50 protein-coding genes, 2 rRNA genes, 2 pseudogenes and 3 riboswitches (2 of these 57 cut by a window edge) are annotated in these 57,500 nt (G+C 39.0%); of the genes and pseudogenes, 11 read left to right on the forward strand and 43 right to left on the reverse strand.

The genetic code is table 11. The annotated features are described in order from the left end of the window. A pseudogene (locus MKZ25_RS17400) lies at positions 1–377 on the forward strand (IS110 family transposase) (it extends 850 nt beyond the left edge of the window). 374 nt (positions 378–751) lie between these two features. Here the strand turns inward: MKZ25_RS17400 and MKZ25_RS17405 are convergent. Continuing rightward, on the reverse strand, positions 752–2,086 hold the full coding sequence (locus MKZ25_RS17405) for an NCS2 family permease (protein WP_340802578.1): 1,335 nt from the start codon (positions 2,084–2,086) through the stop codon (positions 752–754). A 141-nt stretch (positions 2,087–2,227) separates the two neighbouring features. Next, positions 2,228–2,329, reverse strand: a riboswitch (purine riboswitch). Positions 2,330–2,608: 279 nt separating this feature from the next. Here MKZ25_RS17405 and MKZ25_RS17410 point away from each other — a divergent pair. Then, positions 2,609–3,010 carry a hypothetical protein gene (locus MKZ25_RS17410; RefSeq protein ID WP_340802579.1) on the forward strand — a complete coding sequence of 134 codons (402 nt, stop codon included), beginning with the start codon at positions 2,609–2,611 and terminating at the stop codon, positions 3,008–3,010. A gap of 293 nt (positions 3,011–3,303) precedes the next feature. Here the strand turns inward: MKZ25_RS17410 and MKZ25_RS17415 are convergent, their stop codons facing one another. The 5 genes and pseudogenes from MKZ25_RS17415 to MKZ25_RS17430 all read right to left on the reverse strand — a co-directional run bounded on the left by MKZ25_RS17415 (position 3,304) and on the right by MKZ25_RS17430 (position 6,826). Further along, entirely contained in the window at positions 3,304–4,191 is an 888-nt protein-coding gene (locus tag MKZ25_RS17415; protein ID WP_340802580.1) for a DUF2382 domain-containing protein, read from the reverse strand. Between the two features lie 249 nt (positions 4,192–4,440). After that, entirely contained in the window at positions 4,441–4,590 is a 150-nt protein-coding gene (locus MKZ25_RS17420) for a hypothetical protein (protein ID WP_340802581.1), read from the reverse strand. Positions 4,591–4,778: 188 nt separating this feature from the next. After that, positions 4,779–4,856, reverse strand: a pseudogene (locus tag MKZ25_RS19880) (GMP synthase (glutamine-hydrolyzing)); the annotation flags it as partial. Positions 4,857–5,636: 780 nt separating this feature from the next. Next, entirely contained in the window at positions 5,637–6,146 is a 510-nt protein-coding gene (locus MKZ25_RS17425) for a hypothetical protein (RefSeq protein WP_340802582.1), read from the reverse strand. Positions 6,147–6,244: 98 nt separating this feature from the next. After that, complete coding sequence (locus MKZ25_RS17430; protein WP_340802584.1) at positions 6,245–6,826, reverse strand: recombinase family protein; 582 nt, start codon at positions 6,824–6,826, stop codon at positions 6,245–6,247. A 169-nt stretch (positions 6,827–6,995) separates the two neighbouring features. On the opposite strand from MKZ25_RS17430, the gene MKZ25_RS17435 reads away from it, so the two are divergent. Together MKZ25_RS17435 and MKZ25_RS17440 are read left to right on the forward strand one after the other, a co-directional pair. Beyond that, on the forward strand, positions 6,996–7,535 hold the full coding sequence (locus MKZ25_RS17435; RefSeq protein WP_340802585.1) for a hypothetical protein: 540 nt from the start codon (positions 6,996–6,998) through the stop codon (positions 7,533–7,535). Between the two features lie 407 nt (positions 7,536–7,942). After that, positions 7,943–8,530: a hypothetical protein gene (locus MKZ25_RS17440; RefSeq protein WP_340802587.1), complete on the forward strand. Its 588-nt coding sequence runs from the start codon at positions 7,943–7,945 to the stop codon at positions 8,528–8,530. A gap of 151 nt (positions 8,531–8,681) precedes the next feature. Here the strand turns inward: MKZ25_RS17440 and MKZ25_RS17445 are convergent, their stop codons facing one another. From MKZ25_RS17445 to MKZ25_RS17495, 11 genes are all read right to left on the reverse strand, one after another. Further along, entirely contained in the window at positions 8,682–9,230 is a 549-nt protein-coding gene (locus MKZ25_RS17445; RefSeq protein ID WP_340802588.1) for a Rha family transcriptional regulator, read from the reverse strand. Positions 9,231–9,261: 31 nt separating this feature from the next. After that, positions 9,262–9,726 (reverse strand): hypothetical protein, encoded by a 465-nt coding sequence (locus tag MKZ25_RS17450; protein WP_340802589.1) that lies wholly within the window; start codon positions 9,724–9,726, stop codon positions 9,262–9,264. A 335-nt stretch (positions 9,727–10,061) separates the two neighbouring features. After that, on the reverse strand, positions 10,062–11,000 hold the full coding sequence (locus tag MKZ25_RS17455; protein ID WP_340802590.1) for a hypothetical protein: 939 nt from the start codon (positions 10,998–11,000) through the stop codon (positions 10,062–10,064). 285 nt (positions 11,001–11,285) lie between these two features. Beyond that, complete coding sequence (locus MKZ25_RS17460; protein WP_340802591.1) at positions 11,286–12,149, reverse strand: hypothetical protein; 864 nt, start codon at positions 12,147–12,149, stop codon at positions 11,286–11,288. Between the two features lie 489 nt (positions 12,150–12,638). After that, a complete protein-coding gene (locus MKZ25_RS17465) occupies positions 12,639–13,568 on the reverse strand; it encodes a tyrosine-type recombinase/integrase (protein WP_340802592.1) in 930 nt (309 codons plus the stop codon). 152 nt (positions 13,569–13,720) lie between these two features. Then, entirely contained in the window at positions 13,721–15,274 is a 1,554-nt protein-coding gene (gene guaA / locus MKZ25_RS17470) for a glutamine-hydrolyzing GMP synthase (protein ID WP_340803043.1), read from the reverse strand. 118 nt (positions 15,275–15,392) lie between these two features. Next, positions 15,393–15,494, reverse strand: a riboswitch (purine riboswitch). Between the two features lie 31 nt (positions 15,495–15,525). Continuing rightward, the gene (locus MKZ25_RS17475; protein ID WP_340802593.1) at positions 15,526–17,676 is read right to left on the reverse strand and encodes a DUF4129 domain-containing transglutaminase family protein; all 2,151 of its coding nucleotides are present in this window, start codon (positions 17,674–17,676) and stop codon (positions 15,526–15,528) included. Further along, on the reverse strand, positions 17,673–18,860 hold the full coding sequence (locus tag MKZ25_RS17480) for a DUF58 domain-containing protein (RefSeq protein ID WP_340802594.1): 1,188 nt from the start codon (positions 18,858–18,860) through the stop codon (positions 17,673–17,675). The genes MKZ25_RS17475 and MKZ25_RS17480 overlap by 4 nt, the downstream gene beginning before the upstream one ends. Beyond that, a complete protein-coding gene (locus MKZ25_RS17485; protein ID WP_340802595.1) occupies positions 18,860–19,801 on the reverse strand; it encodes an AAA family ATPase in 942 nt (313 codons plus the stop codon). Before MKZ25_RS17485 ends, MKZ25_RS17480 begins: the two co-directional genes overlap by 1 nt. Before the next feature lie 153 nt (positions 19,802–19,954). Continuing rightward, the gene (gene nadE / locus MKZ25_RS17490; protein WP_340803044.1) at positions 19,955–20,779 is read right to left on the reverse strand and encodes an ammonia-dependent NAD(+) synthetase; all 825 of its coding nucleotides are present in this window, start codon (positions 20,777–20,779) and stop codon (positions 19,955–19,957) included. A gap of 18 nt (positions 20,780–20,797) precedes the next feature. After that, positions 20,798–22,267 (reverse strand): nicotinate phosphoribosyltransferase, encoded by a 1,470-nt coding sequence (locus MKZ25_RS17495; protein ID WP_340802596.1) that lies wholly within the window; start codon positions 22,265–22,267, stop codon positions 20,798–20,800. A gap of 362 nt (positions 22,268–22,629) precedes the next feature. On the opposite strand from MKZ25_RS17495, the gene MKZ25_RS17500 reads away from it, so the two are divergent. The 3 genes from MKZ25_RS17500 to MKZ25_RS17510 all read left to right on the forward strand — a co-directional run bounded on the left by MKZ25_RS17500 (position 22,630) and on the right by MKZ25_RS17510 (position 25,681). After that, complete coding sequence (locus tag MKZ25_RS17500) at positions 22,630–22,971, forward strand: P-II family nitrogen regulator (RefSeq protein WP_079523171.1); 342 nt, start codon at positions 22,630–22,632, stop codon at positions 22,969–22,971. Positions 22,972–22,999: 28 nt separating this feature from the next. Next, positions 23,000–24,352, forward strand: coding sequence for an ammonium transporter (locus MKZ25_RS17505; protein WP_340802597.1), 1,353 nt, complete (start codon positions 23,000–23,002; stop codon positions 24,350–24,352). A gap of 357 nt (positions 24,353–24,709) precedes the next feature. Beyond that, on the forward strand, positions 24,710–25,681 hold the full coding sequence (locus tag MKZ25_RS17510) for a proline dehydrogenase family protein (protein ID WP_340802598.1): 972 nt from the start codon (positions 24,710–24,712) through the stop codon (positions 25,679–25,681). Positions 25,682–25,775: 94 nt separating this feature from the next. Here MKZ25_RS17510 and MKZ25_RS17515 read toward each other — a convergent pair whose 3' ends face one another. The 10 genes from MKZ25_RS17515 to MKZ25_RS17560 all read right to left on the reverse strand — a co-directional run bounded on the left by MKZ25_RS17515 (position 25,776) and on the right by MKZ25_RS17560 (position 38,814). Further along, positions 25,776–26,390, reverse strand: a complete 615-nt coding sequence (locus MKZ25_RS17515; protein WP_340802599.1) for a response regulator transcription factor — start codon at positions 26,388–26,390, stop codon at positions 25,776–25,778. Then, on the reverse strand, positions 26,387–27,523 hold the full coding sequence (locus MKZ25_RS17520) for a sensor histidine kinase (protein ID WP_340802600.1): 1,137 nt from the start codon (positions 27,521–27,523) through the stop codon (positions 26,387–26,389). Before MKZ25_RS17520 ends, MKZ25_RS17515 begins: the two co-directional genes overlap by 4 nt. An 89-nt stretch (positions 27,524–27,612) precedes the next feature. Then, complete coding sequence (locus tag MKZ25_RS17525; protein ID WP_340802601.1) at positions 27,613–28,644, reverse strand: fatty acid desaturase; 1,032 nt, start codon at positions 28,642–28,644, stop codon at positions 27,613–27,615. A 129-nt stretch (positions 28,645–28,773) separates the two neighbouring features. Then, complete coding sequence (locus MKZ25_RS17530) at positions 28,774–29,286, reverse strand: GNAT family N-acetyltransferase (protein WP_340802602.1); 513 nt, start codon at positions 29,284–29,286, stop codon at positions 28,774–28,776. A 69-nt stretch (positions 29,287–29,355) separates the two neighbouring features. Then, the gene (gene metH / locus MKZ25_RS17535; RefSeq protein WP_340802603.1) at positions 29,356–32,787 is read right to left on the reverse strand and encodes a methionine synthase; all 3,432 of its coding nucleotides are present in this window, start codon (positions 32,785–32,787) and stop codon (positions 29,356–29,358) included. After that, the gene (locus MKZ25_RS17540) at positions 32,780–34,624 is read right to left on the reverse strand and encodes a bifunctional homocysteine S-methyltransferase/methylenetetrahydrofolate reductase (protein WP_340802604.1); all 1,845 of its coding nucleotides are present in this window, start codon (positions 34,622–34,624) and stop codon (positions 32,780–32,782) included. The genes metH and MKZ25_RS17540 overlap by 8 nt, the downstream gene beginning before the upstream one ends. A 102-nt stretch (positions 34,625–34,726) precedes the next feature. Continuing rightward, positions 34,727–34,824, reverse strand: a riboswitch (SAM riboswitch). An 87-nt stretch (positions 34,825–34,911) separates the two neighbouring features. Then, positions 34,912–36,297, reverse strand: a complete 1,386-nt coding sequence (gene hemG / locus MKZ25_RS17545) for a protoporphyrinogen oxidase (RefSeq protein WP_340802605.1) — start codon at positions 36,295–36,297, stop codon at positions 34,912–34,914. Positions 36,298–36,444: 147 nt separating this feature from the next. Further along, on the reverse strand, positions 36,445–36,936 hold the full coding sequence (locus tag MKZ25_RS17550) for a chemotaxis protein (protein ID WP_340802606.1): 492 nt from the start codon (positions 36,934–36,936) through the stop codon (positions 36,445–36,447). A 142-nt stretch (positions 36,937–37,078) separates the two neighbouring features. Beyond that, the gene (locus tag MKZ25_RS17555; protein WP_340802607.1) at positions 37,079–37,921 is read right to left on the reverse strand and encodes a tetratricopeptide repeat protein; all 843 of its coding nucleotides are present in this window, start codon (positions 37,919–37,921) and stop codon (positions 37,079–37,081) included. Between the two features lie 5 nt (positions 37,922–37,926). Beyond that, a complete protein-coding gene (locus tag MKZ25_RS17560) occupies positions 37,927–38,814 on the reverse strand; it encodes a LysR family transcriptional regulator (RefSeq protein WP_340802608.1) in 888 nt (295 codons plus the stop codon). 186 nt (positions 38,815–39,000) lie between these two features. Here MKZ25_RS17560 and MKZ25_RS17565 point away from each other — a divergent pair, with 186 nt between their 5' ends. After that, positions 39,001–39,747, forward strand: coding sequence for an alpha/beta hydrolase (locus MKZ25_RS17565; protein WP_340802609.1), 747 nt, complete (start codon positions 39,001–39,003; stop codon positions 39,745–39,747). 153 nt (positions 39,748–39,900) lie between these two features. Here MKZ25_RS17565 and MKZ25_RS17570 read toward each other — a convergent pair whose 3' ends face one another. Further along, a complete protein-coding gene (locus MKZ25_RS17570; protein ID WP_340802610.1) occupies positions 39,901–41,268 on the reverse strand; it encodes an S-layer homology domain-containing protein in 1,368 nt (455 codons plus the stop codon). Positions 41,269–41,407: 139 nt separating this feature from the next. Between MKZ25_RS17570 and MKZ25_RS17575 the strand changes: the two genes are divergently transcribed. After that, positions 41,408–42,496 carry a tetratricopeptide repeat-containing glycosyltransferase family 2 protein gene (locus MKZ25_RS17575; RefSeq protein WP_340802611.1) on the forward strand — a complete coding sequence of 363 codons (1,089 nt, stop codon included), beginning with the start codon at positions 41,408–41,410 and terminating at the stop codon, positions 42,494–42,496. A gap of 276 nt (positions 42,497–42,772) precedes the next feature. Here MKZ25_RS17575 and MKZ25_RS17580 read toward each other — a convergent pair whose 3' ends face one another. From MKZ25_RS17580 to groES, 4 genes are all read right to left on the reverse strand, one after another. Further along, positions 42,773–43,054: a hypothetical protein gene (locus MKZ25_RS17580; protein ID WP_340802612.1), complete on the reverse strand. Its 282-nt coding sequence runs from the start codon at positions 43,052–43,054 to the stop codon at positions 42,773–42,775. A gap of 23 nt (positions 43,055–43,077) precedes the next feature. Then, positions 43,078–43,353, reverse strand: a complete 276-nt coding sequence (locus tag MKZ25_RS17585; RefSeq protein ID WP_340802613.1) for a hypothetical protein — start codon at positions 43,351–43,353, stop codon at positions 43,078–43,080. A 422-nt stretch (positions 43,354–43,775) separates the two neighbouring features. Further along, positions 43,776–45,407, reverse strand: a complete 1,632-nt coding sequence (gene groL / locus MKZ25_RS17590; protein ID WP_340802614.1) for a chaperonin GroEL — start codon at positions 45,405–45,407, stop codon at positions 43,776–43,778. A gap of 116 nt (positions 45,408–45,523) precedes the next feature. Further along, complete coding sequence (groES, locus tag MKZ25_RS17595) at positions 45,524–45,808, reverse strand: co-chaperone GroES (RefSeq protein WP_340802615.1); 285 nt, start codon at positions 45,806–45,808, stop codon at positions 45,524–45,526. A gap of 489 nt (positions 45,809–46,297) precedes the next feature. On the opposite strand from groES, the gene MKZ25_RS17600 reads away from it, so the two are divergent. Next, complete coding sequence (locus tag MKZ25_RS17600; protein ID WP_340802616.1) at positions 46,298–46,810, forward strand: CPBP family intramembrane glutamic endopeptidase; 513 nt, start codon at positions 46,298–46,300, stop codon at positions 46,808–46,810. Positions 46,811–46,897: 87 nt separating this feature from the next. Here the strand turns inward: MKZ25_RS17600 and tatC are convergent, their stop codons facing one another. From tatC to MKZ25_RS17615, 3 genes are all read right to left on the reverse strand, one after another. Beyond that, entirely contained in the window at positions 46,898–47,722 is an 825-nt protein-coding gene (gene tatC, locus MKZ25_RS17605) for a twin-arginine translocase subunit TatC (RefSeq protein WP_340802617.1), read from the reverse strand. Between the two features lie 17 nt (positions 47,723–47,739). Further along, on the reverse strand, positions 47,740–47,967 hold the full coding sequence (tatA, locus tag MKZ25_RS17610) for a twin-arginine translocase TatA/TatE family subunit (protein ID WP_340802618.1): 228 nt from the start codon (positions 47,965–47,967) through the stop codon (positions 47,740–47,742). Positions 47,968–48,047: 80 nt separating this feature from the next. Further along, positions 48,048–48,680: a redox-sensing transcriptional repressor Rex gene (locus MKZ25_RS17615; RefSeq protein ID WP_340802619.1), complete on the reverse strand. Its 633-nt coding sequence runs from the start codon at positions 48,678–48,680 to the stop codon at positions 48,048–48,050. Between the two features lie 237 nt (positions 48,681–48,917). Between MKZ25_RS17615 and MKZ25_RS17620 the strand changes: the two genes are divergently transcribed. Beyond that, positions 48,918–50,858: an ABC-F family ATP-binding cassette domain-containing protein gene (locus MKZ25_RS17620; protein ID WP_340802620.1), complete on the forward strand. Its 1,941-nt coding sequence runs from the start codon at positions 48,918–48,920 to the stop codon at positions 50,856–50,858. A 560-nt stretch (positions 50,859–51,418) separates the two neighbouring features. Here the strand turns inward: MKZ25_RS17620 and tsaD are convergent. The 8 genes from tsaD to MKZ25_RS17660 form a co-directional block, all read right to left on the reverse strand. Continuing rightward, a complete protein-coding gene (gene tsaD / locus MKZ25_RS17625) occupies positions 51,419–52,432 on the reverse strand; it encodes a tRNA (adenosine(37)-N6)-threonylcarbamoyltransferase complex transferase subunit TsaD (protein ID WP_340802621.1) in 1,014 nt (337 codons plus the stop codon). Beyond that, positions 52,432–52,875, reverse strand: a complete 444-nt coding sequence (rimI, locus tag MKZ25_RS17630) for a ribosomal protein S18-alanine N-acetyltransferase (protein WP_340802622.1) — start codon at positions 52,873–52,875, stop codon at positions 52,432–52,434. The genes tsaD and rimI overlap by 1 nt, the downstream gene beginning before the upstream one ends. Next, positions 52,875–53,579: a tRNA (adenosine(37)-N6)-threonylcarbamoyltransferase complex dimerization subunit type 1 TsaB gene (tsaB, locus tag MKZ25_RS17635; RefSeq protein ID WP_340802623.1), complete on the reverse strand. Its 705-nt coding sequence runs from the start codon at positions 53,577–53,579 to the stop codon at positions 52,875–52,877. The genes rimI and tsaB overlap by 1 nt, the downstream gene beginning before the upstream one ends. Further along, a complete protein-coding gene (gene tsaE, locus MKZ25_RS17640; RefSeq protein ID WP_340802624.1) occupies positions 53,576–54,028 on the reverse strand; it encodes a tRNA (adenosine(37)-N6)-threonylcarbamoyltransferase complex ATPase subunit type 1 TsaE in 453 nt (150 codons plus the stop codon). The genes tsaB and tsaE overlap by 4 nt, the downstream gene beginning before the upstream one ends. A gap of 262 nt (positions 54,029–54,290) precedes the next feature. Next, positions 54,291–54,629, reverse strand: a complete 339-nt coding sequence (locus tag MKZ25_RS17645) for a hypothetical protein (protein ID WP_340802625.1) — start codon at positions 54,627–54,629, stop codon at positions 54,291–54,293. 150 nt (positions 54,630–54,779) lie between these two features. Beyond that, complete coding sequence (locus MKZ25_RS17650) at positions 54,780–55,871, reverse strand: NADH-dependent flavin oxidoreductase (protein ID WP_340802626.1); 1,092 nt, start codon at positions 55,869–55,871, stop codon at positions 54,780–54,782. A 133-nt stretch (positions 55,872–56,004) separates the two neighbouring features. Beyond that, positions 56,005–56,120 (reverse strand): 5S ribosomal RNA (gene rrf / locus MKZ25_RS17655). A gap of 171 nt (positions 56,121–56,291) precedes the next feature. Beyond that, positions 56,292–57,500: ribosomal RNA gene (locus tag MKZ25_RS17660) — 23S ribosomal RNA — on the reverse strand (it continues 1,720 nt past the right edge of the window).

Consider the following 57,500-nt stretch of genomic DNA (forward strand, 5'->3'; position numbering starts at 1 on the left):
CGGCTTGTCGTCTGATTGGAGAAATCGGTGATATCCGACGTTTCCGAAATGCGAAACAATTAAATGCCTACGCAGGTATCGATATCATGCGGTATCAATCTGGTAATACTCATTATCGTGATCGCATTAATAAGCGTGGAAATAAACATTTACGAAAGATTTTATACTTCATGATACAAGGGATGCTTATGTTAAAAGAGAAGCCGAATCATTTTGCGGATTACTATTATAAATTAAAAACGCAACCTCAGAGAAAGCCTCATAAGGTTGCGATCATTGCCTGCGTCAATAAATTTCTGAAAGTGACATTTCAGTTACTGACACGAGGTATCCTATACGATTATGAGTCCGCACTACCAGCTCAGAAATCGTATTAAACGTAACTCAACTATAACACATAGACCTTTCGAAAAAAATAAAAATCGTGAGGTCTTTTTGGCTTGGGAAAATTAGTTTAAGTAAAAGGAATTAATGAAATACACTTGACTAATCGTAAGAAAGAGACTGGGACATAAGTAAAATGACCGTTAAATAACAGGAAGCACTTTGTTAAATAACGGATATTTTGCAAAATTGATTGGAATGCAGGGCGACTCCTGCGGGAATAGCGTGACGCCTGAGACTACAGGCTCAGGCCACGCCCGCGGAAAGCGTCCCGGAATGGAAATCAATTTTAACGCTCAGCAAAAAAAGCTATTTTTCTCTCAGAGAAAAATAGCTTTTTTGGATTATGTCCCAGTCTCGAATGATTTTACATTGAACCGACAGTACCTAAATAAATCAGGAAGAGCACTGCGAAAATATACATAATCGGACTTACTTCTTTTGCTTTACCTTTTAACACCATTGTTAACGGGTAGAATACGAAACCTACCGCAAGACCTGTTGCGATTGATGATGTTAATGGCATCATTAACATTGTGAAGAATGCTGGTACAGCAACTTCGAATTTATTCCACTCGATTTGTCCAAGTGAAGATACCATTAAAATACCTACAACGATTAATGCCGGTGCAGTAACTGCATTTGTTACAACACTTAATACTGGTGATAAGAACAGCGCCAATAAGAAACAGATACCTGTAATGATTGAAGCGAAACCTGTTCGCGCGCCAGCTCCAACACCTGCTGAAGATTCTACATAAGATGTTACTGTTGATGTTCCAAAGATTGAACCTGAAATAGATGCGATTGAATCTGAGATTAATGCTTTACCTGCACGAGGTAATTTATTGTTTTTAACAAATCCCGCTTGATTGGCAACAGCCATTAAAGTACCTGCGTTGTCAAAGAAGTCTACGAATAAGAATGATAGAATAACCGATACCATTGTTAGCGAGTAGAACTCAGGATCAGTGAATGCCGAGAATAATTTACCGAAAGTTGGTTCAACACTTGGTGGTGCCGATACAACTTGTGATGGTAAATCCACTAGACCAATAAACATCCCTACGATTGCAGTAATCGCCATTGCAATAAATACGCCAGCTTTCATTCCACGAACTAAGAAAATGACTGTAAGAAGAATACCGAAAATCGCTAACAATACTTCACCATCATGTAAGTTACCTAAACCGACAACTGTTGCCTCACTTGCAACGATAATGCCGGCATTTTTTAAACCGATGAACGATACGAATAATCCGATACCAGCACCAACGGCAATTTTAAGTTCCATCGGGATGGCATTGATTAATTTTTCACGTAATCCTGTAAGCGTTAATAATAAGAAGAATACACCTGATACAAATACTGCAGCCAAAGCGTGTTGCCAAGGACTTCCGTTTGTTAAGACCACTGTGTAGGCAAAGAATGCATTTAACCCAAGACCTGGCGCTAAAGCTAATGGGTATCTTGCAACAATCCCCATGATGAAACATCCAATTGCTGCTGAAACAGCTGTTGCCACAAATACTGCACCATAATCCATACGTAATGCATCTGGTAAACCTTCAATATCTGATAGCGTTAAAATGCTAGGGTTTACTACTAAAATGTAAGCCATTGCCAAGAAAGTTGTAAAACCACCTAAAATCTCCCGGCGATAATTTGTTCCAAGTTTATCGAACTCGAAATACTTTTTCATAATGAAACTTTCCTCCGTGTTGTCGTCTTCAACATCTAAAGAACACTTAACCTTAAAAACAAAAAAGACACGCAAAGCATAAATGCCGCATGTCCACGATTTAAGGAAAATAAGTACATTCCACTCCTATTATAGAAGTGAGATTACTTATTTATAAATCGTAGTCGAATCATTTACGGTGATTCGGTAGAAACTCACGGGCCTTATTCCCGACATTATACGACGACGTATTTAATTTACGTTTGTAATATATCATTTCATTTTTCAAATTACAAGCTATTTCCGAACATTTTTTATAAATACTAAAACATAGTTCGTGAAAACATCCATAAATTAGTCATTTACTTCTGTTCCTATGTTTTATTTATTATTATTAAACTTCTGCATCCATCCAAATTCAATCCATTTTTACTATATTTACAATGAATTGGATGTAAACTAATAATTATTTCACAGAAAGTTTATAGTAATGTTATATTGCTCCTCTATAGTGAAGTTTAGACAAATGGAGGAGGGATTTTTTTGCAACAACAACGAAAATGGGCATTGCTTTTAATTCGCTTTGCTGCTATTTCAGGCTTTATCGGTGTATTAATCGGATCAATTATGAGCGGTGAGATGAACTATTCTTTACGCCCAATCCACGCACACTTTGTATTGGTAGGTTGGTTATCAGTTTTTGCTTGGGGGATTTTCTATTATTCAGTACCTATCCGCAAGCTGATTTTTGTTAAAATCCAAAGTATTTTAGGCATGATTGGTGCTTTTGGTTTATGTATTGGGATGTGGCTATATAATTTAAATCCGCTTGACACAAATGAAACTCTGAACATGGTGTTCTTCATTGTAGGGGGTTCTATTTTATTAATCGCATTTTTCTTCTTTATAATTGTGACATTTTTTGTTCAAAAATATGAAAAATAATTATATCTTACAATCTAAAAGTAAGAGTATTATCCTTTAATATGTTAAAATAATAAAATGAAACACAGACTATTAAAGGAGGGGTTTGAATGCCCTACTGGTTACATAACACATTATTTGTACTTTTAATAATCGTTACATTCGGATGTGTTACGAGTGGAATCGAGTGGAAAACTCGCGAAAAAGCCACTGTTGAAGAATAATATTAAGCCTAAAATGAATTTCTAGAATATAACTAACATATAAAACAAGGAAGCCTGCGTAAACAGGCTTCCTTGTTTTTTTATAACTATTTATAATCCGCGGTTTGTACGTTTCAACGGATCATCATCCAAATGGTCTAAGTCATTTAAATGGTTCGTAGTATTAGTCGTATCCTTAATGTCCGCTTCTTCACGGCGAACCGTGTCTGAAACCGTTTCTGTATCCGTTACTTTTCGTTTGCCGACTACGATTTCTTCCGTAACGACATCTTTCTTCGTAACTTCCACTTGTTCTTCTGTTACCGGAATATGGATTTTGCCACTTTCTTCATAGGCATGTGTGATGCCATCATGAAGTTTCCCATTTGCATTAAGCGTTGCGTCTTCATTAACCGGGCGTCTTTCCACATAGACTTCCTCATGCTCCACCGGCACTTCAATTGTTTGATGGTCTTCTACTACATGTTTGTCGACTTGTACCTCACCCGTTTGTACGCGTTTTTTATCTACTTGCAAGCGTTCTTCATGAAGCGCTAAACGTTCTTCATCCGTTTTCTCATAATCACGCTCGTAATGATTATTCACACCGTAATTTTTCGTACCTTCATCAAAATAAGTACCGTAGTCTCTATCTACATACAATAAATATTTCCCGGCCTGTAATTCATCATAATAACGGTTTCGTTCATCTTCCGAGATGCCCATTTGTGTAAAGTGCTGGTCACGTACCAGATCTTCACCCATCATGAATGCTTTAAAGCGGTCCCACCAAGAACCTTCGTTATGATCAGTGTCATAACCATCCGTATTAGTGCTGTAACCTTTTGAGTTTCGGTACATCGATAGTTGATCATTGCGATTCGATACGATGTACATATCTTCCTCACCGTAGCCTTGTGCACGAAGGCGATCCATTTCCGCCTGTAATTCCGCTTCATTATCATAAATACCATATAATTTGTTATTATTTGTTTCCATGTTTCATTCCTCCATTTTCATTAAGTTAGTTTTTGTATACCGACTGTCTATAATGTTTTGGCATACTATACAATACCTTTTCTCCTAAATAGTAAACGCAAGGATGATAAATTTAACATTCTGTAATAAAAATGAAAGAAAAAGAAACACTGCTATGACAGTATTTTATTATTAATTGGATAATGACGAAATGAGTTGCCAAATAAAAAAACATAGAAAGACGTTACTCTTCCTATGTTTAGATACAGCCTATTTATCGTTTTGTTGTTGTTTCTTTTCCAAATACTGCGCACGCAATTTTTCAAGTTGCTGCTTTTTATCGAATTGGGTCGGCTTGTTTTTTTCGTGATACTTTGCAACAGCTGCCTTACCTTTACTATCCAATTGATATTTCCCCATTTTGTTCACCTACTTTTCCTGTTTTCACAGAGAACCTATTCAATATATAATATACCTCATTTTACTGAAGTAAACCTTAATTTTATGTAGCCCGACACCTGTATTTCCTATTGCTATAAAATTAAAAACTCCCTTTTAGTTATTTTTACAATAACTAAAAGAGAGTAAAAGTTAAATGTTGCTCAGTACTATTCCCACTCAATCGTTGCTGGTGGCTTAGAAGTGATGTCATACAGCACGCGGTTTACGTGCTTCACTTCGTTAATATATCAACGTTTCCACGCGGTACTTCAAAATAGTATATTCCGTTCGATTCATGTAATCCTTGTCCTCAATTGTAGCAGGTGAACCCCCTATTTACAACGTTATTATTATGAATAATGGACATGTGGTATCGATAAAAAAGACAGTTTTCATGCGTGTAGTGGGAACACCTTTGTATTATTGTTCTAAACACTAATTATCGGAAAATACCGCCCCTCTCATGCGTGTAATTGGACTTTCTTCTATAGTATATAGCACACTAAGTTGGTCTAAAGAATGTGGCTACTCCTATAATTTCATTTCACACCATTAGACGTTCTCACAGCCCCAAAATGACGTTCTAACCAAAAACAACCATCTCATTCTGCCTCTCATAGAAATACTCCTAGGGGCTTCTGACGCTTCACAAACGGCTTAGTGACACTCTACGAAAATGTTTCAAACCTCCACATCACCGCTCGGTAAAATGAGAATTTTATGTGTAAATTTAAAATTCAACGAGCGGTCATAAATCCCTATGAATCAACAATATTTGCTCAATGTTTCTAAAACAGCTACTGCTAGGAAAACCTATTTTTTTATTCTCTAGTCGCAAAAAGCGTCTAACTGCTCTATGACGCTCTCAGAAATAGCGAACATATATTTGTTCGTACACCCACTTGGCACACTCTTTACGGCTTCTTGTATCGTACTAGAGCTATCTGAAATGATTACGCCACTAACTAAAATAAAAGGAACACATCAAATTGATATGCTCCTACTGTAATTTCTAAAAAATGAGTTCACTTTTTTCTGTTACTCTGCTGTGTTTTATTATTACTATTTCCGAAACCTCTTATTTTCTCAGCACACAATTCTGTTAAAGGTTCCCCAATTGCTTTTTTATAATTAAAACCTAATAATTGCATGGTTCTCAAAGTATCTAAGCTTATTAATTGAACGATAGATTCAGTAGCTTGGGCATTTTGTGGAGATTGTACACCAAAACCACTTAGTATATGAATAGCACTTCTAATTGTATTTTGAAGGTATTCTAAATTTTCGGCACTAATTTCTACCCCATCATATAGCTCTTTATAACTTCTAGCTATTCTTTCTAACTCACTTTTATCTTCTAATAAACTATTAATTAACTCTTCGTACCCACGTATTATTGCCTCTTTATCTCTACCACCTTTTAATTGCCTCATTTTATCTGCTATAAATGTGGCCGTATTCTTCGTAGCAGTTCTTGTTAAATCACTATCTAACCCAGTGATTAACTCTTGAGCTGATTCAATAACACTTTCCATTTTCCTGCCTCCTAACCTATAATCACATTTGTATATATTTTACATTAAAATAACCACAAAAGGAACATATCAATGACGATATGTTCCCTTTGTTATGTCTATTCAACTTCCTGTACTAATTTCTCAGCTTTTCGCTTCCTAGCTTCACGTTTCAAGGTACTCATGCTAATACCTGTGATTTCCTCCACCTGCGAGAACGAATGTGTTTCTTTCAGCTTCATTGCATGGTCTAGCTGTGCTTTTGAATATGTAGGTTTTCTACCTTCACGATAGTTCGGATTCTGTTTGGCTATTGCCTTACCTTCCTGTGTACGTTCAATAATCATATTGCGCTCCATTTCGGCAACTGCAAGCAATGTTGTTAGGAAAAATCTCCCCATACTCGTGTTCTCTAATAAACCTACATTCAGCACATGGACTTTAATATCTTTCTTAAATAATTGTTCGATTAGGTCAATACCTTCTTTGGTGTTACGTGCTAAACGGTCTAGCTTAGTTACTATCAACTTATCTCCTGCTTGCAACGTCTCTAAAAGTTCTTGTAGCTGTGGTCTGTCTGTAGATGTTCCTGTGAACTTTTCTTTGTAGATATATTCCACGTTCTCTTTCTCTAGGGCTTCAATCTGCACCTCTAGTTCCTGACCTTTAGTTGATACACGAGCATACCCATAAACTGTCATTTACATTCCCCTTTTCACACCTAATTATGACACTTAATTACGACACCATTCAATACCTTGATATTAAAGTATCGACCAATCGGTGTCAATACTCAAAAGTTGTGATACTAAACATTTACCTTTTACATATACAAATGGTATTATATTCAAAAAGATTTAAGGAGAACTTATGTTAAAAAAACTTAAAACTAATTTCAAAGTATTTAAAATTTTACTAGTTACCGATGAGTTAAGTGAAGCAAATAGAATAATAAAATTCCTTGGTATTTCTTTTGTAATCCTAGCTTGCTTTTACATTTTAGGATTTGTTAGGTTATCAACTACAATCTTAATATGTATCTCGCTATCAGGTATTTTCTTTATCATTGGTGATATTTTCGAGTATTTCTGTAAAGTTCAACATCAAAAAAAAGCTATCAATATTAGTATCAGATATAAAAAAATTGGTTATCTCAAGCTAGTTAAAATGATTTGCCAATTTTTAGCTATAATCTCTTTAATAATTGCTCCATACATTACTACTACATTAACAACCACTATGCTAGCAAAAGTTAGCAACACCCTTTCTATGTTAGCTATAGGATTAACAGTGTTTAAAATTGGTCTAGACAACTCTATGAAAAAAGCAGAATTTGAGGAAATGATTGCCGATGAATTATTACGAGTTGCTAACGAACATGCAGCTGTTATTCAAGATAAAAAGGAATAATAACTCACTTTGCAGTCAAATGATATAGCACTCCAATCTGTTATTACCGACTTTCTATACAATATTCTCACAGCCCCATAGAGAGCCGAACAGACAGATAACGTTCCTCTCGATTGTGCTGTAAGCTATATCGTGTTACTCAATCGTCAAGCTCCCATGATTCTTCAATAATTGTGTTGTTAGTTGCTCCTGCTACTGTTAAATGATTGATTCTACAATTTGACTAAAAGACCGCTACTGATTGGAACAAAGGGAACAATACTTCTCAAGGAACAGAAGTAGTCAAACCTTATCGCATCGGGTGAGGTAACAGTCATTCATTCTTGTTAGGCATACACATATATTTTTAAAAATTGGGTCATAGTATTTGAAAAACTTCACACACTAATGAAAAAGGAGGTTCTAAATTGGGTTATATTCCGAAAGGTTTAATTCTTGCCTTTACCCTAATCGTAACTTTTTCATTGGTTGGCTATGCAGAAAATAGCAAAGATAAAAATGGAGAGGGTAATGAAGGTACTGTCGGAAATATGAACGATACCCCTCCATCTTTTGAAGAAATATTTACTGAGGGAGGATACAAAACAGTAGACGAAGCATTAGAAAATTTTGAACAGCATTACAAACAAGAACTAAAGTTACCACTAAGAGTACCACCAATTAGTTTTACTCATGTCTTTGGTAGATTTAGTAATTTAGATGGCGAGGTAAATGATGCTTTTGAAGTTAAGTTTATAAGTGACCAATTGCCTAGCAATCATTTCAAGATTGATGTTCGACCTATTCAGCATAAAATCACATTTGAAAAGTATATATCAAAAACCTTCAAGTTAGAAAATGGAAATAACGCAACATATATCGAATATCCAAGAATGTTTAATTTGTTAGTTTTCGAAAGAGATAATTGGCAATATATGTTTAGTATTGATAAAAAAGTATCTGATATAGTAACACCCGAAATACTCCTTCAGATAGCAAATTCTATTGATTATTGAGGTATGAACAGGACTTGCGTGTATGATTGATTTCCATATAAGCAAGTCCTTTTGCTATGCTCTCACAACAATCACAATAACACTTCCTATAATCCCTCTGTCAGACGAATCGAGAAATGACCTTGTGCATAGTTGGTCAGCTCGATTCATCTCACAATGCCTTCATCTGCTCTTGCTTCTGTTCAATCACGATTACTTGCTCTTGAAACTTTGTCTCAATTAACATCTTCTCTTGTTGTTCCTCTTGAATCCACAACTTAGCACGTTCAATTGGGTCTGCAATCATAAATAAGTTTACAATCATTGGTGTTTGTATTTGTTGCTCCATCTCGTTGAACTTCTCAATATAAGCCACAGCGAACATTGTTCCTTTAGCACCTGTCATACGAGTTGAGAATAGTTCACAACCTTTTTTCGTTAGTTGGTAGCAACTTAATAAGCGTCCAGTGCTATCTTGATACGATGAATCCATAAAATATTCACTGAGCGCAAAATTGCGCTCAGTAGATAAATGCTCAATAATCTTACGAATATCTTTCAGCACATCGTAGTGTTCACGCTCAACCATCTCAGCAACATCTCGACTATCAATCACAAACTGTCCTTCGTGGTTAATAACTTGCATATCATTATGTTGCTTTTGGATAGGTTCAATAATTAATAGTTCGGCTTTAGCAATGCCTTGACAGCAAAAAAGCATACTTAAACAAGTATGCTCTAATAAACTGTCTTTATCTTTCTATGAAAAAACGCTCTTTAGCACGTTTTCTATTCTTTTCATATGAAAGTTTCAAAACTATTAAGTTCTTCAACTCATCTTGACTCAACTGCTCTAATTCATCTCTGAGTTCTCCTAGATGTTCTAAAAAAACAAGTTGGACTATCCTATAGTCCATACTAATAATTTCTGCAAATGTCATTGGGTTTTCTTTTTTACAAAGTCGACCAAGTGCTTTAATTTCTCCAACAGTATATTCCTTAGAAACTTTCTCATAAGCACTTAACGCTTGCTCAATGGTATCTAAAGATTGCCCTTCACTTGTTAAATACATGGCAACAACTTTATCTCTTCCAAACTCATCATTTCTTTTAGAACCTACATTTGATGCTTCAACTAATGATTTTTCTTCATCAGTTAGTATTTCATCAAATACTTGCATTGGTACACGTCTAGGTCTACCTTTATGACTTACCATTATTATTCCCTCCTGTAATTTAAATGAAATTTGCTACTAACTATATTTTAGCAATAAATAACCCACTTAAGAATCAGACGTTTTTTTGAATTTCAAGAATAATATGATAATTTTCTTTAAAAGAAGCAATATAACATCATATAAATAACAAAATAATATGTATTTCAGATGAAATATCTTAAAATCAACTAATGTACTTTTCTGTACTACATATAATATAGTGTACCTACACTACCACTACTATTATTTTCCCTATAAATATGGACATACAAGAAAAGTGGAGGTTCGTTCCACTTATATTATATGTAGTACAAATATATACATTTCTTAAAATATTAGAATGGTAATTGCTCCATAGTCACTACTATTTCGCTCGTTTTACCTTGAAGGTAATCAGCATTTGTCATGACCATCATCTTTTTAAATGGCTCTGGCTCATCATTAAAGCAAAAATAATCGTTCGTGTAGTAAGTTGTTGCCATTCGTTCACCTTCTGTCATACCAATTACAAAATATTCTTGGTTAAACTTGAAGCGAACTAAGAAGTACGCTTTCAATGCATTAAGGTATTGAATCATTGTAGTTCTAGCAAGCCCAGTTTCAGCACATAACTTCTCATAGGAAACATCATAGCCACCAAAAATATCATTATTATGCTTCAACCAACTGTACAGATAGAATCCCACTGTCCCTAATTCTTCATTTGCCATACAATACATAAACACATCAAAGTCCACTGAATGTGTGTTTGATACATCATAGAATGTGCCTTGTATATGTTCTTCAACTAACTCATTTGTTTCTTTATCCTGCTTTAAGATAGTTCGCTCAAATGCCTTTAATGGTTTCTTTAAGAAGAACATCTTAGGGATTGGCGGTAACATTTCTTTTGGCATATCAGAAGCCATTGAGAAGGACAATGCTTCACCTTCTGCTTTTTTGAAATCCCAACCTAAAGGAAAATCTTTTGTTGATTCTGTGTAACCAATGTTATCAAGTAAACCACCTTTTTTCGTAATAAAGTTCATTGTGCGATTACTCTCGCTGTAACCTAGCACTTGCTTAATCATTTTGACATCTATTAATGCCTTAATGTTAAAGTATTTACAATTGCGATATAGGAACTGCGTTAGATAAAGATAATTGTAAGCATACGCTACCTGTGTTCCGCTTTTAAGATAGTCCAGCAAATCATCGAATATCTCGTTTGGTAGAAACACCTGCGATTCCTTTCCATTGATTTCTAATACTGATTTAATTTCTGCAAAATTCATGTTGAGATTCTCCTGTGTGATTGTATTTTGAAATAAAAAAGAAGTTGCATTGGCAACCTCTTAACTTTGTTAAACTACTTGAACTTGCTTAGTGCTTCTTAAAGTTCGTTGCTTTTTTCATAGAGCGTAAATACTGCCTTATCCTTAACGCTCTTTGCTTTAATGATGTACTGAAATCCCTTAGAACCTAGGTACAAGGAAAGTTTCTTTGTGTAGCAATAAAAATAATCGCTGCTTTTTATCATGCTTCTCACCTCATTTTTCTCAATATAAAAAACAGGAGCGTTATGCCCCTGCTTTCCGCTTTTTCAGTTTTTTTGTATAGCTTACAATTCTAGAATTGACATATGCCCAACTCACAATATCATCACGCTTTGATAAGTCACCTATAGCGTCAATATGTCCTGTTAGCTTCTGATATTCCTCTACAGTTATAAAATCACCCTTAGGAAGCCCAACAGGGAATCCTAACTCTTTTGAAATAAACTCATAGACCTCATACATTTCTTCAAGTACCCAAAGCTCCCCATCACCCATGATTAAATGAACCTTATCTTTACCTGCCCCTAGCTTCTCAACAAGAAACTGTTCAAAATCTTGTTTAGTATGCTTCTCTAAGATTGGAAGTAGCTCCTCTTTAGCACCTAATTGCTCTAAGTTTCTAAGATACTGTTCTCGGAAATCACTATAATAACCTGCATGTCCACCATCTAAAGCAATCAAAATCATTTTACCTACTTCTGAAGATGGAAGTGGTTTTCGTAAAGATACCCATGTTAAGAAGGTCGTACTCATAGCAAACTTATCAGTGTAATGGTTTGGTGTTACTTGATTGAATAGATTCAAATTAATTGCGTTTGGATTCACGAAAGAATCTTCTGAATAAGAACCTACATGATTGTCAGCAGAATGGATACTTGTGTCATTTGTTACCCCACAATCAACAGCTACAACAGGCAATGTACTACTTACACCTTTTCTTTGAGCTAGAACCTCATAATCATAAAACTGAGTTGTTTCCCAACCCTTTTCATGTCTAAGAAGGGAGCTTTCAACAACTCCGTCATTGTCGTTGCTCATGCGTACCTGTGCATTTTCTAGCTTGTGAAGCCATGATTCTTGTGTAAACTGAATAAAATCTTTTTTCATAATGAATGATTAAGCATTTAAGCTCACTCATTCCTATGTTTAGTCAATTGTCTTGCTATTTTTTGTCACGTTAAAATCTTATTTGCTGAGATAACAATTAATGCTCTCAGCGCTCCTTTTGTTCTCGTTTGACTAAGCGAGGGAACAGGAGCTTTTGTATAATAAATGCTTAATAAAAATCCTTCTTTCTATAGTTTATTTATAGGTTCTAATCTGTCACCTTAGTACCTATATAATTCTTAAACTCGTTTCTTATTTACACTTATTATTATATATCATTTTTCTACTTTTGAACGTACTTTTGCAAAAGTGAAGATTGGACTATTCCAAAAACTTAATAAAAAAAATGCATTTTTTCCTACAAAATTTATAACTAAGTTAATACCTACACATACAAAATTCATGCATTAAAGAGAATTTCAAGACAAAGAGCGCCTCTTCAAAAGAAACGCCCCACAAATTCTTCAAACATTTTTAGTAATACTTCTTTTAAATTCCTATATCATTCAACGGACTATGCAAACGTCCAATTTCAAGTATGCTATCCTGCTCTAGCCCTCTAAGGTACTTGGTAGTTTCCTGCGTATCAAAATGTCCCAATAGCCGACTTAAACTATAAACGTCAATTCCATTCCTTAGTTGTTTCTGAGCAAAGTAATGCCTACAGTCGTGCGGTGAACATCTAACTTCCTCACGTACCCCCACATTGTCACAATGCTCTTTTAAAATCTTATTGATGCGTGAACGGTGCAATTGCTTGGCACATTGGTCTAGGAAGTAATAGTCCTCAATCTCATGGCTCTCTTTCCGCTTAAAACGCTCCTTCTTGGCTTCTTCAAACTTCCGCATATATTTCCTCATGGTCTTGCTAATGTACACTAGACGTTGCTTAGAACCCTTACCATGAATTAGAATGTGACGCATTGAAATGTCACAAACCTTAATGTCACACAACTCACTAACTCGTATGCCTGTGTCAAAGAGCATAATTAAAATCAGTTTGTCACGTATATTAGAGTACGTTTCTTCCTTCACATCGTTAATGATACGTTTTACTTCTGCGTCATTAAAGGTTAGAATGACACGCTTTGCCTCTTTCAAACTTTTGATTCTGCGCATTGGATTGTTCTTTTCTTCAAGGTATTCTTCTTCAATTAGATAGTTGAAAAACACCTTGAGCGTTGCGATATTGTTGTTCAGCGTGATTGCTTTCTCATTCCCTAGTTTCTGACGGTACTGAACGTACTTCTTAATGTGTATCGGTTCTACCGCTTCCACATCTACTACATCACATACGGCTTCCATAAACTCCTGCCAACGCTTCAACCGCCAAATACACATCTCTACATACTTTGTTTTACGACCAATAATTTCTTGATTCAATTTGAAATCATCAATCAGTTCAATAATTCTGACCATAAAAAAAGACCTCCCATTTATTCATGAATTACATGAATAATGGAAAGTCCTATTTTGAAACGCTGTCGTTGCAGGTGAACAATTAAATGCTCCCTCAAACAACGTTTAAACCCTTGATATGACTACCCTCACAGGCACTTATAAGTCAAAGGTCACTCCCACTCAATCGTTGCTGGTGGCTTAGAAGTGATGTCATACAGCACGCGGTTTACGTGCTTTACTTCGTTTACGATACGAACAGAAATTTTCTCCAATACATCGTAAGGGATACGTGCCCAGTCAGAAGTCATGCCGTCGATTGATGTTACACCACGGATACCGACTGCGTAATCGTACGTACGGCCATCGCCCATTACACCTACTGAACGGATGTCTGGTAATACAGCGAAGTATTGCCAAATGTCGCGTTCAAGTCCGGCTTTTTTGATTTCTTCACGCAGGATGTAGTCTGCTTCACGAACGATTTCCAGTTTTTCCTCCGTTACTTCACCAAGTACACGGATTCCTAGGCCAGGACCTGGGAAAGGCTGACGCCATACAACTTCTTCAGGCAGACCTAACTCAAGGCCTAAAGCACGTACTTCGTCTTTGAATAGTGTATTTAACGGTTCGATTAATTCGAACTTCATATCTTCCGGTAAACCACCAACATTGTGGTGTGATTTAATTGTTTGGGCAGTTGCTGTACCAGATTCAATAATATCTGTGTAAAGCGTACCTTGCGCTAAGAAATCCATATCTTTCAGCTTTGATGATTCTTCATCAAATACGTAGATGAACTCGTTACCGATAATTTTACGTTTTTGCTCAGGGTCTGAAACACCGGCAAGTTTATTCATAAAACGCTCACGAGCATCAATTTTGATCAGTTTCATATCGAAGTCTTCAGTGAAAGTTTTCATAACTTGCTCAACTTCACCTTTACGGTTTAAGTTGTGATCTACGAACATACAAGTTAATTGGTCACCGATTGCTTTGTGGATTAACACTGCTACTACAGATGAATCAACACCGCCTGATAATGCACAAAGTACTTGCTTGTCACCAACTTGCTCACGGATTTTCGAAATTTCGATTTCAATGAAGTTTGCCATAGACCAGTCGCCTTTTGCTTCACAAACATTGAATACGAAGTTTTTCAGCAAATCATTTCCGTATACAGAGTGGCGTACTTCCGGGTGGAATTGCACTGCATAAAATTTACGAGAAGCATCAGCCATTGCCGCAATCGAACATGCCGGACTTGTCGCAATTACTTCAAAACCTTCCGGAACCGCTGTTACATGGTCACCATGGCTCATCCATACAACCTGATCTTTTGGTAGTTCCGCAAATAATTTATTATCCGAAGTAATGTTAATTTCAGCTTTCCCGTATTCACGAGTTGCTGCGCCTTCCACTTTCCCGCCTTGTGTGTGGGCCATTAACTGCATGCCATAACAAATACCTAAAATCGGTAAACCTAATTCAAAAATAGCTGGATCTACATGGAATGCCGATTCATCATATACGGAGTTTGGGCCACCTGAGAATACGATACCTACAGCATTCATTTCTTTAATTTCTTCAGCAGTAATCGTATGTGGATGTAATTCCGAAAATACACCGAATTCACGAATACGACGAGTGATTAATTGGTTGAACTGACTACCGAAATCAAGAACGACAATCTTTTCTTGCTCTTTTAACAAAGGAGTTGACACTATTTCCACCTCTTCTAATTTTTTGCGGCCTATATTAAGAAAAAAAACGCGTAAGAAAATAATTTCTACGCGTTCATATTCCATCTCTTCTTCAAGTGGGTATAACTATGCCTTATAAGGATATAGTGAGACCCACCGTCATAGATAAGTTATTTAGGGTAACTTAGTAGAAACATCTGGACCATATTACCAGACTTATATGAAGGCACAATACTATTTATTTTTCTAAATTTTACTCTTTCATCGCATTAAAATCAACCACTCGTACGATTGATTAAATATTCCCAAATTTCTTTCATTTCAGCTGTGTTCATTTGATTGTTCTTTTTTGCATAAATAAGGCGCTCATAAAATGCCGTCAACTCACTCATTTTCGTCGTTTCCAACTGTCGATCGACACGCATTGCAAACTGTTGCAGCGTTTCGTCCTGCCCTCGTTTTAAATGAATGCGCTCCAATTGTTTTAACAATACAAAGTAAGCTTCTTCAAATGTTGCCGCTTTTTCTAATTTTGAACGGTTCATTTGGACAGCAAGTTTTGGCTGCCATTGCCCGCGTTTTTTCCAGACAATAATTAAGCCAATTACAACAAGTGCCAATAATACGTACAGCACCCATTTAAATTTTGACCAGTCGATTCCATTTGTACTGTTAGTTGATTGCTTAGTTGTATCTTGCTCTTCCAAATCCGGCTGTGGTGTTTCCGGTTCTTCCATTTCAGGTAACTGCTCTTCTTCCGGAGCTTCGAAATCCACATCATAGTTAATATTCATCGGATTGCTAAACCCGATTGTCGGCTCAAAAGGCATCCAGCCAATACCGTCGATATACGCTTCAACCCATGAATGGGCATCATTATTCGTCACTTGATACGTAAGCATACCGTCTTGCGAAGCGATTCGTTCTCCGCTTGAAAAACCTTTTACCCAACGTGCCTGAATCCCTATCGAACGTAGCATGACAACCATTGAAGTAGAAAAATTATCACAATAGCCAAGCCTTGTTTCAAACAAAAACTGGTCTACATAATCTTGGTCCGCTGCCGGTACTTGTACATTTGTCGTTTCATATTGAAAGCCGCTACGCGCAAAATAACTTTCAATTGCCCGTGCCTTGTCATAAACACTGTCATACATATCCGTAATTTCATGCGTTAAATCCGTTACACGCTGCGGCAGCTTATCCGGAAGCTGTAAATAGCGCGGGTTACTTCCTGTTGAAGATGATGTACCTTTTAAAGCAACATAACTATATTCCGGCTGTTGGAAAGTCATTTCGTATGAGGCAGGTGCAATCACATCACTGTTAATAAGCGGTAAAATTTTCTCATTTCCAGTATTATATCTTAGCCCGGTATGCGTCCCGTCCAAATCATAGGATGTTACTCCATAAGCCTGTAATAGAAACAAATAATCTTCATTTACAGCCTGTACTTCCACCGACTGGGGCTCTTTACTTCCAGGTGTGATTGAAAGCGGCAGCGGATCTGATAACTGAAGTGTTTGCTGCTCTGACTCATCGCTCGATTGTTCCCAACCTTTAGACGTATAAACGTCCTTCGTCTCCACACGCCAATATTGACGGATTGGTGTTTTTATTTCATAGACAAGCGTATTGTCACCTGCAAACGGTCCGCCCAGTCGCTCATCATTTTCCCCGTAACCAACTGTTGCAACCGATTGACTCCCATTACCGCTAATACCTGCAATGCTTTTTACATAAGGCACCGGATCTGACCATTGCGGCTCTGCTTTCGGCATAATTGTTGCAACAATACCGGCCAACATGACAAAAATAACAATCGGAGTCGCATACTTCAAGTAGTTCATCCAATCTTTTTGCATTTCCGCTGCCTGCATAAGCCGTTTTATAAACAGTAAAGAAGTAAGCACAAGACCTAGCAGCATTACTTTTATAATCGCCTCTGTGCCATCGTATGCAGTAAAAGTATCGAGTGTCCCGATAAAAAATACTGTAAGCAGCAGGAAATAGTAAATGCTGTAGCGCACACTTACCCAATGCTGAATTAAATAAATGAGCATCCAGATCAAGATGAAAAACAGGCTCGTCCGGAATGGGTCACTTACATAAATCCATTCCCCCGCAAGCAGTACATCCAAATTATATTTCAATTCTCCCGATAGAAATTGCATCGTCGGCAATGCCTTATCGTTATACACACTGACTATGAACCACGTAATGTAAGCCAATTTAATGAGCCAATTAAAAATAAAGGGCAGTGTAAATATTCCCAGCAGTAAACATAGCCCTACGAATAATACAAACTGCATAAAGTAGCCGGTGTTCGTCAATTCCATAACCGGCACTAGCCATTCCCGTAAAATCAGAAAAATAATAAAATAAAAAATTGCGAGTTCTATTTTTTCGGCTGTGCTGCGTCTCATGCGTGCTTCACCTCCGAATACTTGCGCTGCAATTCATCCATACCGATATAGTGCACTTCATTATTCTGGCTTATATGCGGCACCGGATCTTTTTGATCACTTACGACAAAGCAAATAATTTTACGGGCATATTTCGTTCCGGCATTCAATACTTCTTGCAGTTCCGGGGTCATTTCACCTGTTATGACGACCACAACAGAGCGGCTCATCATTTTTTGTTCTTCAAACAACAGACGTTCGACACCAAACTGCGCATCCGGTTCAACTGTCGCTAAATGCTGCAGCACCTTTTCATATTGTTTGCCTGTCTTAATTACCGGCGTAAAATACCGGTCAATCCCAACACTCAAAAAAGAAATATCGCCCTGTTTTTTTACAATTTTCTTTATATAAGACGCCGTGTAATCGACAACATCATCAAAGCTCTTCTGTACTGCGCGATCGATTAGCACAAATGTATTTTGTGATTTCTGATCTTCAAATTCCTTCGTACGCAGTTCACCATTTTTCGCAAATGACTTCCAGTGAATCCAGGAAAAGCGGTCCCCCGGTACATATTCGCGCACACCTGTCGCAACCGTTGTATCCTTGATCAAAGAATAGCGGGATTGACTTGTACCCTGGTCATATTGCATTCCAATCGGCAATAATTTGACGTCGGATACTTTCGGATAGACTAAAAATAACTGCGGATGATTTATTACTACATTCCGTATTGTCCATCCAAAAAAGTCCGTACATGTAAACAGCAATCCTCTAAAATGATGCTCCCCGCGTTTTAACTCCTTCAATTCATACGTCCACTTAAACTCTCGTTTCCACCCAACCAAAAATAGTTTCGTTACATTTCCGTTCGGCTTTTCAAAGTGCTCCTCCCTCATCGGCAGTTCTCGCACCATCATGAAAACAAACGGAAACCAGCTCGTATTCCGGAATGTTACAGTAACTTGGACATCGCTCCCACGTTCAATTCGTTCTTTCGATAAAGTCCGGGATATTTCTTTAAAACGTATCGGGATAATCGCCAGTAAAATCGAATAGACCAAAAACGGCAGAATCGTGAAGAAAACAAACCAGCTAACAAAGCCCCCTTGGAACATTGCATAGCAATACGTAATAATAAGTAACGAAACAACAGTAATTAAACGTCCGCCATGCTTCAGAAACTGCTTGATTCCCTTCATTACTGTGCATACCTTTTAACAGGAACATGGACATAACGAAGAACACTTTCAATCACTTTTTCTTCCGTAATTCCTTCATAGCGTGTTTCTGCTTTTAAAATAATCCGGTGGCCGAAAACGAATTTCGCTAAATATTGAATATCGTCCGGGATGACATAGTCTCTCCCTTTCATAAAGGCATAGCTTTGCGCGGCACGCATCAATGCGATGGAAGCACGGGGACTTACACCTAAATACACGTTTTCGTGATGACGTGTATGTTGTGCGATCGACACGATATATTCTTTAATATTGTTTTCTACATGTACTTGTTTTACTTGTTCCCTTAAATCATTCAACTGTTCAATTGTCAGTACCGGGAAAAGGTCATCAATCGGAACCGATCTTTCAGCCCGATTTAGCACTTCAATTTCCTCTTCCTTCGTCGGATAGCCCATTTTTATTTTCAGTAAAAATCGGTCCAGCTGCGCTTCCGGAAGCGGGTATGTCCCTTCATATTCAATCGGGTTTTGTGTTGCCATTACAAAGAAAGGTTTCGGCAGTTGAATTGTTTCACCGTCTACCGTAATAGACCCCTCTTCCATACTTTCCAATAAAGCGGCCTGTGTTTTTGGTGACGTACGGTTAATTTCATCCGCCAGTACAATATTGCCGACAATCGGCCCCGGACGGAACTCAAACTGCAATGATTTCGGATTATATATTGAAACGCCAATTACATCAGAGGGTAATAAATCCGGTGTAAATTGAATACGTTTAAAACTTGCACCTAAAGACTTTGAAAGCGCACGTACCATCATCGTTTTCCCCACGCCCGGCACGTCTTCCAGTAATACATGCCCTCCTGCTAATAATGAAACAATACTTAGCTCGGCAATCTCTCTTTTTCCTATCATAACTTTTTCGATATTTCTGATTATTCCTTCGATCTGCTCATTCATGAATTGTCCTCCCACCTGAAATTGTTGCATCTTTGGCATGTAGTTTAAGCATAACGAAAACAAAATGCGAGTACAACTAGTTTCCCTTTAAAATGGAAAATCACCCCACTTCATCAAAAAGAAGTAAGGTGATTTAACATGATCAACCGTCTATTATTGTTTCCAAAAATCATCGAAAATTGTAATCGGCATATGACGTTTATGCATCGAGCGCAAGTAATGTCCTTCAAGCTTTTCACGTGCCTGCTCGGGTATTTCCTTGCCTTCCAAATAATCATCAATTTGCTCGTACGTAACACCAAGCGCTACTTCATCCGGCAGTGCAGGGCGGTTTTCCTCTAAATCAGCTGTCGGAATTTTTTCATATAAATGTACAGGACAGTTTAAATGCTTTAAAATTGCCCGGCCTTGGCGTTTATTTAAACGGAAAATCGGCATTAAATCCGTGCCGCCATCGCCATACTTCGTATAAAAGCCAGTTACGGCTTCTGCAGCATGATCTGTGCCAAGTACGACACCATCATTCGATGCTGCAATCGAATATTGTACCTTCATTCGTTCACGCGCTTTCTCATTTCCTTTTGCAAAATCACTTAATGTAATTCCTGCTTCCAAAAGCGCATTTACGCTTGCATCTACAGCATTTTTAATATTAACCGTATAAACTTTTGTCGGTTTAATGAAATCGAGTGCATCTTGGCAATCTTTTTCATCGAATTGTTTGCCATAAGGTAATCTTACCGCCCAGAACGAGTAATCGGATGCTCCCGCTTCTTCATTTAGTTCATCGACAGCCATTTGCGCAAGCTTACCCGTTAACGTTGAATCTTGCCCACCGCTAATACCGAGCACAAATCCTTTCAAGAAAGGATGATGTTTTGCGTATTCCTTTAAAAAATCAATAGACTTACGGATTTCCTCTTCTACATCGATTGTCGGCTGTACTTTTAACTCTTCAATAATTTGTTGTTGCAACATAGACAATGTCCTCACTCCTTATCGTTCTTCGAGTTCTGTTACCATATCGCGCACTTCCTGGATATTGCGCATTTTGTTATCCCAGCACTTCTGGCTTAAATCAACCGGATATTCCTCAGGATTTAACGAACGTTTATATTCATCCCAAAGCAATTCCAAGTTATCGAACGCATACTGGCGAATCTCCATTAACGCTGGATTTTTATAAACAATCTCACCGCTGTCAATCACTTTCCGGTGCAATTCCTTCGCCTCAAAGTTCGTTACGAATTTCGAGATAAACGTATGCACCGGATGGAACATTTTGATTCTTTCCTCAGCAGCAGGATTTTCATCAGCCATTGCGATATAGTCCCCTTCTGATTTCCCGCTTTTCTTATTAATAATCCGGTAAACTCTTTTCAAACCAGGTGTCGTTACCTTTTCAGCATTGGCTGAAATTTTAATCGTATCTTCCATTTCACCGTGATCATTTTCGATGGATACCATTTTATAAACAGCACCCAAAGCAGGCTGGTCATATGCAGTAATGAGTTTTGTACCAATACCCCACATATCCACTCGGGCACCTTGCGCTTTTAAGTTTAAGATCGTATATTCATCCAAGTCATTGGAAACAATAATTTTCGCATCCGGAAATCCTGCTTCATCCAGCATCCGGCGCGACTCTTTGGAAAGAAAGGCAATATCTCCGCTGTCTAGACGAATTCCGATAAAATTAATTTTATCGCCAAGTTCTTTTGCTACTTGGATCGCCGTCGGAACTCCTGATTTTAACGTATTGTACGTATCAACTAAAAACACGCAGTCTTTATGGCGCTTCGCATACGAATGGAATGCATCATAATCATTTTTATACGCTTGAACCAATGCATGTGCATGTGTACCTGATACAGGGATATTAAACAGTTTCCCTGCCCGTACATTTGAAGTGGATTCAAAACCGCCGATTACTGCAGCACGAGCTCCCCATACAGCAGCGTCCATCTCTTGCGCACGGCGTGTACCGAATTCCATCGCGATTTCCTTTTGGACAACTTGCTTAATACGGCTCGCTTTTGTCGCAATCAGCGTTTGGTAGTTTACAATGTTCAATAGAGCTGTTTCAATGAGCTGCGCTTCCACTAGCGGCGCTTCAATCCGCACAATTGGCTCATTCGCGAAAACAAGTTCGCCTTCTTCCATCGAATACATGGAACCTGTAAAACGAATCGTTTTTAAGTACTCGATAAAATCTTCTTTATATTGGAGTTCATCTCGTAAATATGCGATATCGGTTTCACTGAATCGAAAATCTTTCAAATAATTCAGCATGCGCTCCAATCCGGCAAAAATTGCATAGCCGTTCCCGAATGGCAATTGTCTGAAATACAACTCAAATACAGCTTTCCGATTATGCATTCCGTCTGCCCAATAGCTTTCCGCCATATTAATTTGATATAAATCGGTATGCAAAGCAAAACTATCATCTACATACTTTTCATTCATCGTAAGTTCCCTTCTTCCAAAACATAATTTAGTCATAGTATACACCATCTTTAATTAATTCGAAGTATGAAGATTCTTTCTTCCATGTTACCTACTTTTATATGGCAGTTAATTTTGCTGTGCTGATTAGATAGTTTTCCCCAATCGACTAAATAAAAAACGTTTTGAAACTTTTGTCCGTCCGTCTATTTCTAGATTTCAACAGTCCAACAAACCTTATTCCACCTTCCTTTTTTTTACATCATCTCATAATGCGATTAAATCAATCGAAAATTCATGTTAATTTTCCTAACATTAGTTATTGATTTATCCGAAAATTCAATTTATCATGTTAGATAACATAACACAAGGAGTTGTTGAGCATGAAAAAAATTGAGGCGATTATTCGACCTGAGGTGTTTGCACAAGTTCGAGAAGGTTTGGCTCTTGAAGGAATTGATGGTTTAAGTATTTCCGAGATTGCCGGAGCTGGACGACAAGAAGGGAAAATCGGATTATTTCGCGGAAACTCTTTCTCAATGGAATTTTCGCAAAAGCTCAAGCTCGAAATGGTTGTTGACAATGCAAAAGTTCAACCGATTATTGATGTATTATTGCGTGAAGCTTCTACAGGTGAAGTTGGTGACGGTAAGATCTTTATTTACCCTGTAGAGCAGGCGATTCGTATACGTACAAAAGAGCTCGGCTCAATTGCAATTGACTAAAAAATATTCCTAAAAGGAGGAGTTATTAATGACAAATGAAGCATTGGAATTATCGATTAACTTAGTTTGGGTAATGCTTGGGGCGTTTTTCGTATTCTTCATGCATGCGGGATTCGCGATGGTAGAAGCAGGGTTTACACGCTCTAAAAATGCCGTCAATATTTTAATGAAAAACATTTTAACAATTTCAATAGGAGGTCTTGTCTACTTCGCAGTCGGATATGCCATTATGTTCGGTGAAAGTTCAGGTGGATTGATCGGTTCTTCCGGTTTTGCATTAAGCGGTGTAGATGATATCGCATTTTTCGTATTCCAGGCAATGTTTGCTGCAACATGCGCAACGATTATTTCAGGTGCTGTTGCTGAACGTACAAATATTATGGCCTATATGGCATTGGTCGTTATCATGACAGCTATTATTTATCCGGTTGTCGGGCATTGGGTATGGCAAGGTGATGGCTGGTTAACTTCTTTAGGCTTCGTCGATTTTGCCGGCTCAACTGTTGTACATTTAACTGGTGCTGTTGGAGCTGTAGTTGTCGCAGCAATCGTCGGTCCTCGTATCGGGAAGTATGCTAAAGGTGTTGTAAACGTTATTCCTGGTCACTCCATTCCACTTGGCGCATTAGGGGTTTTCATCCTTTGGTTAGGTTGGTACGGCTTTAATGGTGCATCAACATTGGCAGCAGATCCGGCACTGGTTCCTGGCGTTATTGCAAATACTTTCTTATCTGCATCTGCCGGTGTAATTGCTACTGCATTTTATACACGTCTTCGTTATGGCTTTATCGATGGTTCTTTAACATTAAACGGCGCTTTAGCTGGTTTAGTAAGTATTACGGCCGGTGCTGCTAACTTAAGCATTGTCGGATCTATTATCGCAGGTGCTGTTGGAGGCGTTGTGTTAGTAGAAGCTGTCCGCTTTATTGAACATAAACTAAAAGTGGATGATCCGGTTGGCGCTGTTGCCGTACACGGTGTAGCAGGTATTTGGGGTACATTGGCAGTCGGTTTATTCGATACTGCTGGCGGCGGTCTATTTTACGGCGGTGGTGCTGCATTACTAGGCGTGCAGGCTTTAGGTGTTGTCGCAGTAATCGCTTGGACTGCAAGCACTGTTGCCATTGCAACATATATTATCAAAGCATTTATTCCTCTGCGTGTTACACATGAAGAAGAAGTCCAAGGTTTGGATATTGCGGAACATGGTGCATACGCTTATGAAATGCAAGAAACTTTTAAAGGTCTTTCAAAACCAAATGACAGTTTTGCCCAACGCTTAACGAACTTAGGGAAAGTTCCTACCCCTTCCAACGTACAAGACAGCGGGTCTAAAACTAAAGCCGGGTTCCCGAATTCTTTAAGCTCTACAAAGAGCTAAAAGCGAAATGTGCGCCCCCTTCCCCCGCACATTTTCGAACCATTCTTTCAATAAATTATAAACTGAGCAAGGAGCTGTTCTGGAATTTTTTCAGACAGCTCCTTGTTATTTTGCTTTCTTCACTCAATAGGATTATCCTAATATATAGAAATTGGCAATGAAGGAACAACATATGATAGAACAAGCTATTCTATTCACTTTAACAATGCAGTATTTGAAGCGAATCAATTAATAGATATCCGTCTCACGCATGTAGAAGGTCAAAATGGGTATTAATTAAGGCGACTGTTCGTAATCTATGAAAATAGCGCTATGGTATAATTTTAAGAAAATGACGAATTTTAAGGAGATGTTTTTATGGCATTACGTGATTTTTTCATTTCATTATCCGAAAATCAAACTCTTAACAATGCAGCACAGCAATACGGGTTAAAGTTGGGTGCACAAAGCGTTGTTGCAGGGACAACTCTCGAAGAAGTAATCGAAAGTATCCGTAAATTAAATGAGCAAGGAATTTCTTGCACTGTTGATAATTTAGGCGAATACGTTACTGATGAATCTGAAGCTACCCAAGCAAAAGAAGAAATTTTAGCTATGATCGAAGCCATTCAGGTTGAAGAACTGGATGCACACATTTCCTTGAAACCTTCACAGCTGGGATTGGATGTCGATATCGACTTCTGCTACGACAATTTATATGAAATTGTGGAACGCGCCCATGAATACGGGATTTTCGTCAATTTTGATATGGAGGATTATAAGCGACTTCAGCCGTCATTCGATATTGTGGAAGAACTTGCAAAATCGTTCGATAATGTAGGAACAGTCATTCAAGCTTATTTCCACCGCGCAAAGGACGATATTGAAAACTTCAAGGATTTTCGTCTACGGGTTGTAAAGGGTGCCTATAAAGAATCGGAAGAAGTAGCTTATCAGGATAAACTCGATATTGATATCAACTTTATTGAGCTGATTGAATATCATTTAGCGCACGGACATTTTACATCGATCGCCACACATGACCACAATATTATTAAGCATGTGAAGTATTATGTTGAGCAATATGATATTCCAAAAGAAAAATTTGAATTTCAAATGCTTTACGGGTTCCGTAAAGACTTGCAGCTGGAACTTGCACGCGAAGGCTATCAAGTATGTGTATATGTACCATACGGAAAAGACTGGTACGGCTATTTCATGCGCCGCCTGGCTGAACGTCCTCAAAACGTCAGTCTAGTCACTAAGCAAGTGTTCAACAAAAAAACAAACACTCTACTGGCAGTAGCAGCAGGAGCATACCTTCTCGGACGATTAACGAAAAGGAAATAAAGGGATTTCCTCAAGCAGAAACCCCCTCATTTTGTTCACAGACAAAATGAGGGGGTTTATTTAGTAGTTCAATTAATTCCAGTTACTTTTACGATTACATTTTCTTTTTATTCCAGCCTTTTTCTTTAAAGCGTGCGATTGCTTCAATTCGATTGCCGACACCAAGCTTATCAAGTATGACGGAAATATAGTTCCGTACCGTACCCGCCGACAAATAGAGCTCTGCGGCAATTTCCTTTGTCGTCTTCCCTTCCGCAACAAGCTCCAGCACTTGGCTTTCCCGTTCCGTCAGCGGATTTTCACTATCGTCTTCATATACAAAATCCACTAGTTCCGGTGCGTAAATACGGCGTCCATCCATAATAATCCGAATGGAATTGACAAGCTCCTCTATCGGACTGTCCTTCAATAAATAGCCCCGCACGCCAGCTTTTCTGGCACGTTCAAAATAACCCGGGCGCGCAAATGTCGTTAAAATAATAATTTTGCATTCGCTTCCTCTTAAAGCTTCAGCAGCGTCCAGACCAGTTTTAATCGGCATTTCTATATCCATAATACAAATGTCCGGATTCAGTTCTGTTACCATATCAATGGCTTCTTCTCCGTTTTTGGCAAGGCCGACTACTTCCATATCGTCTTCCATGCTAAGAAGTGACTTCATCGCCCCAAGCAACATCCCTTGATCTTCAGCAATTACAATTCGAATCATTTCACGTTCTCTCCCTTTTGATGCGTGATCGCCAACGGTATTTTCAGTACAACCGTCGTCCCTTCATCGCTCTCTATTTCAAGTGAACCATTGATAAATCCAATACGCTCCTGCATTCCTTTCAAACCACTTCCACCTAGTAATGTATTGGAACGTTCAAAACCAACCCCATTATCCTGAATCATTATTTTGAATTCATCATCACTTTGATAAAAGCTAATGCGGCAAATTGTCGCCTTACTATGTTTCACGATATTTGTAACTGCTTCCTTCAAGCACATACTAATAACATTTTCCGCTAGAATCGGCATTTGAATTTCACTTTTATCTCCATTTAACCGCAGTTTAATTTGGGCTGCTTTTAAAATTTGTTCAACCCGGTAAAGCTCTTCCTCAATTCTGACAGCCCGCATATCCGCTACAAGTTCACGCACTTCTTTTAGCGCGACACTCGCTGTTTGACGAATATCCTTTATTTCCAGAATGGCTTGTTCCGGATTTTTCTCTACCAGTCGTGCAGCCAAATCACTTTTCAGACCAATCATCGAAAGTTTTTGACCAAGTGTATCGTGTAAATCACGGGCAATACGCTGACGTTCTTCAATCACCGTCAATTCTGAAATTCGTTCCCTCGCCGTTTCCAGCTCACCTTCCAAGTTTTCCCGTCGCGTTTTTGAAAAGAGCGTAAACGGCAAGAGCACCACACCCAGCATATTAATAATGATAAATGGCGTCTGCGATAAAAATAAGTCAAGGAAGATGAAATACCCTCCGACAATCGAAAGAACAGTAAAGCCTATATGTAAGCCATACATAATATAAAATCCAACCGGCTGTTTAATATTACCGATAAAAAATGCCGTAAACAGCGCCAGATATACGTAGCCAAATACAAGCGTCATTGCGATATTCAGCAACATTTGGAAGCTGATCCACATATATTTCAGCCCAGGTTTAGCACTGAAAGAAAAATAATGACATAAGAAATAACTTAAAATTAAGGTGATTCCTAAAATAATCTGCCATAATGTGAATGATTGTATAATGAAGAAAAATGGCATAATACAAAAGATTATCCATATATAAATACTCAACATCGGACTTTTCGGGATGATACTATACCATGTTTGCATAATTGCCTCGTTTCTCTTTTTTACCTACATTCTATAATAAAACAGGTACCCCAAGCTATACATTGAGGTACCTTAATTTTCGTATAAAGTTAGTTTGCAACAGTTCGATCGCGCGTTGCCTCAAGTTCGGCCGCTTCTTTAAATGTAATAAAGCGATAGTTCTCGGCATCATATAATTTATAGCGAATCGACTCTAAGCTTGTCTTTAATGTAATCGTTGTTGCCTGTTGAAGCGGCTTGATCGATTCATGCGCATCTTCCAGCTTATAGTTCGGTACTCGCGGTGACAAGTGATGTACGTGGTGGAACCCGATATTACCTGTAATCCATTGCAGTACTTTCGGTAATTTGTAATATGAGCTTCCCTCTACTGCAGCTTTTACATAATCCCACTCCGAATCAACTTCAAAGTATGAATCTTCGTAAGTATGCTGAATATAGAACAGCCAGATCCCTAATGCACCTGCAACAAACAATGTTAAACCATGTACTAATAAAAACGTAGACCAACCAAATATTAAAATAAGGGTTGTACAAATAATCAATAAAGCGATGTTATTGAAATAAGTGTTTAGGCGCTCTTTACGCTTTGCATCTTTACGATTTATACGATTCAGTATAAGTACCATAAATAGTGGCCCTAAACCAAACATGACAATCGGGTTGCGGTATAAACGATAACCTAAACGACTTAATTTTGATTTTTCCAAGTATTCATCAACTGTCAGCATATCGATATCGCCAATCCCGCGCTTATCCAAGTTTGAACTTGTCGCGTGGTGGATCGTATGCTCGCGCTTCCACTTTTCATATGGGAACGATGTCACAATACCTGTAATATTTCCGATAATGGCATTCGCCTTTTTGCTTTTGAAGAATGAACCGTGTGTACAGTCATGGAAAATAATAAATGCACGAATAACAAATCCTGAAGCTAAGATACTACATAATGCCGTATACCATGGAGAGTACTGGAGTAATACATAACCCGCCCCCCAAATTAATACAAGCGGTACAAGCGTATTTAATATTTGTTGAATACTAAGTCGAGTTTCTGATTTTGCGAACGGTGCAACATCTTTTCTCAGCTGCTTTGTTTTATCTGTATGTGTGCTTACCATGTGTCGATCCCTCTTTCCACAAAAATTGTTAATATCATCATATAAAAAGAAGGAACATGATAAAACGCTCAAACATCACATATTTTTTATGACAGATGTCATATGACCTGGTAACAACTAGAATTCCCTTTAGTTCTCCCGCGGATTTTGTGGACCATCCAAATCTAATTGGTAAAATACTAAATCCAGCCACTTACCGAATTTATAACCGGCATTACGGATTGTTCCGCTGTACAAAAATCCGAATTTCTCATGAATTTTAATACTGGCGATATTCTCTTTATCGATACAGCCAACCATCGTCTTTATACCTTTTGCATTTGCTTCCTCTATAATGGCTTTCATCAGTTTACTTGCAATCCCTTTTTTATAATGATCTTTATGCACGTATACTGAATGTTCTACTGTATATAGGTTCGCCGGATAATCACGAAAGCTTCCGTACGTTGCATAACCCGCTACTTCTCCCTTTTCATCAAATACGAAGAGCGGGTAATCCGAAGCCTGCTTCTGTTCAAACCATTGCAGGCGGTTTTCCAAAGTTTGTTCTTCATACATATATATCGCTGTGGAGTTTCGGATATTATCATTAAATATTTCCAAAATCGCCGGTATATCTTCTTTTGTTGCGCGTCGAATCATCAGTTTTTCCTCCTAAAGGTCGCAAAACCGCCTTACCTCAAATAAGGTAAAGCGGTATTTTTAAATCCATTATACATTAAAATAACGTGCATCCGGGTGAGCAAACACAATTGCCGACACACTTGCTTCCGGCTCCATCATAAAGCCTTCCGTTAAGTGTACGCCAATTTTTTCCGGTTTCAATAGAGAGAACAGTTTCTCCTGGTCTTCCAGATTTGGACATGCCGGATAGCCGAAGCTGAATCGTTGTCCTTGATATTTCGCTGCGAAACGATCACGCATCGTAAAGTCCGTTGCATCCGGGAAGCCCCATTGGTCCCGGATTTCCTGGTGGATACGTTCTGCAAATCCTTCCGCAAGTTCAAGTGCAGTCGCCTGTAGTGCATGGCTCTCCAAGAATTTCCCTGCTTGTTTCAGTTCATTTGCTTTTTCGCTTACGCCTTTGCCTGCCGTTACGACCATTAATGCAATATAGTCCATTTCACCACTATCTACCGGCTTTAAATAATCCGATAAACATAAATATGGTGCTGCTTGCTGGCGCGGGAATGTGAAGCGCTGAATTTCCGTTTTCGCATCTTCCGGACTGTATACGACAACATCATCACCATCGGATTGTGCCGGGAAGAACTGATACATTCCTGATGCATTCAATCCACCGCTTGTTAAATAACCATTCACCAAATCATTCAATAAAATGGCGCGGTCATCCTGATCGGCAAGCAATTGTTCCAAGTTCCCTTTAAGCCCTAAATGATGGCCGATCAATGTACGCATATTCACATACGGATGTAAATGAGCGACCGAATAATCCGGTTTAATATGCGGCACTAAATCTTTTGGCTTCCAAACAGCGGCATCCCCCACTGTTCGTACAGGCTTTTCCAGTACTGCCACTGCCGGACGTGCTGCACGCTTCGCATCCGATTCCAGACGTTTTTCCCGTGCATCACGTAATTCTTCCAATAATACATTACGCTCATTTTTATTCATTAAGCGATTCGCCTGATCCAAACCTTGCATCGCATCTTTTGAATAGATTACCGGCCCATCATACTGATCGGCAATTTTCGTTTCAGTAAAGCGACGTGACAATGCCGCGCCCCCTACTAATATTGGAATATCAATACCGGCTTCTTTAAAGTCCTGTGCTGTAATGACCATTTGCTGAGCTGATTTTACAAGTAAACCCGATAAGCCGACAAAATCCGGTTTCTCTCTTCGAATGGTTTCAATCAGTTGTGCAGGTGTTACTTTAATTCCTAAATCTACAACACGATAGCCGTTATTACTTAAAATAATGTCGACCAGGTTTTTCCCGATATCATGAACATCGCCTTTTACTGTCGCCAATACCATTGTCCCTTTATTGGCACTCGTATCGCCCTTTTCCATAAACTGCTCCAGATGTGCGACCGCTGCTTTCATAACACCGGCACTTTGAAGCACTTCCGCTACAATCAGCTGGTTTTCATTAAACAGCTTGCCGACTTCCGCCATCCCTGCCATTAATGGTCCATTAATAATATCAAGCGGTGTATCGAATTTTTCGAGTGCAGCATTTAAATCTTCAATTAACCCTTCTTTCGTACCTTCCAATATATAATACGCAAGACGTTCTTCCACTGTTGCCGGTAATTCTTTCACAACGGCATCTTTCTTTTTATCGCGGTAAAAGTCAGTAAATACAGCAAGTGTTTCATCGTTTGTATTGAAGATTAGATCGTTCGCCAGCTTGATTTCCTCTTCAGGAATCGATGCATAGCGCTCCAGTTTTTCAGTATTTACAATCGCATAGTCCAAGCCAGCTTGTGTACAGTGATATAAGTAAACCGCATTCAATACTTCACGTCCAACAGGCGGTAGACCGAACGAAACATTACTTACACCAAGCACTGTTAAACAGCCAGGTAAATGTTCTTTAATAAGGCGAATTCCTTCGATCGTTTCCTCAGCGGCACCTATATATTGTTCATCCCCAGTACCTACAGGGAACATTAGCGGGTCAAAGATAATATCTTCAGCTGACATGCCCCATTTTTCAGTTAAGAGCTTATAAGAACGCTTCGCTACTTCAAGCTTTTGCTCACGTGTAATGGCCATTCCAGTCTCATCGATTGTACCGACAACAAGTGAAGCTCCATATTTTTTCACAAGTGGCATTACCGCATCGAAACGCTCTTCCCCATCTTCCAGGTTAATCGAGTTAATAATCGCCTTTCCTTGCGAAAACTTCAGTGCGACTTCCATTACCTTTTCATCTGTAGAGTCAATTACAAGCGGCACTTTGACTTTTTTTACAACTTCCTGCATGAAGTTTTTCATATCTTCCACTTCATCGCGGTCAGGGTTTGCTAAACAAATATCGATAACGTGTGCTCCATTTTTCACTTGTGCACGTGCTATTTCCGCAGCTTCTTCAAATTTGCCGTCAACAATCAGGTTTTTGAATTTACGGGAGCCGATTACATTCGTTCGCTCCCCGATAAATAATGGGCGCATAGATTCGTCGTATTGCAATGGCTCGATACCTGATACGACATGTCCGTGTGTTACGTCTTTCGGCTCGCGCGGTTTATAGCCCTCTACTGCTTCACGGATTGCCGAGATATGCGCCGGCGTGGTACCACAGCAGCCACCTACGATGTTCAGCCAGCCTTTTTCTGCGAATCCTTGCAGTTTTTTCGATAATGAATCCGGCGTTTCATGGTAGCAGCCTTCTTCGTCCGGTAAACCGGCATTCGGATAACAGCTTATATATCCATTCGAAAGTTCCGCCAATGAACGGATATGATCAGTCATAAATTCCGGACCTGTTGCACAGTTCAGTCCGACAGACAATGGTTTAATATGTTCGATTGAAATATAAAATGCTTCGATCGATTGCCCGGCAAGCGTTGTTCCCATTGGCTCAATTGTCCCTGAAATCATGACAGGCAGCTCTTTGCCAAGTTCTTCAAATGCTCGGTGAATCGCAATCGTTCCTGCTTTAACATTCAGCATGTCCTGGGAAGTTTCCATTAAGATTAGATCCGCCCCAGCTTCGATTAGCGCTTTTGCCTGTATATAAAAGTTTTCTTCCAACTCTTCAAATGTAATACCGCCTGTTACCGACAATGTTTTTGTCGTAGGCCCGATTGCACCTGCAACAAAGCGCGGCCATTCCGGTGTCGAAAACTCTTTTGCCGCTTCCAGTGCAATTTCAACCGCCCGCTTATTAATTTCAACCGCCTTGTCGCCTAAGTTATATTCATCCAGAACAAGAGGTGTTCCGCCAAACGTATTTGTACAAATAATATCAGCACCAGCAGCTAAATATTCACGGTGAATTTTGCCCAATACATCCGGTCTCGTCAGTACCAGGTTTTCATTACAACCATCTAAATCTTCACCGCCAAAATCTTCGTATGTTAGGTTTTCTGCCTGAAGCATCGTCCCCATGGCACCATCGATGATAAGTATTCTTTTTTGTAATTGCTCATGAATTGGGTGATTATACATTCGACTGAACTCCTTTACTTTCCACATCATATTGTTTTACATAGTCCATCAATTCCAGCGTCATATCATAGCGTAAAAACGGCGTAATTAAATAAATACCGTTAAAGTATTTGCATGCCGTATCGAGCAGCTCTTTCGCAATTGCGATTCCTTCTGCTGTCGATGCTTCCTTGTCATCCCCGCAGGCAGCCATACGCGCAAGTACTTCATCGGACAATTTAATACCCGGTACTTCATGATGTAAAAATTCTGCGCTGCGCGAAGATGTTAATGGCATAATCCCGATATAGATCGGTGTTTCCAAATGCTTGGTCGCCTCATAGATTTCGATAATCTTTTCTTTTGTATAAACCGGCTGTGAAATAAAATAATCTGCCCCATGCTCGATTTTCTTCTCTAAACGGGCAACAGCACGGTCCAATACACGCACATTCGGATTAAAGGCAGCAGCTACCGAGAAATTCGCCTGTTTACGGAGTGATTTCCCGGTAAATGAACCGCCTTTATTTAACTGCTTAATAAGAGAAATAAGCTCCATTGACGAAACATCATATACACTCGTCGCGCCTGGGAAATCCCCCACTTTTGTCGGGTCCCCTGTCACGACCAGAATATCATGAAGTTCCAGTGCATCAAGTCCCATTAAATGTGACTGAAGCCCAATTAAATTTCGGTCACGGCATGTTAAATGCGGCAACGAACGAATTCCATGCTCTTTCAAAATAGCAGCCATCGCAATATTACTGATGCGCGGCGAAGCAAGTGAGTTATCAGCCATCATAACAACATCGGCGCCCGCTTTTGCCAGCTGTTTTGCCCCTTCGACAAATCCGTCAATTTCCAGATGACGCGGTGTATCAAGCTCCACAATAACAGAACGTTCACGTTTGGCTTTTTCATGGAGCGGCTCCTGCTTACGCGGCTCCGGAATACGGACGAATTGTGTATATCCAGGTTTTTCTTCCTTCGTATCAATTGGCTGCATATTCGCCAAACGTTTTTTCACCGCCGCAATATGCTTCGGTGTTGTTCCGCAGCAACCGCCAATTAAACGGACTCCTTGGTTTACAAGTTCAACGGCTGCACGAGCGAAATAATCGGTTTCCGATTCATAGACAACACGGCCATCTTCAATATCCAATAATGATGCATTTGGGTAAGCCGACAGAAATGCCTTATTCGGTAAATTGACTCCTTCAAATGCCTGAATCGTATGGAAAGGACCTAATCGGCAGTTACTCCCAACAATATCCGCACCCAATCTTTCCAAATCCTGAAGTGCTTCGTTCAGAGACATTAAATTTTGAAGGACGCCCGGCTCCTGCATCGTCACTTGGGCAATGATCGGTAAATCGGTCATCGAACGTAAGAGATGGACACATTGTGATAATTCTTCAAAATCGTAATAGGTTTCCAGTAAGAATCCATCAGGTTGACCAGCTAGCAGTACTTCCGCTTGTTCTTGGAATGCAAATAAAATTTCATCTAATGTCGCGTCACTTTTACGGATTCCGCGAATACCACCGATTGTCGCCAGAACATATTGCCCATCCAGAGAAGCAGCACGCTTAGCGATTTTCAGCGCAGCTTCATTAAATTCCATCACACGATTTTCATAGCCATAACGCGCAAGCTTAATCCGGTTAGCTCCGTATGTATTTGTCTGAATAATATCCGCACCTGCCGCAATATATTCACTATGAATTTTTTCTATAATATCAGGACGTGCAATATTCATCTCTTCATGACAATAATCCAACCCATATGAATAAAGAAGTGTTCCGATTGCCCCGTCTGCTGTTAAAACCCGTGTTTGTAATTCTTCAAGTAAACCCATTACCTTCACTCCATCATTTACAGTATTTTCAGTATATTAACGATACAAAAAAGCCTTCTTTCATTAAATAAAAGAAGGCATAATAGTTATCAACTTAATCCCTTCTCATCTTCTGGCATCCGCCACTGGATTTAGCACCTGACTTAACGTTGGTTGCTGAAGTTTCATCGGGCCAGTCCCTCGACTTCTCTTGATAAGAAAATAATATGAATTTTTGAAATAATTAAATGAATCATAACGTTATCTAATAGTTCCGTCAATACCCTTTAGCCGAATGAAGTATTTCTTTACATAATTCGACTAATAATCTGTTCAGCCGTTTTTTTACCGTTTAAAATACAGGCACCTATTCCCACTCCGAAATAGGCACATCCCGCTAATAGGATATTCGGGTAATCCGTTGCCATCTGCTGTATAACTTTCGATAACGCTTCGTTATGCGCCAAATCATATCGTGGCATTTGGTCAATCCACCTCGTTACATTGACGACTGTCGGCTTCGCTTCAATACCTAAGCTCAGACGAATATCTTCCAATGCAACTGTTGTCAGCTCTTCATCAGACATGGCTGCCAATTGTTCATAGCGCGGATTAATATCTTTGTAAAACAGACGAACGAGTAAATTGCCTTCTGCAGACGTATGCTTCCATTTACGGCTCGTCCATGTCGACGCATTACAGACTAAATCACTATTGTGCGAAACGATAAATCCAGTACCATCAGCCGGTAATATATCGTCCGGTACATCAAAACCAACATACATCGTTAAAGTTGATGCCGTCGTGAACTTTTCCAACTGTTTCTCCAGTGAGTCATCCTGTATTACTTGACGGACCGTATCATTCGGGATGGCCAGTACAACAACATCTGCTAAAATCGTTTCGTCTTCAAGCATGATTTCATATTGCTCGCCTGTTTTACGAACTTTCTTTGTTACTTTATTTTTCATGAATTCAACTTCCGGAAGCTGTATCTCTAAACGATTGATCAGGGCCGATAAACCGGAACGGAAGGAAATAAACTTCTTATTCGCAGCTTTTTCGAATTGCTCACGATTCGCTTCGAAGCCCTTAATAATCGATCCGTAGTTGTTTTTATAATCCACTAAATAAGGCAATGTAGACGCCAGGCTTAATTGATATAAATCTCCTGAATAAACACCCGCTAATACAGGGGCAATTTGCTTGCGGACAATTTCCTCACCTAAAAAATATTCCAAAAATGTACCGATTGAGCTTTCTTTAGTAAATTTAGTATTCGGGATTTCAAAGTCTTGAAGTGCTCTTTTCTTCCCTTCTTCGGAAACTAAAGTGCTCGACATGAGCGATTCTACACTCATCGGAATACCGAATGTTGATCCTGCCGGAATAGCATGCAGCTCATTATTCGTATGAATGTAGGAAATACCTGTTTCGTTATATACAAGCTCTGATTCAAAATCAAGCTCCTTTATAAGTTCCAATACCCCTGGATGACGAGCAACAATCGAATCAGCCCCTGTTTCCATAATGAAACCGCTATCCTGTTCGGAATGGATTTTCCCGCCTAAATATGTGCTCTTTTCAATCAGAATTAACCGGGCTTCCACATTTTGCTCATGCATTTTATTTCTCAAGTAATGCATCGTACATAGCCCGGTAATCCCGCCACCTACAACTACTACTGTTTTCATGTCCATTCTCTCCTATTTCGTTCGCTTCTCTTTTAATAGTATAAACTTTTTCATGCGAAATATGGTCAGCCGGGTATTACAATTTTCAGAACCTCATAAGAAAAACCACCCTACCTCTAAGTATTCCCGGGTAGGATGGCCACTATTTTACCTATATGAAAGTTGCTTTGTCAGGGAAATTATTTCTGCTTCCAAAGATGTTGAACGTTTATCAAAATAGCGAATGCGTTCACTGCTGCGATTTTCTAAATGTTTATTTAGATCTAGCATGCTCACTGCATCGCTGGCAAATAGTTTTAAAGTACGAACACCAGATTCAATTTTCCGAACTTCTTTTCCATATACAAGTGCGGTATTATCTGTTGTTTTCCCTTTTTTCAATTCCAGAATATTTGTATTGATAAGCTCATCTATCTGATTGTAGCGTTTGATTTGTTTATCCGTCATCATTTGAATTTTTTGCTTGTATTTAATAACATCTTTATGGTCTAATCCAGTTTGGACATAGCTTTTTAAATATTCAACAATTGTACATAGCGTCGTCAGATTCTCCCGCTGTTCTAATAGCATTTGTTGTAGTTTTTGAATACTATCCTCGTTATGTTCAGAAGAGAATTGTTGGACTGCAAACATATACATGAAAATTCCCCCTTCTTAATACTTTCCCCTTATAATATATTTCCTATTTTCCACTAAAATTAAACCTGTATTTCTCAGTAAAATAGGTCTAAATTATGACGGAATATTTAAAAAATGAAACTTTTTAATATATATCATATTCTTATTCGGTTCTATCGTTATTTAGAACTTTCAGCTTTTCCCGCCACTTGGATGCTTCTGCCGCGTCTTTCTGTTCGTAGTAGTTTACAACTCTTTTCGTTGCTTCCACGTCTCCAAGCAAACTTGCCTTTTTATAGTAATGGATTGCTTTTTCATTATCTCGGGCTACTCCATGCCCATTTTCATAACAAAATCCGATATTAAATGTTGCATCGACATGAAACTCTTCACTCGCTTTTAAGAACCATTCCAATGCTTTTGCATTATCTTGCTGCTGACCGAGTTCCCCTGAAAAATAAATCATACCAATGCGATACATCGCCTCAACATCTTGCTGATCGGCACTGCGAGAGTAATAGACAAATGCCTCGGCTTCATCACATTTAGTACCCAGTCCTTGTTCAAACATCATTCCAAGGGTAAACATTGCTTCAGCGACTCCTAATTGTGCTGCCTTCTTAAACCAGCCGAGCGCCTGTTTTTCGTCAACTGGTGTTCCTTCACCGTTCAAATACATATCTGCCAAATTATTCATTGCATCACGGTGACCTAACTGTGCAGCACTTTTATAGAGTAAGAACGCCTGTCGCTCGCTGCCTTTTTCACCAAGCTCCTCAATATAGCAGTTTCCCAGTTCATACATAGCTTCACTGTTTTTCCGCTCACTTGCTTTATCTAGCAAATCGTACATTTCTTCATATTGTCCATATTCTTTATATAGCAAGGCGATATTAACGGTCGCCTGCTCGTCCCCATTAAATGCCGAATCAAACTGCTCCAGCCACTTTTCCCTATGTTCGATCTCATGTTGTTTAAGCCAGCTTCTAAATTGATTGTGCTCCATCTTCATCACTCTTCTCTTTGCTGAAAATAATCCAGTAAATATTGTTTGAATTCGGACACTGCTGGAGGCAAATAACGATTTTTCGCCCATGAAACACAGACGGAGCGATAGCAAGGCGGATCTAACTTCAAACGTTTTACTTTATAATGGTCAAGCCCTTTAATATTAGGTATTACCGATATACCCATGCCCGCACCGACAAAACCTGCTACAGTATGCATTTCTTCGGCAGCAAATGTTGTGTTTAACACTATTCCCCGTTCTAAAAAAAGCTCATCCACTAATTGACGGAGCGAATTCCCCTTTTTAATCGCAATAAATGGTTCATTCTTTACTTCCTCAAATTTAACAGCATCTTGCTGTGCCAAAGGATGTGTTGTCGGGACAATGACAAACAGCTCTTCCACAAATAATTCTTCTGTCTCTATTTCAATTACTCTTGATTCAATTTTTTGCGATAGACACAAATCGATGGCTCCTTCTTCAAGGCGCTTTAATAAGCTTAACGAAGTCGCCTGTGTCAAAGAAAATTGCATGTTCGGAAATGCTTCACTTGTTGAAGCGATCAGTTCCGGCACAATTTCCATACCAAGTGTATGAATAAAGCCAAAAGAAACTTCTCCAGAGCCCGGTTTGATAATATCTTCAAATTCTTCTTTAATTCGATCATACTCATCCAAAATGACATTGACACTTTGCAAAAAAAGTTCGCCAAACCGATTTAAATAAATGGAACGCCCTTCACGGTTAAAAAGTGGTACACCCAAATGTTGTTCAATGTTCGCGATAGACTTACTTAACGCCGGTTGGGAAATCGCCAGAACTTCTGCCGCACGTGTCATATGTTGCATTGTAGCAACGGTTTTGAAATATTGAAGCTGTTCAATCTCCATTTTACATACCTCACATCATTCATAACTTTTTTGCATCAAAACAATAGAAATAATAAATTGTACTTATATATTTATACCTTTATAATAATCGATAACAACAGCTTTTCATAACAAAATTATTTTAAGATTTCAAGCATTTTTTTGAAGTTTTGTAAAATTGACATAAAAAAAGGAGTCTAATAGACAATGAAACTCATCGCGCCGAAACCTTTTACTATTGAATCCGGGAAACGTGCTGTTTTACTACTGCATGGCTTTACCGGCAATACAAATGATGTAAAACGTTTAGGAAAATATTTAGCGGATCGTAACTATACAGTACATGCACCATTATATAAAGGCCATGGTGGTGGCCCTGACTTATTAATTCAATCGCAACCCGCGGAATGGTGGGACAGTGTTATCCAAGGCTATGATGAACTGCGTAATCGTGGATATGATGAAATTGCAGTAGCAGGTGTTTCTCTTGGCGGCATCTTCTCTTTAAAGCTAGGTGAAGAACGTCCAACAAAAGCGATTGTTACAATGTCTGCTCCAGCAACAGCCAAATCAACAGATAGTTTACAAAATCGAATTATTGACTATGCTATTAACTATAAAAAGTTATCAGGCACTTATGATGAAACAGTTGATAGCCGTAATAAAATTGCTGAACTTGTGAAAATGCCTTCATTAAATTATTTACAAAATATGATTAATGAAACAAGTGAAAAACTAAATGTTATCAACACTCCGGTCCACATTTTACGTGGTTTGGAAGATGATGAATACTATTGTGAAAGTGCCGACCTTATTTACAGTTCAGTAAATTCACGAATTAAATCAGTTAAAACTTTCATTAATTCCGGACATATATTAACATTAGGTAAAGAACGCGAATTAGTGTTTGAAGAAATTTATCGTTTCTTTGAAGGGTTAAAGTGGAAAGAATAATCGTTAGCCCACTTTAGCTTATAAATGACATTGTGTCCCCTTGCAAAAATCCCCGTTTTTGCAATGATATAGACGAGTTTGCTTTTGTTTACTCGTCAGCAAAAAACGAGCGTTAAATGGATCCCCGTCCATTTAACGCTTGTTTTTTTATTTTTAATTTGTTGCAAGCACTAAAATTTTTGCCACTTGAGCACGTGTTACATTGCCTTTAGGTGAAAATGTTGCAGCACTTGTTCCTTGCACCACACCCGTATCATATAAAAAGGTAATTGCTAATTGCGCTTCACGATCGAAGTTTGCAATATCCTGGAATGGTGCCAGTTTTGCCGGTTCATATAACTGCCCAGTATGAGTAGTTGAAAGACGCATTAAAATCAAAGCTAACTGTGAACGTGTAATTTTATCCTGAGGATTAAAATACCCGTTGTTTTCTTTAATTAAGCCTGCTTCATATGCAGCGGCAATTTCACTTTGGGTCTGCTGTGCATAATGGCTAATATCTTTAAAAGGTGCTTTGTTTGTTGCAGTTAATCCAAAAGCACGTGAGATGACAGATATCACTTGAGCACGCGTCATATCAGCATTTGGCTGGAATGTACCGTCTTCATACCCATTTATAATACCTTTTGCATAAGCAACATCAATATATTCTTTGCTCCAATGATCTTGAATATCAGTAAACGGTGCTTTAACGATTTCATCTTCCGTAATATCTTCTTCTGACTCTTTAATCAAGGCATTCAAATAATCCTTCATCATCGCATCCGCTACGACTTGATAACCCGCTTCACTTAAATGAATATTTTTAGGGTTCGGTAAATAAATTTTTGCGTCCGTTGCAATCTGTGCCGCTACTTCAGTAAATACGCCACCATTACTTTCTACAATATTCTTCATTGAATTATTTAAAGTCGTTACCAGCATGTTTAGCTGTTTTTGAATCTCCGCGTCCTCAACATAAGGAAACGGATTGTAAAGCCCCATGACGATTATATCAACTTCCGGATTGATTTTATAAATGTTGTCGAAAATCTTTTTATAATTCACCGCAACTTCCTGAATGCTCTTAATAACAGCGGAAGTATCAAAGCTAAATTCACCTGATTCAGAACGGTCTACATTTTTCAGCAGGTCATTTGCTCCAACACTCAATGTGATCAGGTCTGCCTGTTGAACCGCTTCACGGATAGTTAGTGTCTTTTCGGAAACACCATTTAAATCGTAAATAGGCTTAGTAACATTTTCCTCAATACCCTTTAACACATCGACTGTCGTATAGCCCGGATAAGAAAATCCTTTATTGAATTCAACCTGACCTTTTTGTTCCTGATAATTTTTAGCGAGTAAGTCTGCATAACCAAAACCAATCTTACCGTTTTCATTCATTCCCGCTGCCAGCGAGTCACCAAGCGCTACATAATAAAGCGACTTACTTTCATCTTCTGCCTGCGCTATATTTGACAATGGTAAAACGAATTGTAAAACCAGTACAATTGCTAGTAAAATCGAAAACTTCTTCATCCAATTCCCCCTTTTTTTGGAACCTTTCCATATTATAATTTATCAGTTATTAAAATACAAAATATTATTAAAACAAAAAGGTTATGCCTGAAATACTGCTTTCACATATATTAGAAGATCAACTTTTGGAGGATAGAAAATGATTTCGATTAGCTTATGTATGATTGTCAAAAATGAAGAATCCGTTATTGCACGCTGTTTAGATTCGGTAAAAGACTTAGTGGACGAGATTAATATTGTGGATACGGGATCTACAGACAATACAAAAGGAATTGTACAACAATACACAAATCGAGTATTTGATTTTAATTGGATTGACAACTTTGCCGCAGCACGGAATTTTTCATTCCAGCAAGCAACAAAAGATTATATTCTTTGGCTGGATGCAGATGACGTTCTTACCATTGAAGAACATGAAAAGTTTAAATCACTAAAAAATACTCTCGGCCCTGAAACCGATGCCGTCTCAATGAATTATTACTTAAGTTTTAATGATGATGGAAATATAGCTTCTTTAATAAGAAGAAACCGCTTAGTAAAACGCGAAAAAAACTTTCAGTGGATTGGGGCTGTACATGAATACTTAGAAGTTTACGGAACAATTTTAGACAGTGAAATTGGAGTTAGTCATCTCCCTCTTTCCCACGATACACATCGCAATATTGAAATTTATAAGAAGTTGATCCGTAATGGGGAGGAGTTATCATCTCGCGACACTTATTATTATGCAAATGAACTTAAAGACCACCAGTTTTATGAAGAAGCCATTTACTATTATGAGCAGTTTTTATCTTCAAATTTAGGTTGGGTCGAGGACTGTATTCAAGCATGTTATAAACTCTCTGATTGTTATGCAGCTATTAAAGATGATGAAAATAAAATCACTTCTGTTTTGAGAAGTTTTGAGTACGATATCCCCAGACCTGAAGCGTGCTGTCGACTAGGATTTCACTTTATGGAACAATCCAAAAACAAAGCAGCGATCTATTGGTATGAGCAAGCCTTAACAGTAAATATCCCGCCTTATTCTCCTTTTCAAAACAACACCTATACTACATGGCTCCCCCATCTGCAATTATGCGTCCTCTATGACCGGTTGCAGCAATACGAGTTAGCATATTTCCACAATGAAAAAGCAAGAAGTTACAAACCAAATGATGAAAGAATACTGTTTAACCAAAAATATTTTAATAAGATTTTAAAAAATAACCATTCCTTAGAACCTTAATGTGGAGTTGTATTATATAAATTTTTTAAGAGTCTGCATTTTAAAATATTACTGATTTCAATTTCAACTTTTCTTTTTTAAGCCTCTTTTAAAAAGTTATTTCCGGTTGTTCTAGTTCATTGTCATAACTACTATACATTTTACCGAATATATTATTTTGAAATAACATTTTCAATAATAATCGACTATGTAAAGGAGGCATTATATGGAATTCGACATACGGAAATACAACCAAGGCTATTTAAATTGTTGCGGGGCTAATCATAAATGTTCTCCTTACTGTGGACGTAATACAGGTATAACTGGTCCTACTGGGCCTGTTGGTCCTACTGGGCCTACTGGCGCTACGGGTCCTGCGGGTGGCCCCACTGGAGACACTGGACCTACTGGACCAACAGGCGCTATCGGCGACACTGGACCTGCCGGGGCAACGGGTGCCACTGGCGAGATCGGGCCTACCGGGGCAACAGGCGCTACTGGTGACATTGGGCCTGCCGGAGCAACTGGCGCTACTGGCGACATCGGGCCTGCCGGGGCAACAGGCGCTACCGGCGACACTGGACCTACTGGAGCAACTGGCGCTACTGGGACATCGGGCCTGCCGGAGCAACGGGCGCTACTGGCGCAACGGGGGCCACTGGAATTACTGGTCCCACTGGCGGTACTGGACCTACTGGGCCGACAGGTCCTGTATTCACAGAAGGATTTTCAGCTTTTAAGAATACTTTAGCAGTTAGTGGATCTACCACAATCAACAACTGGAGTGTTGCAGCACCATATTTCACAACACCAGCATTTAACCCTGTTACTGGCATATTTACTGTTCCTGCAACAGGAAGGTATGTATTTGAGGCCACAATTAACTACTCCACTACTGCTGCAGTTAGTCTTTCTATAGGAGCTGGGATTAATCCTGCATTTGAAATTAGAAGAAATACATCCTCAAATATAATTAGCGATCTGTTCCCTATTTTAAATTTAGCTGTAACACTATTAACTATAAGAGCTATATTAGGAAGTGGAACCGTAACATTAACAGGGGAAGCACAGTTAAATGCAGGGGATACTATTGATTTGCATTATCAATCTGGCGGTTTATCATTGACACTTAATTTAGGAGGAACAGGCGCCTCAGGAGCTGGTATTGTTTGGTCCTGTCACAGAATTTCTTAGAAGCTGAATAAACACTTTATACAGAGAAATTAAAAAACCACTTCCCAAGGCAACTTGAGAAGTGGTTTTATATCGTTTTTTTAATACAGGTTAAAAAAACTTCTAATTACATCATTCCTGGCATACCCATGCCGCCCATGTCCGGCATACCGCTGCCTGCTGGTTCTGGGATGTCTGCTACTACTGCTTCTGTAGTTAAGAACAGTGAAGCTACCGAAGCTGCATTTTGTAAAGCTGAACGCGTAACTTTTGCCGGGTCAACTACGCCCGCTTCAACCATGTTTACCCACTCGCTTGTTGCCGCATTGAAACCAATGCCTACTTCTTCACGTTTTAAACGGTCAACGATAATTGAACCTTCTAAACCAGCGTTTTCAGCAATTTGACGAACCGGTTCTTCTAACGCACGTAAAATAATGCGGACACCAGTTGCTACATCGCCTTCCACTTCATCCAACACTTTTTCAACTGCCGCGTAAACGTTTAGAAGTGCAGTACCACCACCTGATACGATACCTTCTTCAACTGCTGCACGTGTTGAGTTCAGTGCATCTTCAATACGTAATTTACGTTCTTTTAATTCTGTTTCTGTTGCGGCACCAACTTTAATAACTGCAACACCGCCAGCTAATTTAGCTAAGCGCTCTTGTAATTTTTCTTTGTCGAATTCTGATGCTGTTTCAGCAAGTTGTGCACGGATTTGGTTAACACGGCCAGCTACTGCATCTGTGTTACCAGCACCTTCAACGATTGTTGTGTTATCTTTTGATACGATAACTTTAGCAGCACGACCTAAAGATGATAAATCCGCTGATTTTAAATCTAAACCAAGATCTTGTGTAATTACTTGACCACCAGTTAATACAGCAATATCTTCTAACATTGCTTTACGACGGTCACCGAATCCTGGAGCTTTTACTGCTACTGCATTGAATGTACCACGTAATTTATTTACTACCAATGTTGCAAGTGCTTCCCCTTCAACATCTTCGGCAATAATTAAAATTGGACGACCTTGTTGAACCACTTGCTCTAATACCGGTAAAATCTCCTGAATGTTTGAGATTTTTTTGTCAGTAATTAAAATGAATGGGTTATCAAGTACCGCTTCCATTTTATCTGTATCTGTAACCATGTAGTGAGATGCATAACCACGGTCAAACTGCATACCTTCTACAACATCTAATTCTGTTGTGAATCCTTTTGATTCTTCGATTGTAATTACGCCGTCGTTTCCTACGCGCTCCATTGCATCAGCAATGTATTGACCGATTTCTTCATCTGATGAAGAGATTGCAGCTACTTGTGCGATTGATTCTTTGTTTTCTACCGGGCGAGCAATAGTTTGTAACTCTGTTAATGCTGCTGCCACTGCTTTATCCATACCTTTACGGATACCTACAGGGTTTGCACCAGCTGTAACGTTTTTAAGTCCTTCACGAATCATTGCTTGGGCTAGAACTGTTGCTGTTGTTGTACCGTCACCCGCGATTTCATTTGTTTTAGAAGCAACTTCCGCTACTAATTTTGCACCCATATTTTCATATGCGTTTTCTAATTCAATTTCTTTAGCGATTGATACACCGTCATTTGTAATAAGTGGAGAACCGAATTTTTTCTCTAAAACAACGTTACGGCCTTTAGGTCCTAAAGTTACTTTTACAGCGTTAGCTAATTTATCTACACCAGACGCCATTAATGAACGTGCTTCTTCTGAAAACTTAATATCTTTTGCCATAATTCATTTTCCTCCTAAATTTTACGATCTATTTTTTTGATTTATTGTTTATGAAGATGTGCAGCTAGCAAAAGTTAATATGTATAACTAGCTGCAATTTTCGTTTGATTTTGGAATTATCCGACAATTGCAAGTACATCGCTCTCACGTAGGATTAAATATTCTACGCCGTCGTACTTCACTTCCGTACCAGAGAATTTAGAGAAGATAATTTCGTCGCCTTCATTTACGTCAAGCTCAAGACGAGTGCCGTTGTCAAGAACACGACCTGTACCTACTGCCACAACTTTACCTGTTTGCGGTTTTTCTTTTGCTGAGTCGGGTAAAACAATACCAAATGCTGTTTTTTCCTCTACTTCAACAAGTTCGATAATGATGCGATCTCCTAATGGTCTTAACAATTGAAACAACCTCCTAAGAAATTTTCTATTTTTAGCACTCTCTTTTATCGAGTGCTAACACATTTATTAGTTTAAAGAATTCCATATTTTTTTGCAAGTATGTGCGCTAAAAAATTTTGATTTATTGGCAAATTCCTCTACAATGTTAAATGTATAACATTGGTCTATCATAATGGCCCTTATTAAACTCTATAATAGAAGATACAGCATTCCCCATGCAGTTTTGGAATGTTTTATTCTACTATTCAGTAAGAGAAAGAAGGTTTTTCACCCGTGACTTCCCGTTCATCAGATAAGTTCAAAACGCAGAAGACCGCATTTTATGTGTTATTAACTTATATTATCTGTCAGTTATCAGTCTTATTACTTATATTCATTCCCGGCTTAAAAGATTCCCTTTTACAACTTTTTTCTGGCATATCTGAGCAGGAAAAACTTATAAAATTATCTGCTTGGTGGTCAACTATATCATTTGCGGTTGCTTTTATTGTGAGTTTTATATTAATCTCCCGGAATAAGCAGTTTTGGGAAGTATTTAAAGGAGAAAAGGCATCAATTGGTGCTTCAATCGGCTGGGGGATCATCGGTTTCTTCCTCGTCTTTCTAGGGCAGACAATCGGTGCTTATATCGAGCTTGCTTTAGGAATTGATATGGGATCGGAAAATACCGAAGCAATAATGAATGTCACAAAAATAGCTCCGATTATGATTATTGCTACTGTCTTTTTAGGGCCGATCTTGGAAGAGCTTGTATTCCGCCGTGTCATTTTCGGATCGATTATTCAAAATTATAATTTCTGGATTGCAAGCATAATTAGTGCAATTGTATTCGCTGCGATTCATATGGATTTTACGCATATTTTACTGTATACGATCTGCGGGATGATCTTCGCATTTTTATATCATAAAACAAAGCGCCTTCTCACACCGATTATCGCGCATATCCTATTGAATGGTTTTGTCACGTTCATCCAAATGAATGCCGATAAGTTTCAAGTTTAATTTTTTCCCGCTATGTGCAATAGCGGGTTTTTTATATTATCTGTTTAAACGAAATAAAAAACGCTATCAAGTTCGATAGCGTTACCATTAACTATTATTCATCTGTTCCATTTGACGACGCTGCATTTCAAGGAGCTCCTCTACTTGCAGTTCACGCTCACGTTCCTCTTCTGCTAATATACGTTCTTTTTCAGCCACTTCATATTTTCGATAACCTAGACGTGCAATGATAATACTCAATTCATATAATACAAAAAGCGGAATCGCAATAATGATATTCGATACTAGATCAGGCGGCGCCAGAAGTACCGAAATCACAATTAATACAAAATAGGCATACTTCCGGAACTTTACCATGAGCTTCGGGTTAATAATCCCGAGACGTGAAAGAAACAGTGTGACAACCGGCAATTGAAACAGTACCGCAAAAGGCACAATTAACTTAATTAAAAATGAGAAGAATTCATTAATACCAATTGTTTGCGTAATATTCAAATCATTGGATAAATCCGTCATAAACCGCATTATAAATGGGAACAACACAAAATAGGCAAAGGCTATTCCCCCTATACACAGTACAAAAGCATACGGAATATATTTCAGTGTTGCCTTCCGTTCAGCCTCATGCAAACCAGGTGTTATAAATGCCCAAAGCTGGTATAGCAGTATTGGCGAAACAATAACGGCAGCTACTATAAATGTTACTTGTAAATAAACGGTTAAAGGATCTGCCGGACTAAATGCGTTCATCGAAAAACTGGCAGCTAAATCGCTGCGTTGAATGTATCGAATAAGTGGTTTCGCCGAATAGAATCCGACGAAAAGAGCCATCACGAAGTAAACCGCTACGAAAAATAGGCGTTTTCTAAGCTCTTCCATATGTTCAACTACGGTTAATTCCCTTGAATTCATAGCAAGACATCCTTATTTTACTTAACTTCGTTTTTTTCGTTCTCTTTATGTTCAATCACTTTTTTCTTCGTATCGAAATCGTCGTCGTCATCCGTCAAGCCTTTCGTAGCGCTACGGAATTCACGTAAAGTTGTCCCCATCGCACGACCTAATGATGGCAATTTTTTGGGTCCGAATATTAACAAAGCAATCAGTCCAATGATAATCAGGCTCACAGGTGTAATCGCATTTAGATGTATAATCACTATAGCCACCTCCTCTATTATTATGTATATTTTACATTAATTAACTAGAATTTGCTATTTATAGTAATAATAATTTGTTACTATCCTGAGTTTCGTACTAAATACGTAAGTGCCTGTAATTCTACCGAAAGATCAATGTTCATCACTTTAATCGTATCGGGAACAGATAAACGTACGGGTGTAAAATTTAATATACCTTTTGCATTTATTTTAACAAGTCGGTCTGTCATCATTTGTGCTGAACGAGATGATACCGTCAATATTGCTAATTCTGCGCCAAATTCTTCATACATTTCTTCCAAACGATCTGGATGGAATACTGGAATATCACTAATCGTTGTTCCTTCCATCGGTGCCTTCGTATCAAATGCAACAACGATACGTGTGTTATGATTTTTTTGGAAGTTATATTTTAGTAAGCCATTTCCCAGATTCCCGACTCCTATTAATGCAACATTCATTGCCTCATCCTGATCTAAAGTCTGGCGGAAAAATTCCAGTAAATACTGGACATCATATCCATATCCCTTTTTACCGAGTGCTCCAAAATAAGAAAAGTCACGTCGAATCGTCGCAGAATCTATTTTCATCGCATCACTTAATTCCTGTGAAGAAATACGTTTTTTACCTTCTGTTGCGAAGTTTTTTAAAAATCGATAATAAAGAGGAAGTCTTTTTGTTGTTGCTTGTGGAATTTTTACTTCTTGTTTCACACATTCTCCTCCTATGTACATTTGGAAATCTTTTTCAAATAATGCCTCCGTATAACCTGTCGAGGATACCCAACATGATATAGTTGTCGCCAAGCAATAAGACATGTATAACATGAACTCCGCTCTTTGTGCAGAAGCAAGTTAATCTTACTAAACAAGAAGCGACAAGTAAAGTATCCATCGTTGCGAACAATGTTCCCATCCATTAAACTAAATAGGAGAAACTGAGGTGTAAACATGATTGTCTTACAAGTAAATCAATTATATAAATCCTTTATTACAGATGAAATATTAAGCGGTGTAAAACTAGAAGTACAGCACCGTGATCGCGTAGCATTAGTAGGACGAAACGGTGCCGGCAAGTCCACGTTATTAAAAATAATCGCCGGACAAATGAGCTATGACTCTGGTGAAATCATTATTCCAAAAGACGTTCAGGTCGGCTATTTAGAGCAACATGCAGGCATCGATTCCGAACTTTCAATTTGGGACGAAATGATGACAATTTTCGCAAACCTGCAAAATCAGGAGCAAACGCTGCGTCAACTTGAACAGCAAATGGCCGATCCTGCAATTTATGAAGACAGCGAACAATATACACGCATCATGGCAGAATATGACCAGTTGCAGCATGATTTCAAAGATGCAGGCGGATACCAGTATGAAGCCGATACCCGCTCTGTTCTGCATGGGATGCAATTTTTCCCTGAAGATTATCAAAAGCCGATTCGCTCTCTATCCGGCGGACAACGGACACGCTTAGCACTCGCCAAGCTTCTTTTGTCCAAGCCCGATCTCCTTATTTTAGATGAGCCGACAAACCATCTTGATATTGAAACACTGTCTTGGCTGGAAGGCTATCTAAAAGGTTATGAAGGAGCGATTTTAATTGTTTCCCATGACCGCTATTTCCTGGATCAGGTCGTGTCGATTGTTTATGAAGTGTCCCGTACAAAAGTGTCGAAATATGTAGGGAACTACAGCGCCTATTTAGATGAAAAGGCGAAAAACTACGAACGTGATTTAAAAATGTATGAGCGCCAAATGGATGAAAAGGCCAAGCTCGAAACATTTATCCAAAAAAACCTGGCCCGGGCTTCAACTACAAAGATGGCACAATCACGACGCAAAGTACTGGAGAAGACGAATTGGATGGACTCTCCTGATGGCGACGAAAAAAGTGCCAATTTCGGCTTTACAATCGATCGTCAAAGCGGAAATGACGTTTTGTCGGTGGATAATTTAACAGTCGGTTTTACGGACAAGGCCGTTTCCAAAAATATTGGGATGCGAATTTTTAGAGAAGACCGTATTGCACTTGTCGGTCCAAACGGTGTCGGGAAATCTACCTTACTGAAAACAATCGTTCAAGATATCGAGGCACTTGCCGGTGACATCCGGTACGGTACGAATGTTCAGATTGGCTATTATGACCAGGAGCAGGCGAAGCTTCATTCGAATAAACCTGTTCTCAATGAACTTTGGGATGAATGGCCATTACTGAACGAAAAGGATATCCGCAACATTTTAGGTCGCTTCCTTTTTAGCGGTGATGATGTTTCAAAAACAGTGAACTCGTTATCCGGTGGGGAAAAGGCACGCCTTGCACTTGCAAAGTTAATGATGCAAAAATCAAATTTCCTAGTACTTGATGAGCCTACAAACCATTTAGACTTGGATAGTAAAGAAATATTGGAAAATGCTTTAATCGATTATCCCGGAACATTGCTATTTGTTTCGCATGACCGTTATTTCATCAATCGTATTGCCACGAAAGTCGTTGAACTGTCAGGCACAGGTTCGTTCGAGTATTTAGGTGACTATGATTATTATGTGGAAAAGAAAGAAGAGCTTGAAGAACTAGCTGCAATGAAAGCCGCAGCAATTGAAAAAAATGCGACTGAATCGACTGTTCAAACAAAGTCTACTTCCATGATTGATAAGGATGCGAAAAAGAGGGAACGTCAAATTCGTCGTGCAATTGAAGATATTGAAAAGCAGATGGCCGCTTTAGATGAAAAAATCGCCATCTTTGAAGAACAACTATGTAATCCTGACATTTATTCAGATCATGAAAAAACACTAACAATTCAATCTGAACTGAATGATGTAAAAGAACAGCATGAAGTATTTGAAATGGAATGGCTTGAACTAAACGAGGAGCTTGAACAGCTATAATTATGGAATGTCCATCAACATATGGACATTCCTTTTTTAAATTTGGTTTCTTCACGAACTTATTTTGATTTGCTATTGTATAATATTAAACCTTTCTATCATGCTATCTACATAATAATCATATATATAGGTCAATACGCCAAATTTCTACAAATTTCTCCACAATTTTATTCACAATATAAATCTAGTAATATCAACATATCAACATAGTTTTCCACATTATCCACATTTAAAATCAAAGTTATGCACATGGCTATGTGAAAAAGACACTACTATATATAGATAAGTCACATGTTACCCACAAGTTATACACAGTTTGTGTATAAGTACGCATGTTCGCAACGTTTTTTGTGGGTATTTAACTTTATCTGTGGATAATTTTCAGAAAAGTTGAACAGTCAATAAAAACTTGTTATAAATGAGATTTATCCATCATAAATTACTAGATTCGACTTTTTTATATTATTGAAAGAAAACAAATTAAGAAAAATTTATATTATCTACAAAAAAAGCATGAGAAAAGGATGTACTGATACATCTTTTCCCCATGCTTTTATACCCTATTTCCAGCTCAATAGCTCCATCCCAGGTCGCCCATTCATAGCTAAATTCCCACGAACGCCTGCTTCATACATTTCATATGCAGCTGCACCGATCATTGCAGCATTATCTGTACATAATTTTAAAGGCGGTACATAAAATGGAATACCTTCTTCTTTAAACGCATGTTCCAATGCAGTACGTAATCCCTTATTGGCTGATACACCGCCGGCTGCAATTACTTGTTTTACTTTAAATTCACGTGCTGCTCGTACTGTTTTACCTGTCAATACTTCCACTACACTGTCTTGGAAACCTTTTGCAACATGCTCGGCAATGATTTCTTCACCGCGCTGGTCCATATTATGTTTATAGTTGATCACTGCAGATTTCAAACCGCTGAAGCTGAAATCGTATGAATCTTCCTCCAACCATACACGCGGGAAAGGAACGGCTTCTGTCGCTTCATGTGCAAGACGATCAATATGAGGACCACCCGGATATGGCATATTCAATACGCGTGCTACTTTGTCATATGCTTCACCTGCAGCATCATCACGTGTTTCACCGATAACTTCAAACGAACCATGTTCACGCATTAGGACAAGCTCTGTATGTCCACCTGAAACGACGAGTGCCAACAGCGGAAATTCCATTGGCTGTACAAGATTATTTGCATAAATATGTCCGGCAATATGATGTGTCCCGATTAACGGCAACCCGTGTACAAATGCGAACGCCTTAGCCGCATTAATACCGATTAACAAAGCACCTACTAATCCCGGTCCTTCAGTTACGGCAACAGCTGTTAAATCTTTCGGTTCCATATTTGCCTGTTTTAATGCTTCTTCTAAAACAATTGTCATTTGTTCAACGTGGTGTCGTGATGCGATTTCCGGGACAACCCCGCCGAAACGCTTATGACTGTCAATTTGCGATGATACAACATTCGAAATAATCTCTGTGCCATTTTTAATAATGGCTGCTGCCGTTTCATCACAACTAGTTTCAATTGCTAATATATAGTTATCCATTATAAATTCACCCACATTACTAACGCATCTTCCTGGTTGTCCGTATAGTAGCCTTTACGAAGGCCTCCATCTTGGAAACCAAGTTTGCGATATAAATTTTGTGCAACGGTATTTGTTACACGTACTTCTAAGCTCATGACGTCCATATTTGCTTCTTTTGCAACTCGCATCGCTTCACGCATAAGTGTCTCACCAATGCCTTGACCACGTACAGATTGTAAAACCGCTACATTGGTAATCTGTGCTGCATCAATAACAAGCCAAATTCCGCAGAAGCCGATAATTTCACCCTTTTCATCTTCTGCCACTAAATAATGGGCATATTGGTTTTCGGTCATTTCGTAATAAAATGAATCCAATGTCCATGGTGTAGGAAATGTTGCAAGCTCAATTTTATGAACAGCCTGAACATCATCTATTGTCATTCTGCGATACTGTACCATTAAAGTTGCTCCTTTTTCTGTTCCTTTAACCAATTCGCTTCTGCTTCTGCAATACGGCGATATTGGGGAACAAAACCATGGACAGCTTCAATTGTTGGTAATGGCATTTGTCTTGCTAAAGCAATTAGCTCGGATGCACGCGGTAAATTCATCGTAAATGGTGCACGGATAGCGGAATCACCTAATACTTGCTGAATTTTTTCCATGTACAAATCGACATCTGTTCCGACAAATAATATTGGTCGTTCTAATTGCTGAAGCTTCTGTAATAACCCGTCGATATGATCATGATGATCTTCAACAATCGGCTCCAAAGAATCTGCTTCATATAAACCGGCATATACATTTTGACGACGGGCATCGATTAATGAACAGATTGCATAGTTTGCAACACGGGCATTTGCAGCTAGTGCTTTCAAACTTGATACACCCACCAATGGCTTTTGTAATGACCAGGCCAAAGTTTTGGCAAGAGTGACACCAATTCGGACACCCGTATAAGAACCGGGACCTTCTGAAACGGCAATCGCATCGATATGTGCGGGTGTTAAGCCTGCCTTGTTTATAACTTCTTCTATTGCCGGCATTGCCCCAACTGAATGTGTCAATTTTACATTTTGCACGACTTCTGCAATTACTTTATTATCTTGTACTACCGCGACAGAAAGTGGTGCATTTGCTGTCTCTATTCCTAACCAAATCATTTTAATAACTCCTCACAAAGACGAATATATTTTTCGCCTATTGGTTTCAATACAAATTTGCGCTTCGTTTCGTCGATGCGTGTAATTTCAATTGCTAAACGTTCCTCAGGCAAATCTTCCTGAATAAGATGTGCCCATTCCACAACTGTCACAGCATCCCCATAAAAAATTTCTTCCCAACCTAAATCCTCGTCGCTATCTTCCAGACGATACACATCCAGATGATTAAACGGTATACGTCCTACATATTGCTTCATAATCGTAAATGTCGGGCTATTGACCGTTCGCTTTACGCCTAACCCTTTGGCAAAGCTCTGTGTAAATGTCGTTTTCCCGGCACCTAAATCACCTTCAAGTGTAATTGTATATTGCGGCTCGACTAATTCTGCCAGTCTCATCGCTAGCGTTTGCGTTTCTTCCAGCGTATTTATATCCTTTTCAAATCTCATCTGATTGCTTCCTTCCAAAAAAAAATCCATTATCTCTAGTTTACTTGAACTGAAGCAATTGTTCAAAATGTATCACTTTTAGATTGGTTGTTACTTCAACTACGTTAATATAAAGGTGCCGTGGAAAAAAGAAAAACACTCATTTTTTTAGGAAAAGTGAATGTTTTTATTCTTCTTTTTATGTGATTTTCATTTCCTGGAATTTTATAGGTTAATAATGATACTATGGGTGTGCGCTTGGTTAACCTCATTCCTACGCTCACTAACGCTTTGAGTTACCTTTGCGTTCCACAACTTCTTTTTTTACCAATACATCATCCTCAAATTTTAAGCGATAACCTTTCGTCAGGAGAATTTCATCATTCCATTCATAAGTACCGTTACCGATTTCCTGACCGGCGCCTCCCGAAATACGCACTACATCCAGATAACTCATCCCTTCTTTTATTTCTCCATACTCTTCTGCATTCATGTATTTTTGCCAAACATATGTATTACTTTCTTCTATCTCTAAAACTTCATCCTGGCATGCTGTTATTAGCATTGTCAGTAACATAACGAGACAAATAGACAGGAAGACATAAAAACCCTTTTTATTCATCCGTATCCCCCCTCAATTTCCTTATGAAACCATTCCCGAAATCAAGCGGTTCAAACATTACCAAGAGGAAAAGGAGAATACGAACGTATTCGTACCCTCCTTAATGAGATAAACTTAAATTTTTATATTCTTCAAGTAACCTTTACCGACTTATATACCTGGTATCCAACCTGGTCTTGACAGAATTTTCTCCATTAAAGGACCAGGAATTACAGTATCAATTTTTTCATCGTAAGCTGTTACAACGTTTTCCTCATTCTGTACCTTTTCCACCCAATGAGGCTCAATCAATAGGGCACGACCAAGTGCTACTAAATCTGCACCCAACTGTAAAGCTTGTTCTGCTTCTTCACGAGTATAAATTGAACCGACACCAATTAATGGTTTACGTCCATTTAACAAGCTATGAATTACAGCAATACGGTTTTGTTGGCCATTTTTATAACGATGTGTTTCAGACTTGAAATCTCCAAGTGAAATATGCAAATATGTTAGCGCTGTTTTTGCTAATTCATCTACTAATTTCACAGTATCATCCATTGTTATACCATCTTCTTCAGGCTCTTCCGGGCTGAACCGGTAACCGACGATAAATTTTTCATCCGCATACGTATTTTTGACTTTGATTACTTCTTCCACAACTTCCAATGGGAAACGTAATCTATTATCAAATGACCCACCGTATTCATCTGTTCTTTTATTCGTAAATGCAGAGAAGTACTGTTGAATCAAATACGTATTGGCACCATGGATTTCAACGCCGTCAAAACCCGCTTCAATTGCTCTTCTTGTCGCTTCAGCATATGCTTTAACCATATCCTTAGTTTCTTCAAGAGTTAATTCTCGTGCTTTCTTTTTTTCAATTGTAACAGCGGTACTCGCACTTACAAGATCTCCGTTTGGTACTAAGTCCTGAAGTGCTTGTCGACCTCCATGATGAATTTGTAACACGGCTTTAGCACCGCCTTGTTGTATAGCCTGTGCAATTCTTCGCAAGCTTGGAATATAGCGATCTTCATGAGCGGCAATTTGTCCTGGGAATGCTTTACCGTTTGCTGCAACATATGCACACGCTGTAATGATCATTCCAGCTCCTTCAGAACGTTCTTTATAATATGTGATTTCCTCATCGGAAACAGTATCATCATCATTTGCAGAGTAGGTTGTCATAGGTGCCATAACTAAACGATTTCGTAGTTCAACCTGTTCATTCAATTTAAACTTTTCAAAAAGTGCTTTCATTTTAATTCCTCCCTTTGCTATGTATGTACTTTAACGAAACTATATTTTATTTTCAAGTTAGAGATCCTTTTTAAATTAAATATCGTTTTATAGACAACAAAAAAACCACTGATTCCTCAGTGGTTTTGCGTGTGCGAAGCGACGTCCTACTCTCACAGGGGGAAGCCCCCAACTACCATCGGCGCTAAAGAGCTTAACTTCCGTGTTCGGTATGGGAACGGGTGTGACCTCTTTGCCATCATCACTTCACTTGCACATGGATGTGCTGGCGTCTACGTTACCACAGGACGTGGTGCTTTTAGTAGACGTTCCTTAATTGGCTTTCAATACACGAAGTGTCTTGAAACCCTCTTGTTTTTTAAAAGAAATTTCATTCTTTCAAAACTGGATAAACGTTTCATTGAATTTTTGCAATAAAATGTGGTTAAGTCCTCGACCGATTAGTATTCGTCAGCTGCATACGTCACCGCACTTCCACCTCGAACCTATCTACCTGATCGTCTTTCAGGGGTCTTACTTACTTGCGTAATGGGAAATCTCATCTTGAGGGGGGCTTCATGCTTAGATGCTTTCAGCACTTATCCCGTCCATACATAGCTACCCAGCGATGCCTTTGGCAAGACAACTGGTACACCAGCGGTATGTCCATCCCGGTCCTCTCGTACTAAGGACAGCTCCTCTCAAATTTCCTACGCCCACGACGGATAGGGACCGAACTGTCTCACGACGTTCTGAACCCAGCTCGCGTACCGCTTTAATGGGCGAACAGCCCAACCCTTGGGACCGACTACAGCCCCAGGATGCGATGAGCCGACATCGAGGTGCCAAACCTCCCCGTCGATGTGGACTCTTGGGGGAGATAAGCCTGTTATCCCCGGGGTAGCTTTTATCCGTTGAGCGATGGCCCTTCCATGCGGAACCACCGGATCACTAAGCCCGTCTTTCGACCCTGCTCGACTTGTAGGTCTCGCAGTCAAGCTCCCTTATGCCTTTACACTCTACGAATGATTTCCAACCATTCTGAGGGAACCTTTGGGCGCCTCCGTTACTCTTTAGGAGGCGACCGCCCCAGTCAAACTGTCCGCCTGACACTGTCTCCTACCCCGCTAAGGGGCATGGGTTAGAAGTTCAATACAACCAGGGTAGTATCCCACCGACGCCTCCTTCGAAGCTGGCGCTCCGAGATCTCTGGCTCCTACCTATCCTGTACAAGTTGTACCAAAATTCAATATCAGGCTACAGTAAAGCTCCACGGGGTCTTTCCGTCCTGTCGCGGGTAACCTGCATCTTCACAGGTACTATAATTTCACCGAGTCTCTCGTTGAGACAGTGCCCAGATCGTTACGCCTTTCGTGCGGGTCGGAACTTACCCGACAAGGAATTTCGCTACCTTAGGACCGTTATAGTTACGGCCGCCGTTTACTGGGGCTTCAATTCACAGCTTCGCTTGCGCTAACCGCTCCTCTTAACCTTCCAGCACCGGGCAGGCGTCAGCCCCTATACGTCACCTTACGGTTTTGCAGAGACCTGTGTTTTTGCTAAACAGTCGCCTGGGCCTATTCACTGCGGCTTCTCTAGGCTATGCACCCAAAGAAGCACCCCTTCTCCCGAAGTTACGGGGTCATTTTG

Source organism: Solibacillus sp. FSL W7-1464 (genome assembly GCF_038004425.1).
Taxonomy (GTDB): domain Bacteria; phylum Bacillota; class Bacilli; order Bacillales_A; family Planococcaceae; genus Solibacillus.

Bases quoted from the DNA above. Each gene is read 5' to 3' on its own strand.
- MKZ25_RS17405 (WP_340802578.1), bottom strand. From the start codon at position 2,086: ATGAAAAAGTATTTCGAGTTCGATAAACTTGGAACAAATTATCGCCGG.
- MKZ25_RS17415 (WP_340802580.1), bottom strand. From the start codon at position 4,191: ATGGAAACAAATAATAACAAATTATATGGTATTTATGATAATGAAGCG.
- MKZ25_RS17420 (WP_340802581.1), bottom strand. From the start codon at position 4,590: ATGGGGAAATATCAATTGGATAGTAAAGGTAAGGCAGCTGTTGCAAAG.
- MKZ25_RS17425 (WP_340802582.1), bottom strand. From the start codon at position 6,146: ATGGAAAGTGTTATTGAATCAGCTCAAGAGTTAATCACTGGGTTAGAT.
- MKZ25_RS17430 (WP_340802584.1), bottom strand. From the start codon at position 6,826: ATGACAGTTTATGGGTATGCTCGTGTATCAACTAAAGGTCAGGAACTA.
- MKZ25_RS17435 (WP_340802585.1), top strand. From the start codon at position 6,996: ATGTTAAAAAAACTTAAAACTAATTTCAAAGTATTTAAAATTTTACTA.
- MKZ25_RS17445 (WP_340802588.1), bottom strand. From the start codon at position 9,230: ATGCTTTTTTGCTGTCAAGGCATTGCTAAAGCCGAACTATTAATTATT.
- MKZ25_RS17450 (WP_340802589.1), bottom strand. From the start codon at position 9,726: ATGGTAAGTCATAAAGGTAGACCTAGACGTGTACCAATGCAAGTATTT.
- MKZ25_RS17455 (WP_340802590.1), bottom strand. From the start codon at position 11,000: ATGAATTTTGCAGAAATTAAATCAGTATTAGAAATCAATGGAAAGGAA.
- MKZ25_RS17460 (WP_340802591.1), bottom strand. From the start codon at position 12,149: ATGAAAAAAGATTTTATTCAGTTTACACAAGAATCATGGCTTCACAAG.
- MKZ25_RS17465 (WP_340802592.1), bottom strand. From the start codon at position 13,568: ATGGTCAGAATTATTGAACTGATTGATGATTTCAAATTGAATCAAGAA.
- MKZ25_RS17475 (WP_340802593.1), bottom strand. From the start codon at position 17,676: ATGAGACGCAGCACAGCCGAAAAAATAGAACTCGCAATTTTTTATTTT.
- MKZ25_RS17480 (WP_340802594.1), bottom strand. From the start codon at position 18,860: ATGAAGGGAATCAAGCAGTTTCTGAAGCATGGCGGACGTTTAATTACT.
- MKZ25_RS17485 (WP_340802595.1), bottom strand. From the start codon at position 19,801: ATGAATGAGCAGATCGAAGGAATAATCAGAAATATCGAAAAAGTTATG.
- nadE (WP_340803044.1), bottom strand. From the start codon at position 20,779: ATGTTGCAACAACAAATTATTGAAGAGTTAAAAGTACAGCCGACAATC.
- MKZ25_RS17495 (WP_340802596.1), bottom strand. From the start codon at position 22,267: ATGAATGAAAAGTATGTAGATGATAGTTTTGCTTTGCATACCGATTTA.
- MKZ25_RS17500 (WP_079523171.1), top strand. From the start codon at position 22,630: ATGAAAAAAATTGAGGCGATTATTCGACCTGAGGTGTTTGCACAAGTT.
- MKZ25_RS17505 (WP_340802597.1), top strand. From the start codon at position 23,000: ATGACAAATGAAGCATTGGAATTATCGATTAACTTAGTTTGGGTAATG.
- MKZ25_RS17510 (WP_340802598.1), top strand. From the start codon at position 24,710: ATGGCATTACGTGATTTTTTCATTTCATTATCCGAAAATCAAACTCTT.
- MKZ25_RS17515 (WP_340802599.1), bottom strand. From the start codon at position 26,390: ATGATTCGAATTGTAATTGCTGAAGATCAAGGGATGTTGCTTGGGGCG.
- MKZ25_RS17520 (WP_340802600.1), bottom strand. From the start codon at position 27,523: ATGCAAACATGGTATAGTATCATCCCGAAAAGTCCGATGTTGAGTATT.
- MKZ25_RS17525 (WP_340802601.1), bottom strand. From the start codon at position 28,644: ATGGTAAGCACACATACAGATAAAACAAAGCAGCTGAGAAAAGATGTT.
- MKZ25_RS17530 (WP_340802602.1), bottom strand. From the start codon at position 29,286: ATGATTCGACGCGCAACAAAAGAAGATATACCGGCGATTTTGGAAATA.
- metH (WP_340802603.1), bottom strand. From the start codon at position 32,787: ATGTATAATCACCCAATTCATGAGCAATTACAAAAAAGAATACTTATC.
- MKZ25_RS17540 (WP_340802604.1), bottom strand. From the start codon at position 34,624: ATGGGTTTACTTGAAGAATTACAAACACGGGTTTTAACAGCAGACGGG.
- hemG (WP_340802605.1), bottom strand. From the start codon at position 36,297: ATGAAAACAGTAGTAGTTGTAGGTGGCGGGATTACCGGGCTATGTACG.
- MKZ25_RS17550 (WP_340802606.1), bottom strand. From the start codon at position 36,936: ATGTATATGTTTGCAGTCCAACAATTCTCTTCTGAACATAACGAGGAT.
- MKZ25_RS17555 (WP_340802607.1), bottom strand. From the start codon at position 37,921: ATGGAGCACAATCAATTTAGAAGCTGGCTTAAACAACATGAGATCGAA.
- MKZ25_RS17560 (WP_340802608.1), bottom strand. From the start codon at position 38,814: ATGGAGATTGAACAGCTTCAATATTTCAAAACCGTTGCTACAATGCAA.
- MKZ25_RS17565 (WP_340802609.1), top strand. From the start codon at position 39,001: ATGAAACTCATCGCGCCGAAACCTTTTACTATTGAATCCGGGAAACGT.
- MKZ25_RS17570 (WP_340802610.1), bottom strand. From the start codon at position 41,268: ATGAAGAAGTTTTCGATTTTACTAGCAATTGTACTGGTTTTACAATTC.
- MKZ25_RS17575 (WP_340802611.1), top strand. From the start codon at position 41,408: ATGATTTCGATTAGCTTATGTATGATTGTCAAAAATGAAGAATCCGTT.
- groL (WP_340802614.1), bottom strand. From the start codon at position 45,407: ATGGCAAAAGATATTAAGTTTTCAGAAGAAGCACGTTCATTAATGGCG.
- tatC (WP_340802617.1), bottom strand. From the start codon at position 47,722: ATGAATTCAAGGGAATTAACCGTAGTTGAACATATGGAAGAGCTTAGA.
- MKZ25_RS17620 (WP_340802620.1), top strand. From the start codon at position 48,918: ATGATTGTCTTACAAGTAAATCAATTATATAAATCCTTTATTACAGAT.
- tsaD (WP_340802621.1), bottom strand. From the start codon at position 52,432: ATGGATAACTATATATTAGCAATTGAAACTAGTTGTGATGAAACGGCA.
- rimI (WP_340802622.1), bottom strand. From the start codon at position 52,875: ATGGTACAGTATCGCAGAATGACAATAGATGATGTTCAGGCTGTTCAT.
- tsaB (WP_340802623.1), bottom strand. From the start codon at position 53,579: ATGATTTGGTTAGGAATAGAGACAGCAAATGCACCACTTTCTGTCGCG.
- tsaE (WP_340802624.1), bottom strand. From the start codon at position 54,028: ATGAGATTTGAAAAGGATATAAATACGCTGGAAGAAACGCAAACGCTA.
- MKZ25_RS17645 (WP_340802625.1), bottom strand. From the start codon at position 54,629: ATGAATAAAAAGGGTTTTTATGTCTTCCTGTCTATTTGTCTCGTTATG.
- MKZ25_RS17650 (WP_340802626.1), bottom strand. From the start codon at position 55,871: ATGAAAGCACTTTTTGAAAAGTTTAAATTGAATGAACAGGTTGAACTA.